The organism is Prevotella sp. DNF00663 (assembly GCF_001553265.1).
Lineage (GTDB): Bacteria > Bacteroidota > Bacteroidia > Bacteroidales > Bacteroidaceae > Prevotella.
Window position 1 is genome coordinate 1 of sequence record NZ_KQ960588.1, and the last position, 57,671, is coordinate 57,671.

A 57,671-nucleotide genomic window follows, 5' to 3' on the forward strand; every position below is an offset into this window, starting at 1 on the left:
CTCTATAAATGAAGGTTTTGCAGAGGTCTCAGACCTCTTATTTTCTCAATAAAGTTTTTAAATGTTTGGAATGTGGGGATTTATTTTGTAATTTAGCAGCTTGGAAGTGAAGCCCTAAACGGCTTAGAACGAAAATAAACGGCCTTTACGGCGATTTTAGACGAAAAGAATCATTCTAAAAATAATATAAATAATAATGGACGAAAATCAGACTATTGATCATGACAGAATCATGAAAATCAACATTGAGGAGGAAATGAAGTCTTCGTACATCGACTATTCAATGTCGGTGATTGTAGCTCGTGCACTCCCTGATGTGCGTGATGGATTTAAACCAGTACACCGTCGTATCCTCTATGGTATGCTGGGTATTGGAAATACAAGCGACAAACCTTATAAGAAATGTGCCCGTATTGTGGGTGAAGTGCTTGGTAAATACCATCCTCATGGTGACTCTTCAGTTTATGGTGCGTTGGTACGTATGGGACAAGAGTGGAACATGCGTTATAAACTTGTTGATGGTCAAGGTAACTTCGGTAGCGTAGATGGCGACTCTGCTGCCGCCATGCGTTATACCGAGTGTAGACTTTCAAAGATGGGTGAACATATCATGGATGACTTGGAAAAAGAAACCGTGGATATGGACAATAACTTTGATGACACTTTACAGGAACCTTCGGTGATGCCGACAAAGATACCAAACCTACTTGTAAATGGTGGTAATGGTATTGCTGTAGGTATGGCGACCAACATCCCGACACATAATCTTGGTGAAGTTATTGATGGATGCTGTGCTTATATCGATAATCCGGATATAGACTTAGATGGATTAATGCAGTACATCAAGGCTCCGGATTTCCCAACCGGTGCATATATATATGGTATACAAGGCGTACGTCAAGCATACGAGACAGGACGCGGACGTATTGTTATGCGCGCCAAAGCCGAAATAGAGAGCGATGAGAATCATGACAAGATTGTTATTACCGAAATTCCTTACGGTGTAAATAAGGCTATGCTCATTGAGTATATTGCGGAACTGGTAAAGGAAGGCAAACTCGATGGAATCAGTAATGCCAACGACGAGAGCGGTCGTCAAGGTATGCGTATTGTCATAGATATTAAGCGCGATGCCAATGCCAACGTTATCTTGAATAAACTGTTTAAGATGACAGCTTTGCAAAGTTCATTCTCGGTGAACTGTATTGCACTGGTCAAAGGGCGTCCACGCCTGTTAAGTTTAAAAGAATGTGTTAAACACTTCGTAGACCATCGTCATGATGTAACGATTCGCCGTACTCAATATGATTTGAGAAAGGCTCAAGAACGTGCTCATATTTTGGAAGGACTAATCATAGCATGTGATAATATTGATGAAGTCGTACATATTATTCGTGCTAGCAAGACTCCAATGGAAGCTCAAAGAAACTTGGAAAAACGTTTCGAACTTGACGAGCTACAGAGCAAAGCTATCGTAGATATGCGATTGAGCCAGTTGACTGGCCTGCGTATGGATCAACTGCATGCTGAATATGAAGAATTGGAAAGACAAATAGAATATTACAATCAGATACTGACAGATCCTGAACTTTGTAAGAAAGTGATGAAGGATGAGTTGTTAGAGGTAAAAGAAAAGTACGGTGATGAGCGTCGTACAGAAATCAAATATTCTAGCGAAGAGTTTAATCCGGAAGATTTTTATCCCAATGATCCGGTTGTTATTACTGTAAGTCATATGGGATACATTAAACGTACTCCATTAAGTGAGTTCCGCGAACAAGCTAGAGGTGGTGTCGGTTCAAAAGGGGCACGTCATCGTGAACAGGACTTTACTGAATTTATCTATCCGGCAACCATGCACCAAACAATGTTGTTCTTTACAAGAAAAGGGCGTTGTTACTGGTTAAAGTGCTTTGAAATACCTGAAGGTGATCGTAATTCAAAGGGACGTGCTATCCAAAATATGCTCAACATAGAACCAGACGATGCTATCAATGCAATTTTGCGTCTACGTGGTTTGGATGATGAAGAATTCATCAACTCTCACTATGTCGTATTTGCGACGAAGAATGGTACGGTTAAGAAAACCTCTCTTGAGGCTTATTCACGTCCCCGTGCTAATGGTGTCATCGCAATCAATATTGCTGAGGGTGATGAAGTTATAGATGTTCGTTTGACAAATGGACGAAATGAACTTATCCTTGCAAACAGAAACGGACGTGCCGTAAGATTCAACGAGGATACAATTCGTACTATGGGACGTACAGCAACCGGTGTACGCGGTATGCGTCTTGACGAGGACAAAGAAGATCAAGTTATTGGTATGATTGTTGTTGATGATCCTGAGAAAGAGACTGTTATGGTTGTTTCTGAGCAAGGATACGGTAAACGTTCGGATGTAGAAGATTATCGTGTGACCAATCGTGGTGGTAAAGGTGTGAAAACACTTGCCATAACAGAAAAGACCGGTAAACTTGTCAGTATCAAGAATGTAACAGATGATAATGACTTGATGATTATCAATAAGAGTGGTATCGTTATTCGTCTAGCTGTTTCGGACGTACGTACAATGGGACGTGCTACACAGGGAGTCCGTCTTATCAATCTTGCTAAAAAGAATGATGTCATTGCTAGCGTATGTAAAGTAATGAGTTCTGAGCTAGAAGCTACGGTAGAGGAAGAAAGCCGAAGTCAGTGGGCACAGAAATCAGAACAGTTTAAACAAGACTCTACAGCAGGAGAGAACACAGACGAAGACACAGCTGTTCATGAAGAGACAGATAACGAAGTAAGTGAATAATAATATTAAACTTTTAAACAACTTAAGTATGAAAAAAATGATGATTGCAGCAATGGTGTTACTTGGTACATCAGCTGTATTTGCTGGAGACAGTGAACCTCTGAAAGCCATCTTGAAAGCTAAGACGTTTGCAGAGGCAGAAAGTCTTCTTAAAACAAATTTGAGCCAATTGGCTAATGCAGCTGAAAAGGCTGCTGCTTATAACAAACTGGTGGATTTAGCCATGGATAAAGTTGGAAAAGAGCAAGCTGTCATAAATTCTAACCAAATGGCAGTACAGTTCAAACAAGGTAAGGTGGAAGCCTATGATACCTTGGGATTCTATAACGCTGTTTACAATGCAATGAATAATGGTATGCTTGGCAATGCCTTTGATCAACAGCCGAACGAAAAAGGAAAGATAAAGCCCAAATTCGAAAGCTCGAATAGCAACCGTCTCTACAACATTCGTCCACAGCTGATTAACGGTGGTCAAGAGTTTGGCAAAAAGGAAAATCAAGCAGAAGCCCTGAAATATTTTGGTTTATATGTTGATAGCTCTGAAGATCCTCTGTTTAAAGGAATTGACAAAACAAAGAATCCTGATCAATATCTTGGCGAAGTTGCTCGGGTAGCAGCTGTATATGCTTTCCAGAACAAAGATTTGGAGCGTGCCAACAGATATTGCGATGTAGCAATGAAGGATACCGCAGTATATAAAGAGGCTTTGAATCTAAAGATGTATCTGATGCAACAAGGACTCAAAACAAAGACCGACTCATTGCAAAATGTAGAAACCTTAAAAGGAATTTATGCTAAAGATCCTAAAAATGAGCAGATCTTTGCAACTTTGGCTAATATGTATGGTAGCCTAAAAATGGCTAGCGAACAGACTCAGTTCATTAATGACAAGATAGCACAAGATCCAAAATGCTTCTCGGCTTGGGCACTGAAAGGTCAAAATGCAATGAATGCAAACAAGCTAGATGAAGCAACTTCTAGCTTCAAGAAGGCTTTGGAAATAGATGGAGAAAACGTTGTTGTACTTACTTATCTTGGTTTTACAATTAATGCTCAAGCAGGTGCTATCAGTAATGATGCCGCTGGCCAAAAGAAACTCTATGAGGAGAGTACTGCAATCTTGGAAAAAGCTCGCAGTTTAGACCCTAACCGCGAAAAAGCCAATTGGAGCTATCCTCTATATCAATGCTACTATTCTCTTTATGGTGCAAATGATGCACGCACTAAAGAGATGGAGTCTCTAAACAAGTAAAGGATATTGAATGAAAAAGAATCTCTATTTGTTTCTACTTTTTTGGATCTCTTTATCGATACAAGGTAAAGATGTTTCACCACGTACTACCGCAAAAAAGCTGAATAAACAAATAGAGGTTCTTTTACAAAAAATAGAAGGTAGACAATATCAAAAAACAGACTCGGCAACTTATTATAACAATGTATCTGAAATAATAAAAATGGCATTGTTATGTGATTTTTACGATGTACAAGCTTCAAAGAGTCTGCATGATATACTAACCTATCGTTCAAAGAATGTCAAACGCTTGAGTGGGTATTTAGAGACATTAATAGATGCAGGAAGGTATTATTATCGACATAGGCAGAATGATTCTGCTATTAATGTCTTTAAGTTCTATCTGGATTGTACAGAAAGTGCTTTATTCCATGAGCAAAAATATATTCAGGGACAAGCTGCTTATTATATAAGCTTACTTACTTATGGAAAAAAGGATTATATTACATCAGAACAATTCGCAGATGTAGCATTAAGGGATATTAATTATGCAAAGGAAGCCGCTAAGATAAAAATAAATTGTATGAGGATGGGATTAAAGAACAGTGCTGATTCTATCCAATATTATTCTGTTCTTTCTGCCCTTCATCGAAAGGCTCCTGAAGATGAATTATATTTTAAGCTATTGATAGAATATCTATCATCGCCGGGACATAAACGTCAGCTGAAAGAATTTGCGAGCACAGAAGTCCGTATCAGACCACACAATAAATTGGTTTGGGCCTTGAAAGGAGAGACAGATATGAAGTCCCAACAATGGGATAATGCTATAGTTTCTTTTAACAAGGCACTTTCTATGGATTCGACTATGGTGAAAGCCGTTTATAATATAGGTTTATGCTATTGTTCAAAAGCCATGTATTTAAGGAGGGAGTTTGAAAACGATAGTGGAAAAATAAAGCGAAAAGATTTTCAACTGATAAAGAAAGAATTAAATCAAGCTGCTATGTGGCTGCGAAAAGCGGAATCATTAGATCCTAATGAGGAGATTGTTAAATGGAAGTTTCCATTACAAAAGGTAATAAAAGTTTTAGGTAATTAGTTGAATTATGATAGGTAAGATAAAGATTATCATTTGCGTGCTGATATTTTTTTCTTTAGGCACAAATGCTCAAAAGAAAGAAATGGCACAAGCAAGGAGCGACATAAAGAGTGGTAAGAATCTAGAAAGAGTTGAACAAAGCATGAAACAGCTTTTAAAAGATTCGGCAAACAGAACAAATGAAAAGATATGGCTTCTTTTGTTTGAAGCTCAAAAAAAACAATATGAGCAAGGAAATGAGAAGTTATATTTAAAACAAAAGTATGATACTGCAAGATTATTTAATTCTTGTCTCAATCTATTTACTACCTTGGAAGGATTGGATTCTTTAGATGCTCGCCCTGACAAGAAAGGAGAAATAAAACTAAAATATAGAGCAAAACATTCGGAATTACTGAATGTATATCGACCCAACTTATACAATGGAGGTATTTATTTCCTCAACAAACAAGATTTTAAAACTGCATATCACTTCTTAGATACATATATAAATAGCGCAGACCAGCCTTTATTTAGCGCATATAAATATCTAGAAAAAGATAAGACATTACCAGTAGCAGCCTATTGGGCCGTATATTGCGGATATAAGATGGGGGATACAAAGGCAACCTTGCATCATACCTATTTAGCATTGAAAGATACGGCTCATTATGCCATGATGTTACAATATCTTGCAGAAACTTATAAACTTGAGAATGACACTGCTCGTTATGTACAAACCTTGAAGGATGGATTCTCTAAATATCCTAAATTTCCATTTTTCTTTCCCCGTTTAGTAGACTACTATTCTGACTTACGACAAAACAATAAAGTTTTAGAAGTCTGTAAACAAGCATTAAAAGCTGATAGTACGAATACTATATTTAAATTTGCAATGAGTACTACATTGTTGAATATGGGACAATACGAAGAATGTATTAGATTATGTGACGACTTACTGAAACAAGATAGTTCTATGGTTGATGCCTATTTAAATCTAGGATTGGCATATTTCAATCAAGGTATAGAGATTGATAAGAAAACAGGAGATCAAGTTAAGAAAAAAAAGATGATTATACAATCATATAAAGCTGCTTTACCTTATCTACAAAAATATAAGACATTAGCACCCAATCAGAAAGATAGATGGGGATTGCCACTCTATACTATCTATTTAAATTTAAATATGGGCAAAGAGTTTGATGAAATTGACCACATATTAAAACAAAGAAAATGAAAGGATTAGATAATATACAACAGAAGCTAGGAATCAAGTTGAATGGTATGCAAGAGGCTGCCATGAACGCTATATTACATACTAACAAAGATATACTTGTACTTTCGCCAACAGGGTCAGGAAAGACATTAGCTTATTTATTGCCATTAACTCAACTTCTGAATCCTGATAATCCACAGATCCAAGCTGTCGTTATAGTTCCGGGGAGAGAACTGGCTCTGCAATCATCAGAAGTATTGAATAATATGGGCAGTGGTTTGAAAGCTATTGCCTGTTATGGTGGGCGTACTGCTATGGAGGAGCATCGACATACGAAGCAAGTTTGCCCCCATATAATCTTTGCAACTCCCGGACGACTGAACGACCATCTTGATAAAAACAACTTCAATATAGACAATATTAAGTTTATTATTATTGATGAATTTGATAAGTGTTTGGAGATGGGGTTCCAAAATGAAATGAGTCGTATATTTGAAAAATTGTCCCATGTAGAACGGCACATTTTATTGTCTGCTACAAATGCAAAATCTATACCTCAATTCGTCCAAATGGGCAGAACAGAGAAAGTTGATTATCTCTCTACCGAACAAGTGCCGGATAGAGTAACCATATATAAAGTAAAAAGCCCTGTAAAAGATAAATTAGAAACATTAAGACAGCTTCTTTGCGATATAGGAAATCAAAGTAGCATTGTTTTTCTAAATTATCGAGATAGTGTAGAAAGAACTGCCTCTTATTTGGAACAAAATCGTTTTACAGTTAGTGCTTTTCATGGCGGTTTAGAACAAAAGCAACGTGAAGATGCTTTGTATAAATTCACTAATAAAAGTGCCAATATACTTATTAGCACAGATTTAGCATCTCGTGGACTTGATATTCCGGATATTGCAAATATCATTCATTATCATTTACCGGAAAACGAAGATGGTTATATACATAGAGTAGGAAGAACTGCAAGATGGGATAAGATGGGAAAAACGTTCTTTATCCTTGGACCTGACGAAGCCCTTCCAGATTATATAGATGGCAATATGGTGGATTATCAAATTTCAGAGGAACTACCAGAGCCCCCTAAGCCTCAAATGGCGACATTGTATATAGGAAAGGGAAAGAAAGATAAATTAAGCAAGGGGGATATCGTAGGCTTCTTATGTAAGAAAGGAGGACTGCAAATCACGGAGATTGGCCGCATTGATGTGAAAGATAGATATACGTATGTTGCAGTCTCACATCCTCGACTACAACATGTACTGCAATTAGTCCAAGGGGAGAAGATTAAAGGGGTACGTACTGTGATAGAAGAAGTTAAATAAATAGCTTGTTTATAACATAATGTCATAAAATAATAGGAAATAATAAAAAGTTGCTATTTTATTTTGAAAAATAAAGGAAAAATAGTAACTTCGCCACAACAAATTAATTCACTAGAACATTTATTTTATAACTAAAAATATTTTCAGATGAAGAAGTATAATTTTAATGCAGGTCCTTCAATGCTTCCTAGAGAAGTGATAGAAAATACTGCCAAGCAGATTTTGGACTTCAATGGGAGTGGGCTGTCTCTTATGGAGATTAGCCATCGAGCTAAAGACTTCCAACCTGTTGTAGATGAGTCGGTCGCCTTAATCAAGGAACTGCTTAGTATTCCTGAGGGCTATTCCGTAATATATCTCGGTGGTGGTGCTTCTTTACAGTTTACTCAAATACCTGCTAACTTTCTCATCAAAAAGGCTGCATACCTAAATACTGGTACATGGGCTAAGAAGGCTATGAAGGAAGCCAAGCTGTATGGTGAAGTTACTGAAGTTGCTTCTTCTGCTGATGCTAATTATACTTTTATTCCAAAGAGTTATACAATACCAACAGACGCAGACTACTTGCATATCACTACCAATAATACAATCTATGGAACAGAAATTCGCAAGGATCTAGATAGTCCTATTCCATTAATTGCAGATATGAGTTCTGATATCTTTAGTCGCCCTGTAGATGTCTCTAAATATGATGCAATATATGCTGGAGCTCAAAAAAATCTAGCTATGGCTGGTGTAACGGTCATCATTGTTAAAGACGAAAAATTAGGTAAGGTACCTCGCGAATTACCCACCATGTTTGATTATCGTACTCATGTAGATAAAGGTTCCATGTTTAATACTCCTCCTGTTGTTCCAATTTATTCAGCATTGGAAACATTACGTTGGATAAAGAAAAATGGTGGTGTTGAAGCTATGAACAAACTAGCTCATCAACATGCTGACATTGTGTACAACGAAATAGATCGTAATAAACTCTTTAAAGGGACTGCTGCTGAACAAGATCGTTCTGTCATGAATCTTTGTTTCGTGATGGCCGATGAATATAAAGAATTGGAAAAATCTTTCTTAGACTTTGCAACAGAACGTGGAATGGTCGGTATCAAGGGACACCGCTCAGTAGGAGGATTCCGTGCTAGTTGCTATAATGCCCAAACTCTCGAAGGCGTTAATGCACTTGTTCAGGCTATGAGGGATTTCGAGGCTAAGTACTAGTTAAGAATAACATCATAAAATGGTTGGGTGCTAGCGTATGGTTGTCGATAATAGAATATGACATTCACACTATCACCCAACTATTAGTTTATATTTGTTCAATCATTAAATCGCATAAAAGACATGAAAGTATTAGTAGCAACAGAGAAACCTTTTGCAGCTACAGCTGTCGAAGGTATTAAAAAAGAAATAGAGAGTGCAGGAAACCAAGTAATTCTCCTCGAAAAATACACTGATAATTCACAACTTCTTGAGGCTATCAACGACGTAGATGCCATGATTGTTCGTTCGGATAAGGTTACACCAGAAGTACTAGATGCAGCTAAAGCACTCAAGATTGTTGTTCGTGCAGGTGCTGGATATGATTCTATTGATACAGCTTATGCAAAAGAGAAGAATATTATTGTAGAAAATACTCCGGGGCAAAATTCCAATGCGGTGGCTGAATTAGTGTTTGGACTATTGGTCTATGCAGTACGTAATTTTTATAATGGAAAAGCCGGAACCGAACTAAAAGATAAAAAGCTAGGCATTCTTGCTTTTGGAAACGTAGGACGCAATGTAGCCCGGATTGCTAAAGGATTCGGTATGGATATTTATGCTTACGATGCATATTGTCCTGCTGAAGCAATAGAGGCTGCAGGAGTTCATGCTGTAAAGAGCCAAGACGAACTATTTCGGACCTGTGATATTATCTCTCTACACATCCCTGCTACTCCTGAAACTAAGGACAGTATTGATTATCGTACTGTCAATCAGCTTCCAAAGGGTGGCATTCTTATCAATACTGCTCGTAAGGAAGTTATCAACGAACCTGAGCTTATTAAATTACTTTCAGAACGTGCCGACCTTAAATATATCACAGATATTAAACCAGATGCAGATACAGATTTCCAGCAATTAGAAGGACGTTATTTTACTACTCCTAAGAAGATGGGAGCTCAGACAGCGGAAGCAAATACGAATGCGGGCATTGCCGCGGCTAAGCAAATCAATGCTTTCTTCAAAGATGGATGCACTAAATATCAAGTAAATAAATAGTAACATGGCTATCATCAAACCGTTTCGTGGCATCAGACCACCACGACAATACGTAGAAGATATAGAAAGTCGTCCATACGATGTTCTCAATTCCGAAGAAGCGAGCCTTGAAGCTAAGGGGAATGAAAAAAGTCTTTATCATATTATCAAACCTGAAATAAATTTTGAGCAAGGAACATCGGAATATGATCCTCGTGTGTATGAAAGTGCTGCAAACCATTTTCAGAAATTCCAAGATAATGGATGGTTGAAACAAGATACCAAAGAAAACTATTACATCTATGCACAAACTATGAATAACAAGACCCAATATGGTCTTGTTGTGGGTGCATATGTAGAAGACTATCTGAATGGTGTTATTAAGAAACATGAATTAACTCGCCGGGACAAGGAAGAAGACCGCATGAAACATGTACGTGTATGCGATGCGAATATTGAGCCTGTATTCTTTGCTTATCCTGATAATGCTGTACTCAACCAATTAATAGCACAATACACATCTACCAATCCTGAATATGATTTCATTGCACCAATAGATGGTTTTCGGCATCAGTTTTGGATTATATCCAGCGACGATGATATCAATACAATTACAAAAGAATTTGCCAAAATGCCTAATCTATATATTGCAGACGGTCATCATCGTTCAGCAGCAGCGGCATTAGTAGGGGCAGAAAAAGCAAAAAACAACCCAAATCATAAAGGAACTGAAGAATATAATTACTTCATGGCAGTATGCTTTCCGGCTAGTCAATTAACAATACTTGATTACAACCGCGTTGTGAAAGATCTTAATGGGTTATCATCAGAAGAGTTTTTAAAAGCCTTAGGAACTAATTTCTATATAGAGAAGAAAAGTTGTGAAAATTACAAACCTCAACACCTACATGAATTCTCTATGTATCTTGATGGCCAATGGTATAGTTTAAAGGCCAAAGATGGCACATACAATGATCTAGATCCTATAGGAGTTTTAGATGTTGATATCTCGTCTAGACTCATATTTGATGAAATATTAGGCATAAAGGATTTTCGTTCCGATAAACGTATAGACTTTGTTGGAGGTCTGCGTGGATTGGAAGAATTAAAGCGCCGGGTAGATAGTGGCGAGATGCGTATGGCAGTAGCATTATATCCAGTTACCATGAAACAGATTATGGATATTGCCGATAGTGGAAATATTATGCCACCTAAGGCTACTTGGTTTGAACCAAAGTTACGTTCCGGCCTTGTGATTCATAAACTCTCAGACTAATAAATGATAGACGAATTTAAGACTATAACATCTAAAATAGGCGAGGGGACTTACTCTGAAAAACGGAGTAAGTTTCTTGCTTTTTCTCACCACGTTTCTTCTGTTGAAGAAATTAAATCCTTATTAAGTCAATATAAAAAGAAATATTATGATGCACGTCATATCTGTTATGCATATATGCTTGGTGCAGATAGAACTGAATTTAGAGCCAATGATGATGGAGAGCCTAGTAGTACTGCCGGCAAACCTATTTTAGGGCAAATTAATTCTAACGAACTAACAGATATATTAATAGTTGTTGTTCGCTATTACGGAGGAGTAAATTTAGGGACTGGGGGATTAATTGTTGCATACCGTACAGCTGCGGCAGAAGCTATTGGTGCTAGTGAAGTTGTATACATGCCTATAGAAGAGACCGTTACTTACACTTTCACTTATCCTATGCTCAATAGTGTCATGCGTATTATCAAGGAACTAAATCCACGTATTGTTTCACAAAACTTTGATAACACATGCGAAATAGTCCTAGCTATTCAAAAGAGTAAAGCTAATTTATTAAGAGATAAACTCAGCAAGCTTATCTAAGAAACTTCAAAACAAAAAAGAGAACAACTTTCTATAAAAAGCTATTCTCTTGATGCGGAAGATGAGGGATTCAAACCCCCGATACCCGAAAAGGGTATACCGGATTTCGAGTCCAGCGCATTCGGTCACTCTGCCAATCTTCCAAAAGCCATGCAAAAATACAATTAATATTTTAGAAAGCAAAGGAAATTAACTAATACTTCAATGCTAATTTCCTATTTTTGATACTAATTTATATTTTTCCTTTCCTTCTATAGAAGTAGAAAGAACACGACAGTTTTTCTTTTTTTTCAACATCTGATCATGGATAGCACAACCACTACATCCATAACACTTATCATTTGCATGCTTAAAAGTCGTATATAGCCTAAAAAACGCAAATGATAATGCTAGGGTGATGATAAGAAATGTTATAATGTATTGTACTATCATCCTTAACAGTTCAGTTAATAGAACAATTGTAGCTATTTCTTCTACAGACAAGAAACTGCTACAATTGTTTTGTTTGTTTTATTAGAATGCAAACAAAGGATAATCCTTCATGGCTGCATTCACTTTCTCACGTACTCGTTGAATAGTCTGACTATCTTCCGGATTATTCAAAACCTCTTCTATGAGTTCTGCAACGAGCTTCATCATATCCTCTTTGGCGCCACGAGTTGTCATAGCAGCTGTCCCCAAACGGATACCACTTGTCTGGAAAGCACTTCTTGTATCAAATGGCACCATATTCTTATTGACAGTAATATCAGCAGCAACCAATGCATTCTCTGCAATCTTTCCTGTCAAATCTGGATACTTAGAACGCAAATCCACTAACATAGAATGATTGTCTGTACCACCACTAACGATACCAAATCCGCGCTGCATTAATTCGTCAGCAAGCACAGTTGCATTCTTCTGAACTTGAGCTGCATATACTTTCCAAGAATCTTGAAGGTTCTCACCAAAACCAACAGCCTTTGCAGCAATCACATGTTCTAGTGGTCCACCTTGGATTCCGGGGAATACAGCTGAATTCAAAAGCTGTGACATCATCTTCACTTCGCCTTTTTTATTTGTCTCTCCCCACGGATTTGGGAAATCCTTACCCATCAAGATGATGCCGCCACGAGGACCACGCAAAGTCTTATGAGTAGTACTTGTTACAATATGTGCATATTTAACAGGGTTATCAAGAAGTCCAGCAGCAATCAATCCTGCAGGGTGAGCCATATCAATCATGAGCAAAGCACCCACCTCGTCTGCAATCTTACGCATACGCTTATAGTCCCATTCACGACTATATGCACTACCCCCACCAATAATCAGCTTCGGCTTATGTTCGAGTGCCAACTTCTCCATCTCATCATAATCAACTCTTCCCGTCTCTCTATCAAGATTATAACCAATAGGGTTATAAAGGATACCAGAGGTATTGACGCTGCTACCATGCGACAAGTGGCCACCATGAGCAAGGTTTAGCCCTAGGAAAGTATCACCAGGTTTCAATACGGCGAAGAATACAGCTGCATTAGCCTGTGCTCCAGAGTGAGGTTGCACGTTTGCAAATTCCGCTCCAAAAAGCTTCTTTACACGTTCGCGTGCCAAATCTTCCACTTCATCAACAACCTGACATCCACCATAATAGCGTTTACCGGGAAGTCCTTCCGCATATTTGTTTGTAAGGTAAGAACCCATAGCTTGCATCACCTCATCGCTTACGAAGTTTTCAGATGCAATCAGTTCCATACCCTTAAGCTGACGCTGATGTTCTCTCTCAATAAGGTCAAAAATTTCTTGATCTCTTTTCATTGTGGCAATAATAATATGTAAAAATTAAACTATACCTATATTTGAAACAACTATACCAATTTTACTTGGTCAATAAATTGTTCTTTATCACAATAATGACACTTCAACACTCCATGCTCTTTATCTACCACATGGAATATAGTTTGCATGGGCTCATTATTCGTAATACATTTGGGATTGTTGCATTTCACAATGCCCTTCAACTCATCAGGAGTGCGAACCGTCTTCTTTTCTACTACTTCGTAGTCCTTGATGATATTTAATACGACATTAGGTGATATGACACTCAACTTGGAAATCTCCTCATCGGTAAAAAACTTATTTGAGACTTTGATAATACCTTTGCGTCCAAACCTTTTTGAAGCATAATTATTACCAACAGTGACGGGCGAATCTAGATTTTCCAACTCCAATAATGCTACCACCTGATAAGTCTTATCGGCCGGAATATGATCGATAACAGTGCCGTTCTCAATAGCAGCAACCAATCTTTCTTTCTTGTTGTTCATCTCCATTTTCATTAATCAATGATAGTTTTATCGGCCTTAACATCGTCCAATGTTATTCCCAAACAATAACAGAATATTGCCTCTCTTGCAAACAATCCGTTCTTTGCTTGTTGAATATAATATGCATGCGGATTATTATCTACATCGAATGCAATTTCATTCACGCGTGGCAGTGGGTGCATAATCTTCATATTTGGGCGCGCCTTACCCAACATATCATTGCGTAGGATATATACATTCTTAACACGTTCATATTCCATCAAATCAGAGAAACGTTCCTTTTGTACACGTGTCATATAGAGAATGTCGGCATCGGCTATGACGTCTTCATTGAAATCTTCGTGTTCTACATAGTGAATATGGTGTTCATTGCAGTAAATCTTATACTCTTTTGGCATGGCTAATTCAGGCGGAGCTATGAAATGGAAAGTTGGATTAAAGTGGCGCATGGCTGTGATGAGTGAGTGAACCGTACGCCCGTATCGCAAATCACCGACAAGATAGATATTCAAGTTTTCTAATGTTCCTTGGGTCTTATAGATAGAATACAAATCAAGCAAACATTGTGAAGGATGCATATGGGCACCATCGCCCGCATTGACTACCGGAACAGGAGCTACTTCCGAGGCATATTGAGCAGCACCCTCGATGTAATGTCTCATCGCAATAACGTCTGCGTAGTTGCTTACCATGAGTATCGTGTCTTTCAACGTCTCTCCTTTGGTAACACTAGATGCTTTCGCATCGCTGAAACCTATGACTTTAGCTCCTAGTCTGTTTGCTGCTGTTTCAAAACTCAACCTCGTTCTTGTAGAAGGTTCAAAGAACAATGTTGCTACTACTTTCCCTTTCAGAATCTCTCTATTGGGATGCTTCTCGAACTCTTGCCCCATCTCTATTAAATAAAGGATTTCCTCCTTCGTCAGATCGGCAATTGTTACAAAGTTATGTTTCTCCATCTAAAATGCGATTGATAGTTCCGTTTTCGTTTGCTAAATTACTCATATTTTTTAATTCAAGCCACTTAATTGTGAGAAAAGTTGTACTTTTGCCAAAAATAAAAAGATATACTGTCAAGTTATCTATAGACATTTTGACTATAATGAGAAAGACTTTCATACATCTCTTATGGGGACTATTGGCTACAGGTATAATAGCATGTGTTTTAGCTTTTACCGCCATTTGGAATGGTTGGATAGGCTATATGCCGCCAATAGACGATTTGCAAAACCCTATCAATCGCTTTGCCACACAAGTTTTTTCATCTGATGGTAAAGTCATTGGCACATGGAATATCAACAAAGAGAACCGTATTGTCGTTCCCTATTCAAAAATATCTCCAAACTTGGTCAAAGCCTTGGTTGCTACGGAGGATGTTCGTTTCTACAACCATTCAGGCATAGACTTCATCGCATTAGGGCGCGCTGTCATTAAACGTGGACTATTCGGACAGACTTCTGCAGGCGGTGGTTCTACCATAACTCAGCAGTTAGCCAAACAATTATTTTCTGATGTAGCCCACAGCACGCTAGAGCGTGTACTCCAAAAACCGATAGAGTGGGTGATAGCCGTCAAATTGGAGCGTAATTATACCAAAGAAGAAATCATTGCGCTCTATCTCAATTATTTCGACTTTTTACATAATGCTGTTGGTATCAAGACCGCTTCTAACACCTATTTTGATAAAGAACCCAGCGACCTTACCATTTGTGAGGCCGCCACACTCATTGGATTATGTAAAAATCCCTCATTGTTCAATCCGGTCAGATACCCCGAACGCTGTGTAGAACGTAGAAATGTGGTATTGTCACAAATGCAGAAAGCCGGTTATTTATCTACTGCCGAGTACAATCAATATAGCGATGAGCCATTGGCATTAAATTTCCATCGCATGGATCATAAGGATGGAACTGCCACTTATTTCCGCGATTTCCTACGCAGATATATGATGGCTTCTCAACCCAACATCAACGATTATCCTTCTTGGAATAAAGTGCAATATACGATAGACTCCATAGCATGGGCTAATGATCCCTTATACGGATGGTGTAACAAGAATTACAAGAAAGATGGAACACCCTATAATGTCTACTCAGACGGGCTGAAAGTATACACGACTATCGACAGTCGAATGCAGCGATATGCAGAAGAAGCCATGTATGGACATGTAGCTCAATACCTGCAAAAGGAGTTCGATAAAAGTAATCTGAACAATCCTGATGCACCGTTTTCCGGCGATTTAACCAAACAGCAAGTAAAAGATATTATGCGACGAGCCGTTCGTCAGAGTGAGCGCTATCGCATATTGAAGGCTCATGGTGCTTCCGATGCAGAGATAGATGAATCTTTTCGTACCAAGACCGAGATGACTGTATTCACCTATCATGGCGATATTGATACGCTCATGAGTCCGATAGACTCAATCCGCTATAATAAATCATTCTTACGTGCAGGCTTTATGAGTATGGATCCAAAGAATGGTTATGTGAAAGCTTATGTGGGTGGGATGGACTTTACCCACTTCATGTACGACATGGTAACCGGTGGTAGAAGACAAGTTGGTTCTACCATCAAGCCTTTCCTCTATGCCCTTGGAATGGAAAATGGTTTCTCTCCTTGCGACCAAGCACCCAATGTGCAACATACATACATGGTAGCCGGCCGCCCGTGGACACCAAGAAATGCTAGCAGAAGTCGATATGGACAAATGGTAACACTGAAATGGGGACTCTCACAGTCCAACAACTGGATATCAGCTTACTTGATGTCTAAGCTTAATCCTCAACAATTTGTTTCCACACTTCATGATTTTGGCATCAACAATCCGGATATCCATCCATCCATGTCGCTATGCCTTGGTCCGTGCGATGTAAGTGTTGCCGAAATGGTAAGTGCTTATACCACATTTGCCAACCACGGTATTAGAACCTCACCTTTATTTGTTACACGCATAGAAGACAATGAAGGAAATATCGTTGCACGTTTCCAGCCTCGAATGAACGAGGTGATTAGTGCCGAGAGCGCCAACAAAATGCTGGTTCTCATGCAAGCGGTCGTAGATGGAGGTACTGCCGGTCGCCTGCGTTATAAATACAATCTAGAGGGCGAGATAGGTGGTAAGACCGGTACTACCAATAACAATAGCGATGCATGGTTTGTAGGATTTACTCCCCAACTGGTTAGTGGTGTATGGGTAGGAGGTGAAGACCGCGACATCCATTTCAAAAACATGCAGATGGGGCAGGGTGCTACAATGGCTCTTCCTATATGGGCTTACTATATGAAAAAGGTTTATAGAGACCGTAGTCTAGGCTATGATACCCAAGCAAAATTCGGTTTACCAGAAGGATATAACCCTTGCGCCAATATTCCGGAAGACGATTTCAACGGCATAGACGAAGTTTTTGAATAGGGTAGAGGCCTACCCACCTTTGGCTGCAAAGCCAAGGCAGCAATATTGCAAAGTCTTAACAGCACTGCTGATACATTTGAACAGCAATTCTGTTGAGACTTTGCATTGAATCAAGAAAATATAAATGAAATAATATTCCTATCTTCCCCAAAAGGAATAAAGTATTACCTATCATCAGCAACAAACATTTTCCTTTTATCGAGGCAAATAGATTGAGGCTGGAACAGCTTCATTGCTATAAGGCATATTTCTCTATGAACTGATTGAACTCTGCCGTATAACCATTGAACACATTGATATCGACTTCGCCCTTAATCCCGTTGACCCGACCATCAGGGCTCAATTGCCAATAAATCAATCTCACATCTGGCTTGTATTCACCATAACGGGCTATCCACACTTGGTAATCGCGCTTGATGTCGGGAGCTTCTTTCAAATACCTATTTACAAAAGACTGGCTAATGTAAAGAATCGGTTTTTGGTGTGTATGAGCTGCAACGATACGCAACCAAGTACGAACATGATTAAATAGTACCGTTGTTCCACCCATTTTTTGTATTTGCGCATGCGATGGTTCTACATCCAAAACAGGTGGAAAATCACCGTTGCGAAAGAGTGTATGCTTCAAAAAGAAAAGAGCTTGTGCCCGTGCGTCAGACGTTGTAGAGAAGAAATGGTATGCCCCGACATGATAACCATGCCGATGAGCCTCTATATAATCAGATTTATAAAACTTATTACGCACGGTTGTTCCTTCGGTACTCTTGATGTATATATACGATATAGGATAGTCAACATATCCCTGTATTCGCTTTTTACTAAGACTTCCTAAATGAGTAATACGTAGATTATTCCAGTTAATACCATATCGCTTTTTGCCAATGATATGCTGGTGCTTGGATATATCAATTCCATATATACGCTCAGAAGTATATGTCATTCGTTCGCCTCTGAATACTCCTTGTCTCCATTCTCCTGATTTTAATGCGTGGCGAGCTGTCATTCCCACGCCAAATCCATCTTGTCGATCATTCATCCAATGTCCCTCATAATATGAACCATCGTTACCGCGATACACGCCATGGCCACAAGCTTGTCCGAATTGATTGAATTGTCCCGTATATATACCTATAGAATCTTTCCGACTTCCCTCTACAAGCGTATCATTTTCCCATGTTGCAATATAGTGTCTCCCTATAGAATCTGTAAATTCTCCATATCCTTGGCGTTTATTAGCTCTCCATTCGCCTCTGTATATGATGCTGTCATGCCACAACAACATTCCATATCCGGAATATGCTCCATCAACGATACCACCTATATAGGTTGTATCCCCTTTTTCAACGGTTGTCGTATTACCAGTAGATAGTCCTTTACATCCCCAAAAAGAAAATATAGTAAGAAAGCCAATTGCTATTGCTGAATTCTTCATTTCAAAATATCTTTAGAGTCAACGCCACCTTTGTTTAACTTCATACCAACCATGTTACCATACTTAGTAAAGATAGGAGCACCACATTCTCCCAATGCAGTCGGCACAGGAAGAGAATCCCGACTGCTTAGCGAGAGAACTCCTTGCCAGAACATGCTTGCATACGGTATAATGCTAATAGCAAAAACATCTTTTGGTGTCTTCTTATCAATAGTTTGCATCAATGCGATTTGTCCTTTTGTCCCATATCTTACTAAAGAGCATTCTATAGAAGCTGATTTCTGCGAATGGCGTATATAGGCATGGTATTGATCAATTCTGTTGATTTTTAATTTCTTATTGGAAACATGAGCTGATAGTAAACGCAAAACGTGTTGAATCGTATCCATTCGTGAATGATTTATAGTTGCATGTTTCGCAACCAATTCATATCCTTCGTCTTTCACGCTGTGAACCTTCAAATAATATCTGTATTCATCTCTCTGTGCATCAAGATCCCTCAGTTTTTTCTGCAAACGGTTGATTTCCTTTTTCACAATAAGCACAGTTTCTTGCTCATTATAGACCGTTTTTACAGAATCTATGGCAGCCACCATTCTCCCTTTACAAACAGGAAAGAGCCATGAAGGCTTTATCCAAAATCCATGATACATTTGCGTACTCGTAATAATGGAATCCTTATTCCATGCAGGATGCTCCATTAGAGAATCATCACGAAGAGAGGAGAAGTAAAGAATGGGAGAATGATTTGATAACAATGTGAAATAAGAGACTCTTTTCATTGTAACCAATGAAGAAGTTAATTGCCGTTCATTTCCCGGCCAACACCGAACAACAATAAAAATCACCCATACTAAAATGATTGATATGGGGATGCCAATAAGCCATAATAAGCGCTTCATCTTTCTCTTAGTAGACAGATAATAATAATTTCCAATTTTATGCAAAGTTAGTCTAAAAATAAGACATACGTTCGTATAGATGAGAAAAGTTCTGTCATACAAAGTATTTTGGCATGTAATATTTGCAACAAAGCGTATTTTTGCGTATTTTTGCCACTCAATCAATTTACTTAAATAATCAATAAGATGAAACAGACAATATTGGTAACAGGCGGCACAGGATTTATCGGTTCTCATACTACTGTAGAATTACAGCAAGCAGGCTATGAAGTTGTCATTGTAGACAATCTGTCAAACTCTAAAATCGAAGTTCTTGATGGTATTGAGAAGATTACAGGCATCCGTCCCCAGTTCGAAAATGTAGACTTGAAAGACTATGAGGCAACAGAGAAAGTATTTCAAAAATATCCTAAGATAGAAGGTATTATTCACTTTGCAGCATCAAAAGCAGTTGGGGAAAGTGTAGAAAAGCCGTTGATGTATTATCGAAATAATGTCATTTCACTAGTCAATTTGCTTGAACTAATGCCAAAATACAATGTGAAAGGTATTATATTCTCATCAAGTTGTACGGTATATGGGCAGCCAACTGCTGAGAATCTACCGGTATCAGAATCTGCACCTATCCAGAAAGCATTGTCCCCCTATGGTAATACCAAGCAGATAAACGAAGAGATTATTCAAGACTATATTCATAGTGGAGCTAATGTAAAGAGCATTATCTTGCGTTATTTCAATCCTATTGGTGCTCACCCATCTGCCCTAATTGGCGAATTGCCCAATGGCACTCCTAACAATTTGATTCCATTTGTAACACAAACGGCAATTGGTGTTAGAAAAGAAATCACTATTTTTGGAAACGATTATTCTACACCGGATGGTACATGTATCCGCGACTATATCTATGTTGTTGATTTGGCTAAAGCCCATGTGAAAGCCATGGAACGTGTACTTGAAAAAGAAACAGAACCTTTGGAATACTTTAATGTTGGCACCGGCAAGGGAGAATCGACATTAGAGATTGTACAAGGTTTTGAGAAAGCTACAGGTGTCAAATTGAATTGGAAGTTCGGCCCACGTCGTGAAGGAGACATTGAAAAGGTTTGGGGAGATGTACGCAAAGCCAATGAAGTTCTTGGTTGGAAAGCAGATACTCCATTGGAAGATGTACTTGCCAGTGCATGGAAGTGGCAATTAAAACTGCGTGAAGACGGAGTTATGTAAGGTTTTGATAGTGTTATTTGTTAATAATAATTAACATCATGTTTCTAATCAATACAAAGTAGTTCTTAGAACATAAAAAGAATTACCTTTGCACCGCTATTACGAGTTGATAGCATAAAATTCAAACCTTATAATAAATAAATTAAATGGCAACAAAAATCAGATTACAGCGCGGCGGTCGTAAAGGCTACGCTTTCTACGGTATTGTTATCGCTGACGCTCGTGCACCACGTGATGGTAAATTTACTGAGAAGATTGGTACTTACAATCCTAATACCAATCCGGCTACTGTAGATTTGAATTTCGAACGTGCTCTCTATTGGGTAGAGACTGGTGCTCAACCTACAGACACTGTACGTACAATTTTGAAGAATGAGGGTGTATACCTCATGAAGCATCTTCGTGGTGGTGTAAAGAAAGGCGCTTTCGATGAAGCTACCGCTCAGCAGAAGTTCGACGCTTGGAAGAACGAAAAGACTCAAGGCGTAGACGCTGTACGCGCAAAGGTTGCAGACACAAAGAAAAGTCTAGCTGCCGCTGCATTGGAAGCAGAGAAGAAGATGAACGAAGCTATTGCAAAGAAAGTTGCAGACAAGAAAGCAGCATTAGCTGCTGAGACACAGGCTGCTGAAGCTACAGAGGAAGCTACAGAAGCACCTGCTGAAGAAGCTGCTCCTGCAGAAGCTTAATTACTTCTTTCAAAGTAATAACAAAAAGAGAGTAGAAGGATATATCTTTCTACTCTCTTTCTTTTTATAGCTGTTTTCTTATTTTAATAGAGACGATTTTGTTTTTATACTTTTTTAGTCTCTCACTTTCGCCTCTCTTCTATTATTATTGTAATTTTGCGTAACATAATATATCAAAATTACAATATGGCAGAATCTATTGACATTCGGGAATTAAATATAAGAATTGAACAACAGAGTGGCTTTATTACCAACCTTGTACAAGGTATGGATAAAGTAATAGTAGGGCAAAAACACCTCGTAGACTGTTTGCTGATTTCATTACTTAGCGATGGACACATTCTATTGGAGGGTGTCCCCGGACTAGCTAAGACTTTGGCTATCAAAACACTTTCTCAATTGATAGCCGCAGATTTTAGCAGAATACAGTTCACTCCAGACTTACTTCCGGCTGACGTTATCGGAACAATGATATATTCTCAAAAAGATGAGAAGTTTCAAGTAAAAAAAGGCCCGGTCTTTGCAAACTTTATTCTTGCAGACGAAATTAATCGTGCTCCAGCCAAAGTACAGAGTGCTTTATTGGAAGCTATGCAAGAGCATCAAGTAACAATTGGTGACAACACTTTCAAATTGCCAAATCCATTCTTGGTTATGGCTACCCAGAATCCAATTGAACAGGAAGGTACTTATCAATTGCCAGAAGCACAAGTTGACCGTTTTATGTTGAAAGTGGTTATTGACTATCCAACTTTAGAAGAAGAGAAGCTCATTATCCGTAAGAATCTGTTGTCGGATTGGGGGACAATAGCGCCTGTTACTTCTTTGGACGACATTGTTAGGGCTCGTTCTATCGTCAATCAAGTATACATTGATGATAAAATCACCCAATATATCGCAGATATTGTATTTACTACCAGATTCCCAGAGAGATACCAACTACCGGAATTAAAGGATTTGATTACATTCGGTGGTAGTCCTAGAGCTAGTATTAATCTTGCAAAGGCTGCACGGGCTTATGCTTTCATCAAACATCGTGGATATGTTGTTCCTGAAGACGTGAGAGCTATCGTGCATGATGTTATGAGGCACCGTATCGGTCTAAGCTACGAAGCAGAAGCCAATAATGTATCTACAGAGGAAATTGTATCAAAGATTATCAATAAGGTAGAAGTTCCATAATTGAATTTCATTGTAGTTATATTTAAGATTTATCAATCATAGAATTCATTTTGGAAACTCGCGATATTCTAAAAAAAGTAAGACGGATTGAGATAAAGACCAAAGGTTTGAGTCAAAACATCTTTGCCGGACAGTATCATTCAGCCTTTAAAGGTAGGGGAATGGCTTTCTCTGAAGTCAGAGAATACCAGTTTGGTGATGATGTTCGTGACATCGATTGGAATGTCACGGCACGTTTTCACCATCCATATATTAAGGTATTCGAAGAAGAACGGGAAATGACAGCCATGCTGCTGATAGATGTTTCCGGTAGCCTTGAGTTTGGGACACAAATCCAGATGAAACGAGATTTGGCTACAGAGATTGCTGCAACATTGGCATTTAGTGCGATCCAAAACAATGACAAAATAGGGGCAATCTTTTTCTCAGATAGAATAGAAAAGTATATTCCGCCTCAGAAAGGCAGGAAACATATTCTCTTCATTATCAGAGAGATGTTGGATTTCCAGCCTCAGAGTCGTAAGACAGATATATCATTCGCTCTCTCTTACTTTTCACGGATGATGAAACATAGAACTACTGCATTTGTCATAAGCGACTTCTATGATAAAAAATCATTCGAAAAAGAACTTCTTATTGCAAGTAGACGGCACGATGTAGTGGCTATTCAAGTTTATGACCAATGTGCAAAAGCATTACCAAATGTAGGTTTGGTAAATATCGTGGATGCGGAAACAGGTCATGAGATGATAATAGACACCAATTCCAAACTCGTTAGGAATGCCCATACCCAATATTGGAATCAAAGACAAAGAGTCTTGAAACAATTATTTGCAAAGGGACAAGTTGATTGGATTTCTGTAGCAACAAATGAAGATTATGTAAAGTCTCTCATGTATTTGTTTAAGCAAAGGAATTGATTATGCACGTTTGGATTAAAAGTTTCTTATTAAGTATTGCTCTTATTGGGCTCTTTCCTGTCTCTACTTTTGGACAAGTACAAGTTGTTCAAAAGATAGATTCTATATCTATTTTAATAGGTGAACAAGCTCATCTCACTATTGACATAACAGCTCCAAGGGGAAGTAAGGTCACCTTTCCAAAGCTAATGTCTGCCAAGCAAATTGTTCCCGGACTTGAGATCATTGAATCAAGTCCTGTCGTGCTTACTGATGCTGATGACAACCAAAGCAAATATTCCAAAACTATTACGCTGACAGCTTTCTCAGAAAAGCTATATGCCATCCCTGCTATCAAGGTTTTAATCAATGGAAAGAACTTTCAAGGTAATCCTCTTGCACTAAAAGTATTGACAATTGATGTGGATACTCTTCATCCTAACAAGTTTTATCCACCAAAAGATGTTCAGTCCAATCCATTCTTATGGAGTGAATGGGCTCCTTTATTTTTCTTGAGCATATTATTGCTTTTACTTTGTATATCAGCCATATACCTATATGTAAGACTAAAACAAAACAAACCTATTATCACAAAGATAAGGATAATTAAACATATACCACCTCATCAGAAAGCTCTTCACGAGATAGAGAAGATTAAATCTGACAAGATGGATATATCAGAAAATACGAAGGAGTATTATACAAAATTGACCGACACATTGAGATTGTATATCCAAGAGCGTTTCGGATTCAGTGCAATGGAAATGACAAGTAGTGAAATTATTTCTAAATTGCGCGATAATGGAGATCAAGTAATGCTAAACGAACTTCATAACTTATTTGAGACTGCAGACTTAGTAAAATTTGCCAAATACTCGACATTAATCAATGAAAATGATTTGAACTTAGTCAATGCTGTCAATTTTATAGACAGCACCAAACAGAATATTGAACCGAAAGAAGAACGTATAGTTCCACAACTGACAGAGAACGAATTGGAATCTAAGAAACAGCGCGTCATTATTAAAACAACAATTAGTGTTGTTATAGGATTTGCTGCGATTCTCTTCGGATATATCATGTATGCTATTTATCAATTAATTGGCTGATATGGAATTTGCAAATAAGGAATATTTTATATTATTGATATTATTGATACCATATATCTTGTGGTATTTCTTATACAGGAAAGATTCTGAGCCAACTTTAAGGATGAGCGATACATTCGCTTATAAATATGTTCATAAGAGTTGGAGAATGCGACTTATCCATGCCCCTATGATATTAAGGTGTATAACATTTACATTGATTGTAGTAGCTATGGCGAGACCTCAAACTCGTCATTCATGGAATAACAAATTGGTAGAAGGTATTGATATAATGATGGCTATGGATGTATCAACCTCTATGCTTGCTGAAGATCTGAAGCCCAATCGTATAGAAGCTGCAAAAAATGTTGCTGCGGAATTTATTGCCGATCGTCCTAATGATAATATAGGCTTGACAATCTTTGCTGGTGAAGCTTTTACACAATGCCCTATGACGACCGATCATGCATCTTTAGCCAATCTCTTACATAATGTAAGAACAGATATTGCTGCGAGAGGCTTAATTTCTGATGGAACAGCTGTCGGTATGGGACTGGCAAATGCAGTTTCACGCTTGAAGAACTCCAAAGCAAAAAGTAAAGTTGTGATTCTGTTAACTGATGGTAGTAATAATATGGGTGATTTGTCGCCAATGACTTCAGCACAGATTGCTAAGAGCTTAGGAATAAGGGTATATACAATCGGAGTAGGCACCAATAAAGTTGCTCCCTATCCCATGAATGTTGCCGGTAGAGTACAATATGTAAATATGCCGGTAGAAATAGATACAAAAACATTACGTGATATAGCAATGACGACGGATGGGAACTTTTATAGAGCTACCAATAATAATGAATTAAAGCAGATATATAAAGATATTGATAAATTGGAGAAAACGAAGATGGATGTCAAGCAATTCTCTAAAAGATACGAGGCATTCCAACCATTCGTCCTTTTTGCATTCATATTCCTATTATTGGAAATACTCACACAATATATAGTATTGAGGAGACTTCCTTAAAGATAATAAAAAAATACTGATTGATTTTTTATGATTAGATTTGAAGATCCCACATATTTATGGTTTTTATGTATTATTCCGGCTTTACTTTTATGGCAAGGAATTGCATGGAAACAACGTAAAACCAAACTTAAACGGCTCGGCGATATAGCTCTTATTAAACAATTATCGCCAAACTATTCTAAATTGCGCCCTAATTTAAAGTTTTGGTTATTGTGTGCGGCCTTATTTATATTAATACTTATGTTAGCCCGTCCGCAGATGGGCACCAAAATTAGTCACGAGAAGCGGCAAGGGATAGAGACAATTATAGCATTGGATATAAGTAACTCTATGATTGCAGAAGACGTAGTTCCCTCTCGTTTGGCCAAAAGTAAACTTCTTATAGAAAATCTTGTCGACCATTTTAACAATGATAAGATAGGATTAGTTGTCTTTGCTGGAGACGCATTTGTGCAATTACCTATAACAAGCGATTATGTCTCTGCCAAAATGTTTTTGCAGAATATAGATCCATCACTGATAGCCACACAAGGTACTGACATAGCAGAAGCTATTAAAATATCTACTAATAGTTTCTCCCAACAATCAAATATTGGAAAAGCTATCATAGTTATTACAGATGGTGAAGACCATGAGGGAGGTGCTACCGAGGCAGCTAAAGCAGCCCATCAAAAAGGAATCAATGTATTTATCCTTGGCATTGGAGATCCCAAAGGGGCACCAATACCGTTGAGAGAGGGTGGCTATCTGAAAGATAATGCTGGTAATACAGTTATGACAGCATTGAATGAAACTATGTGTCGACAAATAGCCGAGGCAGGAAGCGGTACATATATACATGTCGACAATACCAGCGATGCACAAGAGAAATTGAATTCAGAACTTACTAAATTACAAACAGGGGAAACGGACTCTGTGATATACAGCCAGTATGCCGAACAATTTCAGGCTTTTGGTATTATTTTGTTGATTCTATTAATTATAGACGTTTGTATACTCAATGCAAAAAATCGACATTTGAAGTCTTACCATTTGTTTAAAAGAGAACATAAATGAATATAAATAAATTGATATTGTGCTGTTTGCTTAGTATCATAGGAAGCAATTCCATATATGCACAAGCTGATAGACGAAATATTCGTAAAGGGAATAAGGAATTTCATACAGATCAATATGTTCAAGCTGAAGTTTCTTATAGGAAAGCAATATCTCAAAATCCCCGTAATGCGCAAGCGGTATATAACCTAGGAAATGCACTATTTGCTCAACAAAAAGACTCTGCTGCGATTGTACAGTTTGAAAATGCGGGAAAGATGGAAACAAATAAAATCCGCAAATCTAAATCATATCACAATATAGGGGTTATATGTCAGAAACGTCAATTATATGCGGAAGCAATTGAAGCATACAAAGAGAGTTTAAGGAACAATTCTTCTGATAATGAAACTAGATATAATTTAGCTCTTTGTCAGAAGTTATTAAAGAATCAACCGCCCAAGAACAACCAGCAGAACAAAGATAAAAAAGATAAGGATAAACAAAATAAAAATAATAAGCAAGATAAAGATAAGCAAGACAAATCTAAAAAAGAGAGTCCAGACAAACAGAGTATGAGTAAAAGTAATGCAGAACAATTATTAAATGCTGCGATGCAACAGGAAGAGAATACTCAACAACGTTTAAAAAAAGCCATGCAACAGCCAAAATCTAAACAGTTGCAGAAGAATTGGTAACAGAAATAGTTGCCTATAAAAACATTATAATAAAGATATTTAATGACTAAGAGAGCATCTTTTTTTATAAGCGTATTATATATGATATTGTGGAACATGCAAAGTGTTGCACAAACAATTTCCGTCTCTGTTCCACATCAAGTAGCTGTTGGAGAGAACTTTAGACTCTCCTATACTATTCCAACACAAGACGTTAATGACTTTAGAGCTGGTAACATACCATCTGCTCTTGAGGTCTTGGCAGGGCCATATACATCTTCACAATCTAGTTATCAAATCATTAATGGACGAGCAAGTAGTTCATCATCCATCACATATACGTATACCTTATATGCAGCTAAAAATGGTATATATACAATTCCTTCTGCTGTTGCTATCGTTAATGGGAAGAAAATAGTATCACATGCTGTTAAAGTAGAAGTATCCGGACATGCCCGAAATACAACCAGTCCTCAGATGCATGAAGACAATAATGCACAGATGCGTAGTGCTGGTTCCCAAATATCGGGTAATGATTTGTTTATCAAAGTGAGCGCAAATAAAAGGGTGGTACATGAACAAGAACCAATACTATTAACTTATAAGGTATATACGTTACTTGATCTTACACAATTAGAAGGAAAAATGCCCGACCTAACAGGCTTCCATACACAAGAAATAAAATTACCACAACAAAAAAACTTCCATGTAGAAAAAGTTAATGGTAGGAATTATAGGTGTGTAACATGGAGTCAATATGTCATGTATCCCCAAATTACAGGGAAATTAACGATTCCTAGTATTACTTTCAAGGGCATTGTTGTTCAACAAAATAGAAATGTAGACCCATTAGAAGCATTCTTTAATGGAGGTTCTGGATATGTGGAGGTTAAGAGGAACATCGTTGCGCCAAGTATTGATGTACAAGTATTGCCACTTCCTACACGTCCCATGGATTTTTCCGGTGGTGTTGGAACTTTCAAAATATCAGCCCAATTAAATAAAAGCCAAATAAAGACAGGCGAACCAGTTCAGTTGCGTGTAGCTGTTAGTGGAGTCGGTAATCTAAAGTTGATAAAACAGCCTGAAATAAAATTACCAAAAGACTTTGATAAATATGCTCCTAAGATAACTGATAAAACTCAATTGACATCTCAAGGTGTGGAAGGCAGTATGGTATACGATTATATCATAGTACCAAGGAATGTTGGGCAATATAAAATTCTAGCTATAGAGTTTATTTATTATGATATTTCCTCAAATTCATACAAGACAATATCAACTCAATCATTCAACTTAGAGGTTTCAAAAGGTAATGGTACTAATAGTACGATTTCAGACTTCAGTATGAAGGAAAATGATATTCGAGATATTAAACGTGGGAATGTAGATTCCTACGATATACATCAAAGTTTCTTTGATTCTCTTAGTTATTGGCTATTCTTGATATTGCCTATTGTCACATTTGGCATATTATCAGTTGCTTTCAGGAAACAAGCAAAAGAAAATGCTGACATCATTGCTTCTAAAGGGAGAAAAGCTAATAAAGTTGCCAATAAGAGATTAAAGAAAGCCAAGAATTTAATGGAAGCCAATAGGGATAATGAATTCTATGACGAAGTTCTAAGGGCTTTATGGGGATATGTAGGTGACAAAATAAATATTCCTGTAGAAAAACTTTCTCGTGAGAATATATCAGAAAAGTTACAAAGCTATAATGTAGATGATGCTACCATCTCTATGTTCATTACAGCAATAGATGAATGTGAATATGAACGATATGCCCCAGGAGATGTAACAGGTAATATGAATAAGACTTTTAATGCAGCTATGACAGCCATTACAAATATAGAGAATGTCATGAATAAGAAGAGATATAATACTCATTTTATTATTCTGTTAATACTTCTTGGTTCATTACTTCCTGGTACTACTATAGCTGCAAATAAAGATACGGCAGATAAGGCATATATAACAGGTGACTATCAATTAGCAATCAAAGAATACACCCAGTTATTAAAGGGTCACAAAAATGCTTTGCTCTATTATAATCTTGGAAATGCTTACTATCGTACGAATGATATTACACATGCTGTACTATCATACGAACGTGCTTTACAATTAGAACCGGGAAATAAGGATATACGCTTCAATTTACAATTTGCCAGAAGTAAGACTATTGATAAAATTGCTGAAGACAATGAAATGTTCTTTATAACGTGGTACAAATCATGTGTGAATTTTACGAGTGTTGACAATTGGGCTTATATATCCATCATAGCGTTAATAGGATTTTTAGCATTCTTATTGCTATACCTATTCTCTAATAAATTATTATTCCGAAAAGGCGGCTTCTATGCTTCGATTTGCTTTTTATGTCTTTTTATCGTTAGTATGGTCTTCTCGTACCAGCAAAAATATAACCTGCAAAACTCTACAGGGGCAATAGTTATAAGTCCTTCGGTATCAGTTTATAAAACCCCTACACAAAATAATGCAAGTCAATTTATTATCCATGAGGGAACTAGAGTAGATATTATTGACCAAGGCATGAAAAATTGGTGGAATATTAAATTAGCTGATGGTCGTGAGGGGTGGATACCATCAAGTTCTATCGAAAAGATATAATTCTTATATAATGGATTACAGTAATATCAATCAGATTGATATAAATATATTACATAGCTTTAATAGCAGTAACAATCTGTTATTAGACCATCTCATGCAATATTCTACATTAGGGTATACATGGATTCCATTATACTTTGCAATATTCTTTCTCGTTGTCAAAAACAATGAGACTATGTTACAGATTTGTATAACAGTATTGGGAATTCTCTTTGGAGTTCTCTTAGCTAGTGGAACCGATAATTTGCTAGTTAAGCCATTGGTAGAGCGTCTACGTCCTATCAATGATCCATATATTAAATACACATTGGATATTCTAAAAGGGGTAGGCGAAAAAGACTTTAGCTTTTTCTCTGCACATGCAGCAAACACTTTTGCTATAGCCACTTTCATTTGTTGCCTGACGCGAAGCCTCTCCTTGAGTATTATCATGTACATATGGGCTATAATAAATTCCATTACGCGATTATATCTAGGACTTCATTATCCCAGCGATGTATGCATGGGCATGTTGTGGGGGAGTCTCGTTGGAATAATTAGTTATAAAGTGTACCATTATATATATTATAAATATTCACCCAAAATAAATTATATATCATCTCAATATACATCTACTGGATATAGCCATGAGGATATTGATGTCGTAATATCTATTTTCGTCATGTTACTAATCCTTTCATTAATTATTTCTGTTATATAAAAATGAATACAAAGAACATTCAAATAAGTGATTATACATACGATTTACCCGATGAAAGAATTGCAAAATTCCCTGTTAGTCCACGTGACCATAGTAAGTTACTAGTATATAACCATGGCACAATAGAACAAGACCATTTTTATAATATTTCTCATTGGCTGCCCCAAGGGGCTCTCATGGTATATAATAATACGAAAGTGATTCAGGCACGAATACATTTTCGTAAATCAACAGGAGCATTAATAGAAGTCTTTCTACTAGAACCTGCAAAACCGGCAGACTATGAACAGATGTTCCAGTCTGTAGGCAAATGTTCGTGGATCTGTATGGTCGGCAATCTGAAGAAATGGAAGAATGGAACTTTAGAACGAGATTTTGAAATTCGTGGATGTAAAATCACTTTAAAAGCTAATCGAAAAGAATTTGACGCAAACCACTTCTTACATTCTTCATTCAAAACTCCTAGTGCTGGATATTGGATTGATTTTGAATGGGACACAACGGGAGGTATAAGTTTTGCCGAGATACTACAAACTGTTGGAGAATTACCAATCCCGCCATATTTAAATCGTGAGACAGAAGAAAGTGATAAAACCACCTACCAAACTGTATATAGTAAAATTATGGGAAGTGTGGCTGCACCAACAGCAGGCTTACATTTCACAGATTCGGTATTAGATTCTATCAAAAAGTTAGGTATTGAAACCGAAGAATTAACATTGCATGTAGGAGCTGGGACATTTAAGCCTGTCAAGCATCCTGAAATAAAAGAACATGAAATGCACACAGAATTCATCTGCGTACACAAACAGACGCTCGTTAAATTATTAAATCATCAATGCGAAGCTATTGCTGTTGGAACAACGAGTGTTAGAACACTTGAAAGCCTTTATTACATGGGTGTGAAACTGGAACATGACAAAAACCTTACTGAAGAGCAACTGCACGTTTTCCAATGGGAGCCATATGAAAATGAGGTAGAAGGTGGGCTTATCAATCAGATTACCCCACAGAAGGCCATTCAAAATATCTTAGACTATCTAAATGAAAATGAACTGAATGCTCTTCATAGCAGTACACAAATTATTATTGCACCCGGCTATGAATATAAGTATGTAAAGATGCTCATTACCAATTTCCACCAACCACAAAGTACATTACTTCTATTGGTAAGTGCTTTTGTCAAGGGAAACTGGAAAACCATCTATGACTATGCCCTATCACATGATTTTCGCTTCTTAAGCTATGGTGATAGTAGTTTATTAATTCCATAATTCACATAGAACACATCATTATGAAAATAGGAGATAGAGTACGCTTTTTAAATGAAATTGGCGGTGGAACCATTGCGGGATTTCAAAGTCATCAGATAGTATTGGTTGAAGACGAAGATGGCTTCCAAATACCAGTTTCCAGATCTGATGTTGTTGTCACAAACATGGATGACTATAGCACATCAAGAGCCATCAAATCAAAAACAAATGCTTTAGAGAAGAAACAAAATCAAGAGCAAGAACATAAAAACCATAGTATCAAAGCATTACTTCATGAAGAAATAGCTGATGATGATTCTGATGACAGTAGCTTCTTCGAAGAACCGGAAATTACTTTCAAGAAACCTATTGAGGAGAGAAAGGGTGGGGATTTACTTAATCTATATCTAGCCTTTGTTCCCCAAAATCCGCTAAATATCACACAATCATCTTTCAAGGCGTACATCATTAATGATTGTAATTACTATGTGCAATGCGCCTATGCCTCTTTGCAAGAAAGCAATCACAATTTACGCTTTCAAGGAGAAATAGCACCCAATACTCAATTAGCTATTGAAGATGTTGATTTAGAAATGCTAAATGACCTTTCGCGCATATCACTCCAAGCTTTCTTTTATAAGAAAGAAAAGGTATTCATCGGAAAACCAGCTTTTAATATACGGCTAAAATTAGATCCTGTTAAATTCTATAAATCTCATGTATTTGTAGAGAATGACTTTTTTGAATCTCCGGCATTACTGTATCATTTAATTATAGATGATGAACCACTTGCTAGTTCTTCAATGAAAATAGCTAGTACTCTGGACTTTGCCACAGATAAGGATACTAAAAATGTTCAATCTCAAGATAAACGATTTATCAGACAGAAAGACTCCGATATCCTTGTTGTAGATTTACATGCTCATGAATTATTGGATACTACAGCCGGAATGAGACCAGAAGATATACGAGACTATCAAATGGAGAAATTCAATGAAATTATGGAGCACTATAAGAATCGACGAGGACAAAAAATAGTCTTTATCCATGGTAAAGGAAATGGTGTATTAAGGCAATCCATCATTCACGAACTAAATTACAAATATAAGAAAGTTCAATATCAAGATGCTTCATTTCTAGAATATGGTTATGGAGCCACCCAAGTAGTCATCAAATAATATTTATCATGAATTACGGTTTTATCAAAGTAGCCACAGCAATACCAAATGTACTTGTTGGCGATGCCAAATACAACACCGATAATCTTATATCAACTATTCAGCAAGCTGAAAATGAAGATGTTGAGATTATTGTGTTTCCAGAATTATCTGTAACAGGATATACTTGTCAAGATCTATTTCGCCAACAACTGTTACTAGATGCCGCTGAAGAAAATATCTCTCGACTTGTGAGTTCTACAAGCAATTTTGATATTATCAGTATTATAGGGGCTCCCATCTGTGTCGGCGACTTATTACTCAACTGTGCCATTGTTATCCAACGTGGACATATATTGGGAATCATACCGAAGACATATCTACCAAATTATAATGAATTTTATGAGAAGCGATGGTTTGCTTCTTCACAAGATTTACACGATACCACGATTCGATATGCCGGACAAAATGTATCTGTGACATCAACCCCTCAACTATTCCAAACAGCAGGTGGTGTCAAATTTGGCGTTGAAATATGCGAAGATGTATGGGCGCCCATCCCACCTAGTAACCAATTAGCCGTATGCGGAGCCGATTTGATTTTCAATTTATCAGCAAGCAATGATTTACTAGGTAAGCATCAATATCTGATGGCTTTGCTAAGACAGCAGAGCGCCAGAACTATATCTGGATATATATATAGCAGTAGCGGCTATGGTGAAAGTACACAAGATTTAGTCTATGGTGGAAATGCTATTATTTTTGAGAATGGGAGTCTCCTTGCAGAAGCAGATAGATTTGTGTTATCGCCCCAAATGGAGATGGCTCAAATCGATGTAGAACGTCTACGTACAGAGCGTCGCAATAATTCCACATTTGTCAATGCCCAGCGTCCAACTACCAACAACACTGATTCTAATAAGATTATCATCAATTGCAAAGAGATTACCCCTCGCCCATTTACATTAACTAGACAAGTGGATCCACAACCTTTTATTCCACACGAAGAGAATTTGAGTGCTGCCTGTGAGGAGATTCTGAATATACAGGTAATGGGGTTAGCCAAACGTTTACAACATACACATAGCAAACGAGTAGTTATAGGTATCAGTGGAGGATTAGATTCAACATTGGCACTCCTTGTATGTATCAAGACTTTTGATAAGTTAGGATTAGATAGAGCAGGTATCCTTGGTGTCACCATGCCGGGATTTGGTACGTCCGACCGTACCTATCACAATGCAATCCATCTCATGCAAAAACTTGGGATTGAAATTCGTGAAATCAATATCGCCAATGCTGTAATACAACACTTCAATGATATAGGCCATGATATCAAGGTACACGATGTAACCTATGAGAATTCTCAGGCTCGCGAGCGTACCCAGATTCTGATGGATCTGAGTAATCAGGTTGGTGGACTAGTCATTGGTACCGGTGATTTGTCTGAATTAGCATTAGGATGGGCTACTTATAATGGAGACCATATGAGCATGTATGGAGTTAACGCCAGTGTTCCCAAGACTATTATCAAGTACTTGGTAGAATATGTTGCAACAACATTAGACCAAACTGTACACGACATCTTATTAGATATCATTGATACACCGATTAGTCCGGAACTTACCCCGGCCGCTGAATCTGGGAACATCCAACAAAAGACGGAAGACTTAGTTGGTCCATACGAGCTACACGATTTCTTTCTTTACTATCTCTTGAGATTTGGCTTTAGTCCTAAAAAGATTTATCTGCTTGCATGTAAAGCTTTCAAGCCTGAACAATATTCTCAGGAAACCATCAAGCATTGGCTCAGAACTTTCCATTACAGATTCTTTACACAACAGTTCAAACGCAGTTGTCTGCCGGATGGTCCAAAGGTTGGAAGTGTAAGCCTCAGTCCAAGGGGAGATTGGCGTATGCCTAGCGATGCTATGAATCGTTTATGGCTAGAAGAATGTGATGAACTTTGACTTAGGAAAACTATATAAAGAAGGCTTCTTGCTATTATTCTGCAAGAAGCTTTCTTTATATATGAATATCATCTAGGAAATTTCTGTTTTAATCTTTTCCATCCTTCTACTCCCAGAATGGTAAAACCACCATATTGACATGTTTTTGCCAAGCCAAAAAACACCACCCATAGAACACCTTTCAAAGACGTGGATATAGGTAATGCCATCTGCCCAAAAGAGATGATATAAAAAGGTATACACATCAACAACACACATACACCTGTTTTAAAAGAAAGCTTTTGAAGCCAACTCTTAATTCGTGTCAGAACTTTTCTCATAAATAGAATAAAATAGGGCACAAACATAAGACTATATTTGTGCCCTAGATAACAATGTCTCTAAATTATGCGGTATATAACCATACTACGAAACAAATTATTATAAGTGCCAAAATCACTAGACAAGCGAAAAGTACATTGGCCAAGAACTTTCTTCTTCTCTTTGCTCTTGCAGCCCCTGTCGTCATATTGTAATGGCTATGACGATGTTTTCCGTTGCTGTGATGACGGTGATGCACATAATTCTTTTCTGTCGAATTTCTATAGTTATCTTCCATAATTATTTATTCCTTTTCTTTTGATATTACTAAAATCTGAAACTAACCTGCACATCTACCATATCATAATCATGCTTTGCTAGCGTTCTATCGTTTACTCTTGCGTACTCGGCCGAGATTTCTAAATTCTTAGTAAATTCATAATCTGCACCTATTTCATAAAAAGTCTTTGCAGAAGCCCATTCTCCTGTCTTTCTATAAAGGTCATAACGAGCTTTTACATGCATCTGCTTTTTAATGATGGGAGCTATTGCTAAAACGTAAAACCCGTCAGCTTTATTGCCATTACTGCTCAGAGTGCAATCTGAAGCAGTCTTGGAGTCTTGATAAGTCTTAGCAAAAGCATTACCAGTAGAATGGATATACTCCGAACGGAATGTCCAATCATTCACCACATATTCCCCACTGATAGCATAACGGTGTTGTGACAAACTTCTAATAGCTCCCTTATGTTCTACGGTATTGCCAACAGCATCTGTCTCAGACCAATCGCCTTTTCGGGCATAAGAGCCTTCCCAGCCGAATACACCTAGTCTCATACCAGCTACTGGCATTACCCATATACCACCAATGATATCCTTACGTTGGTCTACATCTTTTACATTGATACCCTGTCCATTAAAGATACCAACCTGATAATGTAGCAAATTACGGCCATTTGAGTTCTTCAAGAAATCACCTTGCAGCTGAAGACCTATATCCCTACCATTAGAACTATGTGCTCCAACTCGATCATTAAAGCCAGCTAAACTTGTAACATTCTGTGCATAGCCCATAAAGCCTTGGTCAACCGGATGCATAGGGTTCTCAAAGGTAAATGGTCGTTTAAATTGTCCCAACTTCACTTTAAAGTAACCATATTTTTGCCATTCTGCAAACAAATCTACAATACGAGGACTACTGCCCAGTGTAGAAGTGTTACCATTCAACTGAATTTGCGCTTTCCATGCTACATCATTAAGAATTCTACCGTCAAGAGAAACCCTGACCAATCGAATATTAAAGGAGTTAGCTTTCGCACCACTCTGTCCACTATACTGGTATTGCGTGATACCATACCCAGACAACTTTAAATTGTTGACCCAAGTTGCTTTACTTTCTTGCGCTGATGCACCATAAGATGCCAATACAAGTAATGATGCAAGGATTTCCTTTTTCATAAATAAATGATTAACGATTTTCTATTTTCGTTTAGTGATTAGTGCAAAAGTAACCATTTTTTTTAATTCATGCTATTTTTTGCAGGAAATTCCTTGTTCTAATTAATGTTGCAAAATTGCACTTCCATCCCTGAATTACGAGAATCCCAAAAGAGTTCCTAGCTGATATGTGAGTGCAGAGACTACCCATGCCAATCCTGTTGTATATACCGCTGTGAAAATAGCCCATTTCCAATTACCAGTCTCTCCTTTGATTGCAGCTATCGTTGCAATGCAAGGGAAATAGAGTAACACAAACAACAAAAAACTATAAGCGGCTAAGGGGGTAATCCCATCTGCTACCATCATTCTTCTCAAACGCGTATATTTTGCTGCATCAGAGTTATATGAATCATCATCAGCAAAACTACTGTCATCACTATAAAGCACTCCCATGGTGCTGGCCACGATTTCCTTTGCCCCAACACCTGCTAGCAAACCAACATCTAATTTCCAATCAAAACCTTGAGGACGGAATATAGGTTCTATAGCTTTACCTATCCTGCCAATATAGCTCTGTTCTTGTTGCTGACTAGCAGACAATTCATCATGATGCGGAAAATATCCTAAAGCCCATACTATAATGCTTGCCACCAAGATGATACCACCCATTTTTTTTAGATATTGTTTACCTTTTTCCCATGTATGTCGACCAATTGCTTTCCACGTAGGGAAACGATAGGGGGGAAGCTCCATCACAAAGGGGGTGTCTTCTCCTTTCACTAGTACTTGAGAATATAGCCGACCGATAATTATTGCCATCAAAATTCCAATAAAATAAAGTGACATCATAACGGTAGAGCGGTATTCGGCTGCAAAGAATGTCCCTATAATCATAATATAAATAGGCAGTCTGGCCGAGCAACTCATCATCGGAAGAACGAGCATGGTAATAAGCCTAGAACGTCTACTCTCAATGGTTCGCGTAGCCATGACAGCAGGAACATTACACCCAAATCCCATTATCAATGGAATAAACGACTTTCCATGCAATCCCATCTTGTGCATAAGTTTATCCATTATGAAAGCAGCTCTGGCCATATATCCCGAATCTTCCATGTATGAGATAAAAAAGTAGAGAATCAATATCTGCGGTAGAAAGACTATCACAGCGCCAACACCACCAATGATTCCATCGGAAATCATGGCTTTCAGAGGCCCGGCTGGTAACACCTCACTTACAGTTTGACCAAGCCAAGTAACTCCCGCCTCAATCAAATCCATCGGATACTGTCCAAGGGTGAATGTTACTTCAAACATCAACCATAAGAACAATATGAATATAGGAAATCCTAAATATCGATTGGTTATGATACGATCGAGCAGGTGAGTAGTCTGGTAAGTGTCTTTCTTATTACCTGTTGAATAGAGGGCTTCTTGCAATGCACCATGGATAAAACCATATTTAGCATCCATAATAGCCGTTTCACTGTCTACTCCAGTTTCTTCTCTCACTCTATCTTCAGCCTTTTTGCGTTCTGCAAAGATTTCCTCATCTTTATCTAGTGTTTTAATATACGATTCTACATCCTGATCATGTTCTAATAGTTTGATAGCCAAATAACGAGTAGAATACTTCTGACGAAGATCTATATTGCTTTTTAGATAATGCTGAATATGCAATATACCTGCCTCTATCTCGTGTCCATGATTGATATGGATATGGCGAAAATGTAGATTATCTCCTTCATTTCCCTCATACATATCAACTACCGCATCTAGGAGCTGATTGAGTCCACGACCATTCGTAAACGATGTCGGTATCATAGGTATCCCGAAGAGAGTGCCCAATTTGTCTTCATCAACATGGTCGCCCCGCTTCTCTACCTCATCATACATATTGAGTGCACATACCATACGTAAGTGCATATCTATCAATTGGGTTGTAAGATAAAGATTGCGTTCTAAATTACTGGTATCTATGACATTGATAATAACATCTGGCATCTGCTCTATAATCTGCTTCCTTACATACAATTCTTCCGGACTATAAGCAGATAGACTATAAGTTCCCGGTAAATCTACCAAATTGAAATGGTATCCTCGATGTTCGGTATGGCCCACTTTAGCATCAACAGTTACACCGCTATAATTACCGACACGTTCATGTGCGCCCGAAGCAAAATTGAATAGAGAAGTCTTACCACAATTCGGATTGCCCACCAAAGCCACATTGATAACTCGCCTTTTGGCTATTGCTGCCAACTCTAATTCGTCATCAGAAACATGTAATTCGTTTTCCGGAACAATAGAAGTTGTATAATCTTTATCAGAACTAAAAACTTTAGCCTCCTTCTCACTCATCACTTCTATCATGGAGGCTTCACTCCTACGCAATGAAACTTCATATCCCATGACCTTATATTTGACGGGATCTTGTAGGGGAGCATTGAGTAAGACCTCTACTTTTTGCCCTTTGATAAAGCCCATCTCTACGATGCGTTTTCGGAAACCGCCGTGTCCTGTTACTTTTATAATGATACCGTATTCGCCGGTCTTCAGATCTGATAACTTCATATTCCAATATCTATAACATGCAAAAGTAAACAATAAACTTTGCTTTTGTTTTCTTATAATTCCATTTTTTATATAAAATACCTATTTATAGGTATAGACATCTAGCTGCAATTGCGTATATTTGCAATATCTATTATTACGTAAATTTAAAAGAAACATGAAACTAAAGCTACAATATATATGGTTTTTCCTCCTGATCGTGGCATTCCCAAATGAGATTACAGCCGACGACAGTATTCCATTTAAGTACTATGGGCATATATATTTTCAATCCGCTATCAACGACACCATTCCCTGTCAACTCATTTTCGACACAGGTGGTAACAATCTTTGTTGCATAGACTCAGTGTTCTTCGCACACTCCAAGTGGCATACTCGTAATATTCAAAAAGCAAATATTGGGGGAGGAGCCGGAAGGCTAACCGTTCCTCTCATTTACGAAGACACCCAAATAAAACAAGGAGCATCCAATGTGCCATATCCTTATATTCCGGTAATACGGTTAAGAGATATTCTTGACTGCCATGCAGATGGTCTTGTTGGTATTCAAGGGCTTCATCATCGTCCCTATGAAATCAATTTTGAGCATCAATATTTTAAATTCAACACTGAATTACCAAAAGACTTATCCTCGTGGCAACGCGTTTTGGTGCGCTGCCATAAACAGAGAATATTTCTCTATCTTTCCGTTAAAATAGGAGATAAGACGATTAAAGGATGGTACTTGATGGATACTGGAAGCGGTGGTACCATTGATTTTACAGCCCATACAACTTCCACTTATCATTTAGATTCCATCCCACGAAAGAAACGTATAACCGATATTACTAATTTTGGTGTGGGCAGCAAGGAACAGGAATACTTTGTTGATATAAAAGCAGATCAAATTCTTTTATTAGGAAACGACACCATCAAGAATTGTACAGTGTCTTATCTCCCCGAAGGAGTAGGGGCTTTTAGCAAACAGGAATGGCTAGGAGTAGTAGGCAATGGGATATGGAGCGACTATAATATCATAGTAGATGAAGAAAGAGGATACCTTTATTTAAAACGATTCAATAAAGAAGAGAACAGTGATGTCAAAGGCTATGATTACGGATTTCGAAATCGTACAGACATTTGCGATGGCTGGATAGTTTCCTCATTGGTAAGAGATGGGGATGCACGTAAGAGTGGTATAGAAATCGGAGATACCATCGTTGCCATTAATCACAAACCAGTAAAACGCCTCACATGGGACGAGGAATGGGAGATAGACGACACACCAACTCAAGAAATTGAACTAAGAGGAAAGAATGGACACGCTAAACGCATCTTCCTAAAAGCGAAAAATTATTGGAAAGACGAGGAAGCGAATCACCCAACATACACGAAAATCAAAGTCAAAGAAAACTCTCAACAAGTATTTTCCAAGCAAATACCCGCAGGAGATTACAGTGGAATCAGCTATTTAGGCAATAATAGATATGCCGTCGTAGACGATAAGGCAAGCCCCGATGGTTTCAGTATCTTTCATATAAATATTGATTCTATCTCCGGAACCATTCAAAACATAGAATTAGAAGCTATCAAAACAAGTGGGCGACCGAATAGAGATGGAGAGGGCATAGCCTACTGTAAAATTCGTAACTCGATTTTTATATCCGGTGAAAAAGATAATGTCATTAAAGAATATGATTTAAATGGACAACTCTCTGGTAATAATGTATTTATACCAGATTCTATAAAGCAAAGATTAGATAGCAATAGAGGGCTGGAATCTCTATCATGGAATGAAAATACACAACGCCTTTGGACTGCAACTGAAGCTGAAGATTGCCGAATGATAGAATATGATAGCAACTTAAGGCTTATCAATGTATGGAAGTACAAAGTTGATCAAGCCACATCAGCAAAGAACTATGTAAATGGTGTTAGCGAAATATGTGCTTTAAACGATGGCCGTTTGCTAGTGTTAGAACGAGAAGTCATGATTCCGGAAAAGAAGATCGGAGCATGGGCAGAATGTAAACTCTATGAGGCACGCCCCATCAATAGACAGTTGGAAAAGCATCTACTAACTAAGTGGAAGACTAAAATGAACATTACAAACCATTCTTTTGCCAACTACGAAGGAATGTGCCTAGGCCCTAAACTAGTTGATGGGGGACAGGTATTGCTATTGGTCACCGACTCCCAACATCGCTATAAAGGCATGCTCAAAGATTGGTTCAAAACCATCATAGTATATATATGATATATTTGCAAAAACTCCGCAACATTACTGCATGGAAATAACAGTATTACTGCGGAGCCTGTTCAACGATGCTGCCTATCCTTTGCAGCAAAGTCATAGTAAAGATTAACGATGCCGCCTGCCTGTTTTTGGTTTCCAAGCTTGCGGAATATCACCTCTCTTTATATGTTCTGTAGGATAAGAAGATTTCTTCTTTCGTCCAGTGGCTTTATCTACCGCACGTTCCTCATAGCTACTACCACCCGGTCGGTCGCTATATCTTACATTCTTTTTATAACCGCTATTCGATGCAGAACTACCGTTGGGATACAGTCGCTTGATTAATTCCGGACGCCCAATACGTACCAATTCTTTCTCGATATTCCGCCTCTCTTCCGGTTTATACCAGAAGAAGAATTGGCGTTGAGCCAACTTTTCCTTAGGAGTCTTGGCGCTAAAGACCGGTTCGAGTGTATATGGATCATATCCAGTATACCAAGTTTCGGTAGAAATAGTCATTGGGGTAGGGGTGAAGTCTTGCACTTGCTCTAAGTGAAAATCCAAATCTTTCGTCTTAATAGCAAGATCAGCCATATCTTCTTCCTCGCATCTGGGATGGCTACTGATAAAGTATGGTATAATCTGTTGTCGCAGATTTTCTTCTCGATTAATACGATCAAATATCTTCTTAAACTCATAAAATTGAGTAAAGGAAGGCTTTCGCATCAACTTAAGCACATTATCACTTGTATGCTCCGGGGCTACTTTCAATCGGCCACTGACATGTTTCGTTATCAGCTCACGCGTATATTCCTTGGCCGTCTCATTGATTTGTTCATCTTTACTACGATGCAGAAGAAGATCGTAGCGTACTCCGCTACCAATGAAACTCTTTTTGATGCCGGGCAAAGCATCTACAGCTCGATAGATTTCTAGTACTTTACCATGGTCTGTATTCAGATTAGGGCAGACCTGAGGATGGATACACGAGGGACGGGCGCAATGCTCGCAAGCCTTCTTATTGCGTCCTCTCATACCATACATATTAGCCGAAGGACCGCCCAAATCGGACAAATACCCTTTGAAATCGGGCATTTGCGTGATGTGTTTCACTTCATTGATGATACTTTCCTTCGATCGACATACAACAAATTTACCTTGATGGGCAGAGATTGTACAGAACGAGCAACCGCCAAAACATCCCTGATGCATATTCACAGAGAATTTTATCATCTCATATGCAGGAATCTTCTTGCCTTTATATTTGGGATGTGGAAGTCGCGTGTACGGCAAATCAAATGTAGCATCAAGTTCCTCTGTCGTCAATGTGGGATACGGAGGATTCACAACTACATATTGATTGTCAACCCCTTGTAATAGTCGTTTGGCATGAATACGATTAGACTCTTCTTCTATGTGTCTATAATTCTCGGCTTCAGCCTTCTTATTGCTCAAACATTCTTCATGGGAATGCAACACAATATCGTCCTCGGAGATACCATCGGGAATATCTTTTTCTTTAGTTAAATATACAGTTTGAGGTATAGAGCGGATTTGTTTGATAGCCAATCCGTTATTCAAATTCTCACTAAGTTGCAGAATAGACTTGACACCAGCACCATACAACAACAAATCTGCACCACTATCGCAGAGAATACACTTACGCAATCGGTCTTGCCAATAATCATAATGTGTGAGCCTTCGCATGGAAGCCTCAATCCCACCCAACACTACCGGCACGTCAGGGAATAACTGTTTTAGTATCTGTGTATAGACTATTGTCGGGTATTCGGGCCTACAATCATGACGGCCATCAGGACTATATTCATCAACGGAGCGTAAACGCCTATTGGCAGTATACTTATTAACCATCGAATCCATACATCCCGGGGAGACTCCAAAGAAGAGGCGAGGGCGTCCTAACTTCTTAAAATCTCGATAATCCCCATGCCAGTCAGGTTGAGGAACGACAGCCACACGATATCCCGCAGCTTCTAAACTCCGGCCAATCACTGCAACACCAAACGAGGGATGGTCTACATAGGCATCTCCGGAGAATAAGATAACGTCTAATTCGTCCCATCCACGTAGAAGACACTCTTTCTTTGTCGTGGGTAGAAAGTCGGTTAAATTTGGCTGTGTATAGCCCTGTTTACTAAAAATAGTACTCTTATCTATCAAGGTATTTACTATTAATCAGTTACTGTCAGAGGATCTACATCGAGCTCTGATTCACTCTTCTTGTCTTTCCAATCTACATACAACAAGACCAAATTATGCAGTCCGATAGCTTTCATATTGCTATTATAAATGACATCAAGACACAAATCGAGTAACAGTTTGTCTTGTCCGGCCTCTGTTTCTAAAATTGCTCTGGTATTAAACTTTAGTTTATCTAGCACGGTTTCATCTATAATTCCATTGCTATCTACTAAATTGCGAAGGAGCTGATACTTATCAAGCGTCTCTAAATGAGCTTCGCTAATCTCAATACTCCTTGTACCTGATTGATTTGCTTGAATCTTATACATATACTATTTATTTTCGGTTTTATCAACAAATTGGAGAAGTCCCTGCATGATGAGTCCTTGTTGTGATTTAGACTTAATGCATTCAAATGGGAATCCTAACGTTATACAATTGTAATCTTGTCCATTATATGCAACACTTGCACTACTTCCATCGCCATATAGCATTGCGGAAAAAGCATCGGTAGATGCAGGTTGCAATACATCGGTAGATGTTGCAGCATAATGTATAGGATTAAGTGTTCTATAAATCTCCATGCGATTGTTAAGTCCCGATACGATTGAATCATTTGTTTCCGTATTGGAACGTGCGTATTGGAGCTTTAATACACGTGCCAAAAATGCACTATCGGCTAGAGATTGACTGTCACTACCATTATAACTGCCACTGACAATCAAGCCCACATGCGGTTTTTGAGTAAATACTGTTAACAATTGTTGCCACTTAGAAGAGAACACCTTATAATTCTTCAAGGCATGAGGTACATATTTCTGCAGGCCATTTACCAAGTCTACAATATCATATTCTGCTAGATTTACCATGCCAGTTTCTACAGCAGAAGCCGTAGTACTCACGACATTATATTGATGCGCTGTAGATATAGCTGCAACATGGGCTGATACATTGTCAAAGTTGTTACCAGCAATAAGGTGCCCTGCAAGTTCATCACTGCCATACCCAAGTCCTCCCGGCCCCTCTTTTCCCATCTTTGAACGGTCAAAATCTTGTTGTAATCCATTCCAACCGGCATATAGTCCTCTTTGGGTTCCGGGGTCTTCTTGCAAATCAAATCCTTGTCGAACACCATCGTCAATAACTGCCGGAGCCGATAACCGATCGAAATGATCAACAACCAAAACTGTCTTCTTATCCGAACCAACTGATATGCTAGACAAGACCGGTGTCGGAAAACTTTCTCCACCGCTATTGACAGCAGTTACTTTAAAACGATATTGCCTGCCGGGCACAACGTTTATTACACAAGAATTCGTCTTAATATTCATACCATTATCGAATCCATGCTTCCCGATAGCTTGATAAATATTAAAAGATGTAGGCGCAGCAGTAGGTTCTAATGGATCGAAAGTTGGCAACCATGATAGCTTGACATGAGTTGCATCTAATATCTGAATACTAAAATTCTGCGGAGATAGGGGCTGCACAATGCTTGGGCGCCCATGATTAGTATTAATAAACCGAAGTATTGTCTTGTATACAGAACGCGCTAAAGTAAACTTAAAATTAGGGTCTTGCGCCAATACCATATCGGGAAAATTTTGATGAGATAGCATCTCTAGGATGGCAGAGGGCATCTCCGGATTACGGGTCTCGGAATAATTACGATCCCATAAATAACGAATAGCCCACTGTTTTCCAATCGTAGCAGACAAATCTCTATTTAATCCATCAAGTAAGGACTTTGCAAAATCTCTAGAAAGCAGTCTACTGACACCCGACGAGAGTTTCCCATCATTAAAATTGGTAGTGTAAATTGCAAGCGAACCAGTAAGAGATTTGCCATCAGATTCAAAACCTGCATCGCTGTGAACTGCCAAACTTAATTCCATTGGAACCTTCAGCCCTTCTTTTGTTGGTACAAAACAAGAGCCTCCAGCCAACCAATTGGTCATATATGAACGGGCATTAATATCATCACTATAGTCGTCTTGTCCGTTCTTGCTACTATAAATAGAGTAGGGGGCACCTGCCCATTGTGCATAATACCTAGCCCCTTCTAAAGCTCTCGGAAGTCCACTGACAGTAGTTCCTCGGCGAATGTTTCCCATACCGCCGCCAAATCGGACTGCATCGGACGTTACTACCCCACGTTTTCCGGATTGATTGGTAAGCACAACACGATTTTCTTCACTACATCCAGCATCGAAATTAAACGTACCTAAATATACCCAAGTACCTCCACCCATCGTTTGGTTGACGCGGAACACAGTCTTCTCACCTTGGTGATACACAGTGTAATGAGCATCAGGAACGCTATTCGGTAATGTCTGGTAAGAAACATATACAGCATATTTGCCCGCTTCTTGAATCTGAGGTTGATATGACAATAGAGAGAAGTGTTTATTACTTTTTGTAGACTTAGCCATTTTGGCAGTTCCGGCTACAAACGGATTCTCACCATCAGCATAAGAACCGGCATGCCATGCAAATCCTTTTTCTTTGCTAGTCTTCCAGTCATGCTTAACATTCACTTCAAGATAACGGACACCGGGATTTACATCATCATTATCTACAATATATTCTTGCTTTTGCCAATCACGCTCCCTAGGAGTAAATATCACAGCACCAGCATTTTGCAACATAGGAATAAGATAAGGAACTACGATTGTTTGAGTAAACAAATCCTCTGTAGTTCCAAACAAATTAGGGCGTTGCCATTCCCATATTTGCTTGTTGTTATTGAAATACCTACCATGACTGGCCCAAACAGAGATGTGCTTATTATAAAGTCCATGATATGGTTCACAGGGCTTCGTCACTTCCGACACCCATGGAGTACCATCATATTCGATGCTTCCCCAAAGGTTTCTAGACTCCACACTCGAAATCTTGCTGTCTTTTGGTAAATATTCTATAGGTAAATTATTAACAAGAACCTTGAGGGTATAATCTTTAAATGTACGTGGAAGCTCCTTCCTAATAATTTTATAGGTCTTGCCAACTTGCTTCGGAGTAACATTTAGTTGGGCATAGATATTCCTCAAGGAAACTATTACCGACTTTGCCCGGTTATCCACAGATATATTCGACACGTAATTCTTATTATTGTCGAGAGTTGGTATATCTCCAAAATATCCATACAATCTATTATTGATAGACGCATTTAACTTAATTGTCTCTTGAGAGAATCCCTCAAAAGACAATATACAAGAAGCTATCAATAATATAATCTTTTTATTCATCAATAACCAAACTTCTGCGGGTATTTCCCTACAAAAGAAGAGTAATATTGCTTAATTTCAACAATATCCTTGTCAAAATCTCCCGTAGGAATAAATACTTTCGTACACTCTATTATTTTCTTCTGATAATCCACACCATAAAGCAATATAGGAATACCGGCTTTCAAGGCTATGAAATAGAACCCCTTTTTCCAATCCGGATTGTAAGAGCGCGTACCTTCCGGTGTGATGCAGAGTTTGAATTGACTGGATTTGATTGCCGTATTGGCAAGATTATCCGTCATACTGGAATGCTTATCGCGCCATACTGGAATACCTCCCATTGCTTTAAACAGATTACCCAATGGCCAAAAGAACCACTCTTTCTTCATTAAGAAATTGATTTTGAAGCCTTCTGCACGAGAATATATTTGCCCTAAAAAGAAATCCCAGTTACTTGTATGGGGAGCTAAACAGAGTATATACTTATCAGGATGCGCAATAGTTATGTTCTTCTTCCATCCCAGATATGAGTATAAATACCAATTACAAAATTTTCTAAGCATTTGAAATGTTGCAGAGTAAATTAAGCGAGATTATTAATTTGGTCTATTACCTCATCAATTTGTTGATTGAAATCTTTAATTAAAGACTTGAAGTAAACCTTACTCTTCATTCCGGGCTCTACATGGGAAACTCTTCGAATATAGTTACTATGAATGACTATAATCGACGATAGCAAAGCATCCATATTGTCACGATTGACATGATGCCCATTATACAAAGAAGCAGCAATGCACTCTGAGAATAATTCACTGCAAATGTAGTTGATTGTACGCTTAAGAACTCGTTTGTTTGCCATAATTTTTCTTGTTAGAAATCCGTATCATGTTTTGTTATATGCCAAAGGTAGGAAAAAAAATGGAAACGTCAAGTTATATAGTCCACAAAATATTCTAAATGTATGATTTGTCTATAAAATCCTTTATCATCTCAATTAAAAACGCTATTTTTGCACTGATAAACGATATATCATATCACTTAAATAATTATTTTATTGTTAACTATGGAAATTAGTGCATTGCAGAAAGAAAGAGCTGGTTACCAGCCAAAGTTGCCTAAAGCTCTTCAAGGTGCAGTTAAAATTAAGGAAGGAGAACCTACACAAAGTGTAGACAATCAGGAAGAAATCAAGAAATTATTCCCTAACACTTACGGAATGCCTCTCGTAGAGTTTATTCCGGGTGATGAGAAGAATTCTTTGGAAATGAATGTTGGTATTATTCTTAGTGGTGGTCAGGCTCCCGGTGGTCACAATGTGATTAGTGGCTTGTTTGATGCTGTAAAGAATTTGAATCCAAATAATCGCTTATATGGTTTCTTGATGGGCCCCGGTGGCTTGGTTGACCATAATTATATTGAGATTACTCCGGAATTCCTTGATGAATATAGAAATACGGGTGGATTTGATATGATTGGTTCCGGCCGTACAAAGCTTGAAAAAGAAGAACAATTTGAAAAAGGACTTGAGATCATTCGTGAGTTGAATATCAAAGCTATCGTAATCATCGGTGGTGATGACTCTAACACAAACGCATGCGTTCTCGCAGAATATTACGCAGCAAAGAAGTATGGTGTTCAAGTGATTGGCTGCCCCAAAACAATTGACGGTGACTTAAAAAATGACCAAATTGAAACTTCTTTCGGTTTCGATACAGCAACAAAGACCTACAGCGAGCTGATTGGCAATATCGAACGCGATTGCAATTCTGCACGTAAATATTGGCACTTCATCAAATTAATGGGTCGCTCTGCATCTCATATTGCTCTTGAATGCGCTTTACAGACACAACCAAACATTTGCTTAATTTCTGAAGAAGTGGAAGCAAAAGATCAGACTCTAAACGACATCGTTGAGCAAATTGCTTCTGCTGTTGCCTCTAGAGCTGCTCAAGGTCAGAACTTTGGTGTTGTTCTTATACCAGAAGGTCTTATTGAGTTTATCCCTGCAATTGGACGTTTGATCCAAGAATTAAACGATCTCTTAGCTGCTCACGGTGATGATTATAAAGACTTAGACAAAGCTGCTCAAAGAGAATATATCCTGTCTCATTTGAGTGAAGCTAACAAAGCAACATTTGGGACCCTACCAGAAGGCGTTGCAAGACAATTGAGTTTGGATCGTGACCCGCACGGAAATGTACAGGTATCATTGATTGAAACAGAGAAATTGATTTCTGAAATGGTTGGTGATAAACTAAATCAATGGAAGAAAGAAGGCAAGTATGAAGGCAAGTTCTCTCCATTGCACCATTTCTTTGGATACGAAGGACGTTGCGCAGCTCCTTCTAATTTCGATGCAGACTATTGCTATGCATTGGGTACAAGTGCAGCTCTCTTGATTGCAAATGGTAAGACTGGTTACATGGCAATTGTGAAGAACACCACAGATAAGACTGATAACTGGAAAGCTGGTGGCGTTCCTATTACCATGATGATGAATATGGAAAGACGTAATGGCGAGATGAAGCCTGTTATTCGTAAAGCTTTGGTAGAGTTGGAGGGCGAGCCTTTCAAATTCTTTACAGCTAGACGCGACAAATGGGCTAAGGAAACTTGCTATATCTATCCCGGCCCTATCCAGTATTGGGGTCCATCTGATGTATGTGATCAAACGACTAAGACACTTGCCTTAGAACAGAAATAAAAATTATATATGAAATCATTGGGTAGAGCAGTGTGTCTCTACCCAATCTTTTTATGAACAAGAGAGTCTCTACACAAAGGAAACCATCTGCTATACGCCCAAATCGTAAACGAAATAAGGGAATAAAGAGAAAAAAGAAACACATCTTTTCTTTTCTTCATAATTTACCTAAACGTGCTTATTGGTTTGGTGGAATAGGGATTGTACTTGTTTATGTATGGATTTTCTATTACTTCTTCGTAGGACCAACAGGCTTTAGATGGAGGGCATTATATGGAGATACACGTTATCCCTCTGGCTATGAAATACATGGAATAGATATTTCTCATTATCAAGGATATATTAATTGGGACAAACTCCAAAATGCAATGATTGAAGGATGTCCACTTCGATTTATCATAATTAAATCGACAGAAGGCGCTTCTGAAATCGATGAAAACTTTGAAGAAAATTTCAGTCGAGCTCGTGAGTATGGCTTCTTGCGTGGGGCATATCATTTTTGGAGTGTCAAATCTACAGCTCGCGAACAAGCAAACTTTTTCCTTAAAAAAGTGAACTTACTGGATGGTGATTTACCGCCAGTACTAGATGTTGAGAAGAAACCCAAGAATCAAAGCACTGAAGATTTCCAACAGGACATCCTTACATGGTTACATATTGTTGAAGACAGATACCATGTAAAACCCATCATATATACATATTATAAGTTCAAAGAGGCTTATCTGAATGCTCCGGTGTTTGAGGATTATCCATATTGGATTGCACATTATTATGTAGATAAGGTAGAATATAAAGGAGCATGGAAATTCTGGCAGCATACAGATGCTGGTAGATTACCGGGAATTAAAGGGTATGTAGACTTTAATATTTATAATGGCTCATTCTATGATCTTAAAAAACTAACCATTGGTAATGATGAGTGGTAGAGCATTAGTCATCTATATTAATTTATCATAATACAGATTATATTACAAAAAGGGCTTTACCGGAAAATAGAATATTATTCTTATTTTACTTAAAAATATTAATTGAATATATGCTATCGGCGTTCCAAAAGAACAACGTTCTCTACATGTGGCGTATGTGGGAACATATCAACAGGTTGAACGGATTTTACACGATAATCTACATCCAATAAAGCTAAATCACGAGCTTGCGTTGCTGGATTACAACTCACATATACTATCCGATTTGGAGCGGTATCTAAAATAACCTTAACTACATCTTCATGCATACCGGCTCTTGGTGGATCTGTAATAATCACATCAGGTTTACCATTTTCACTCACAAAATCAGTCGTTAACAGGTTCTTCATATCTCCTGCATAAAATACAGTATTATGTATTTGATTGATATGACTATTGTTCTTAGCGTCCTCAATTGCCTCTGGAACATATTCTATACCAACCACTTTTCTCGCCTTTCTTGCAACAAAATTAGCTATAGTTCCCGTCCCCGTATACAAGTCATATACAAGTTCATTGCCTGTCAGGCCTGCAAAATTACGAGCTACCGTATACAGATGAAGGGCTTGTTCCGTATTAGTCTGATAGAAACTCTTGGGACCTACTTTAAATTTTAAGTCTTCCATCTGTTCGTAAATATAGTCTCTCCCACTATACAATGTCAAATCCAAATCACCAAAAGTATCATTACCCTTCTGATTATCAACGTATAATAAAGACGTGATTTCCGGGAAGCGTAGTTTTATATGCTCTATCAAATCCAAAGCAATAGCTTCATCCCCTTCATTATCAAAGTGGAATTGAACCAATACCATCCATTCCTGAAGATTAGAATTTCTAATCATAATATCACGCAAAAGCCCTGTCTGTGCCTTGATATCATAAAAGGAAATATGATGATCGATACTATAAGAATAAATCTCATTTCTTATAGTGTTGTGGAAATCATCCATCAATACGCATCTTTCTATAGGATAAATCTTATCAAACGCACCGTTTACATGAAAGCCTATCGCATTCATGTTATCATACACAGTACCACAAGCAATCTCTTCCCTAGTCAAATAGCGCTTATTAGAACATCCAAATTCCAATTTATTACGATATTCGAATATCTCTACGGATCCCAAAATTGGATTAAATTCAGGCAATTCAACTTTGCCAATACGTGACAACTGGTCATAAACCTGCTGTTGTTTTGCTTCCAATTGCTTTTCGTATGGTAATATCTGCCACTTACATCCTCCGCAAATGCCAAAATGAGGACATTTGGGTGAAGTTCTAACCTCACTCAATTCAACAAAACGCTCTACCCTACCTTCACAGTAATGATGTTTCTTCTTAACAATCTGTATGTCCACAACGTCACCCGGCACACAGAAAGGAACAAATACAACCATATCATCTATATGGGCAATACATTTCCCTTCTGCTGCAACAGATTCTATTTTAATCTTCTCAAACTTTGGTAAGGGTTTTGATCTTCTACTCATAATGCTTTTTTGGATAGATGCAAAGGTACAAAGAAATAGATGAATTACGCGTTAAGAGTACAATAATTCCAAAATAACTTTCAAAAAAATAGAGGTTGCCATCTTCATGACAACCTCTATATGTCTTATAGAAATTCTATTTAATTATTTCTTAAAGAAGTCTTTAACGGCCTCATTAGGAACCATACGTTCATCAAACATGTAAGCACCAGTCTTCGGGCTTCTTACCATTTTGATAACTTTAGAATATGCACGACCATCCGTAGAACCTTCATGGAGGGTAGCGACCGCTTTCTTTGCCATATTATCTTAGCTGATTAAATGTTACTTAATTTCCTTATGAAGAGTCATCTTCTTCATGATAGGATTATACTTCATCAATTCAAGACGCTCAGGGGTATTCTTGCGATTCTTGGTTGTTACATAACGGCTTGTTCCGGGAAGGCCGCTATTTTTCATTTCAGTGCATTCAAGAACTACCTGAACTCTATTGCCTTTAGCTTTCTTTGCCATGATAATTATTCTCCTATAACTTTAATGTCTTTCCAGTCGCAGTATCCTTTAGATACAGCCATTTTCAAAGCAGAGTCCAAACCTACTTTATTAATGAGGCGAAGACCTGCAGCACTGATTTTAAGACTAATCCAACAATCCTCTTCTACATAGTAGAATTTTTTGCTGAAAAGGTTAACATCAAAGCTTCTCTTTGTACGATGCTTTGAGTGAGACACATTACAACCTAACTGTGCCTTCTTTCCTGTAATCTGACAAATCTTAGACATTGCTATCTTTTAATTTTGATTTCGTTTTTTGATACTTATTCCAAACAGGGTGCAAAATTACAAATATTTCGCGAATATCCAAAGTATTCGAGTAAAGAATCTATCCATTTAAGCTTTTTTATTTAATTTAGCTTTATTATCATAGTTTCCAACTCGCTCTCTGAGCAGTTTAATCTCTCGAAAACTCTTTATCAATATGTTCTTTACAGTAATCTAAGAAAAGGTGTAATGCCTTATTAGTTGCAATCGCTAAATTGATGTCTCTACCAAAATCATCTTCCAATTTGAATGTGCGTACATCATCCTTAGCACCATAACCAATCCAAATAGTACCTACAGGGATTTCCGGTGTACCACCACTAGGCCCCGCAATACCTGTTGCTGAAATTGCATAATTGCAGTCCAAGGCCTCACATGCACCTTTAACCATTTGAATGGCAACCTCTTCACAGACAGCAGTCTTTTCTTCCAACACATTAGAATCTACATGTAGAAGATTTATTTTAACCTCGTTGGTATAACTAATAATACCACCTTTAAAATAATTGCTTGCACCGGGTACGGCAATAATAGCCTCTGCAATTCGCCCTCCGGTACAACTTTCTGCCGTACAAAGGGTTTTGCCATTATCATATAAATACTGCTGTATCTCTTTACTTAAAACTTTGCTTTCTAATTCCATGGGATAAATTCTATTTTACCTTTATTTATTTAAATGTTACTTTGGAGAAGGCAGGCTTGTCTATAGAGCAGAATTCCTTATCAAGATACTTGTAATAGCCTGTAATACCTATCATCGCAGCATTATCGGTCGTATAACTGAATTTAGGAATATAAATCGTCCAACCATATTTTTCAGCATGCTCACGGAATGCATTCCGCAATCCATTATTAGCACTTACACCACCTGCAACGGCAACATGTGTAATATGGGTTTCTTTAACTGCCATTCTCAGCTTCTTCATCAGAATATCTACAATTGTATATTCTAGACTGGCTGCAATATCTTCCTTGTGATTCTCAACGAAGTTAGGTTCTTCCTCAACCCATTTTCTCAAATTATACAAGAACGAAGTCTTTAAGCCGGAAAAGCTATAATCCATTCCCGGAATGTTAGGTTCAGCAAAACGATATGCATGAGGATTACCCTGCCTAGCCAACCTATCTATAATCGGTCCACCGGGATAACCTAATCCCATCACTTTAGAACACTTATCAATCGCCTCACCGGCAGCATCATCAATAGTCTGTCCCAATACTTCCATATCATTATAGGCATTTACTCTCACAATCTGTGAATTTCCGCCTGATACCAACAAGCACAAATATGGGTAAGGTGGCTGATTATGGTCATTCTCATCTTCACGAATAAAATGAGCCAATACATGTCCTTGCAAGTGGTTTACATCAACCAATGGAATATTCAAGGAACGAGCGAGCCCCTTGGCGAAGCTCACTCCTACCAATAATGAGCCCATCAACCCCGGTCCTCTGGTAAACGCTATCGCATTCAACTGTTCTTTTTTGATACCAGCTCTGGCTATAGCTTGTTGAATAACAGGCACTACATTCTGCAAGTGTGCCCTAGAAGCCAGTTCCGGTACTACCCCACCGTATGCCTTATGCACCTCTTGCGATGCCGTGACATTACTAAGTAGAATATCATTTCGTAGAACAGCAGCCGACGTATCATCACAACTGCTTTCTATACCTAATATATATATATCCTTATCTGTCTCCATCTTTTTACCCTTAGTAAGTTAAGATCTCAACTCCATGCTCCGTCATTACGAAAGTATGCTCCCATTGAGCTGATGGCAACTCATCTCCTGTGATAACTTCCCAACCATATTCATCCTCAGCATCTATGAAAACTTTCCACGTTCCCATGTTAATCATTGGTTCAATCGTGAAGACCATACCGGGTACTAATAGCATTCCGGTTCCTTTATGCCCATAATGTACCACATCAGGTTGCTCATGAAAGTCAAGTCCAACTCCATGACCGCAAAGATCTCTCACTACTCCATAATGATATTTCTCTGCATGTTTCTGGATAGCATGACCTATATCTCCGACAAAGCTATACGGTTTAGCTGCTTCAGCACCAATTTCCAAACATTCCTTGGCAACTCTTACCAATTGCTCTTTCTCCGGCGTTGTCTTACCTATGATAAACATTCGAGATGCATCTGCATAATAGCCATCCAAGATAGTTGTCATATCCACATTGATAATATCGCCCTCTTGCAACACATCTGTCGTCTTCGGGATACCATGACAAACCACCTCATTGATACTTGTACAAACACTTTTGGGGTAGCCCTCATAATTCAGGCATGCAGGAATGGCATTGTGCTCTTTGCAATATGCCATACATATATCATCGATTTCTTGCGTATTCATTCCTGCATGAATCTGCTTTGCAACTTCATCCAGCACACCGGTATTGACAACACCGCTCTTACGAATACCTTCTATCTGTTCAGGAGTCTTTATCAACTCACGAGTTGGCACTTCCTTTCCTTTGTTTTCCCAATACATCACTTGCTTATCCAGTTCGGTAACAGGCTCACCGGGTATGCAATGCCATCGCTTTTTCCTTTTAAGCATCATCATTTCTAAATTTAAATCAGAGACAAAGGTAATAAAAAACTATCAATACCCTTTTATTAGTCCTCGTTATTTCATCCAAAATGTGATATATTTTTAATTTTGCAACGCATCGTATTTATATCCTCAGAGGCACATGCGGCACTTTACCTAATGAAGCATTGGTAAATGCAAGGATATGCTTATCACTAGTTCCACAGCATCCTCCAACGATGTTAACCAGTCTTTTGTCCATGAAATCCACTAGTTGTGAAGTTATCGTTTCTACTGCCTCTTCAAATATTCCTTGTCTATTAGGAGTTCCCGCACTAGGACACACACTGATATAGTAAGAAGTTTTTGTTGCTAATTCGTATAAAAACGGTGTCATACTTTGGGCTCGAAAACAATTCAAGCCGACAGAAAATATATTATACGAAGCCACCCCTTGCAAAAACTCTTGTAATGATTGGCCAGCCAAAATGCGCCCAGTACCCTCATCCAACGTAACACTTAACATCAATGGGATGCACTTACCAAAATTCTTCATCTCCACTTCTGCCGCCTCAATGGCTACTTTCACATTTTCTAAGTCTGTAATCGTCTCTATGAGAAGCAAGTCTACCCCGCCCTCCAATAATGCTCCTATCTGCTCTTGATAGGCATCTTGTAATTCATTAACAGAAATATGGTTGGACAAACCATAGCAAGAACTTCTTTTATTTGTAGGCCCTATACTCCCGGCAACAAACCTTGGGCTATCAGGTGCAGAAAAACGATCCGCACATTTACGTGCGATTCTAGCACCTGCTAAAGTCATATCACGACTTTTATCAGCTATCTGATAATCACTCTGTGAGATACATTGCGAATTAAATGTGTTCGTTGTTATTATATCGGTACCCACTTTCAGATATCGACAGTGAATATCTTCTATAATATCCGGACGCACTAAATTCAACACATCATAGTTACCTAACAACGAACACGACGTATCTGGCAATTCATGGTTTCTAAAATTACCCTCTTTGAGATTGTAGCTTTGAATCATGGTGCCCATAGCCCCATCCATTATTAAGACTCGTTGCTTTACAATCTCATGTATATCCATTTTAGAAACGTTTGATGGCTCTATCCATTTCTCGTCGGTCTTCCTTCTCTTTCAAAGTCTGCCGCTTGTCAAACTCCTTCTTTCCTTTAGCCAAAGCTATATTGACTTTCGCTCTGCCATGTTCATCTATGAACATCAAAGTAGGTACAATGGTATATCCCACTTGTTTTGTAGCCTCGGTCAATCTATATATTTCTCTTTTGTTGAGCAACAGCTTACGGTCGCGCTTGGCCTCATGGTTGCTATACGAGCCATAGAAATAAGTGCTTATATTCATTCCTTTGACCCACATTTCTCCATTATGAATATAGCAGAAAGCATCAACAAGCGATGCCTTGCCCAATCGTATTGACTTGATTTCTGTTCCTGTCAGTACGATTCCTGCCGTATAGGTCTCCATGAAAAAATATTCAAAGGAAGCCTTCTTATTTCGTATTTGTATGGAATTCTTTTTCTTAGAATCCTTATTATCGTTCCCCATTCTTTCGAATTATTCTTGTACTATCGTGGCAAAATTATCTATATGGTCATCTATATAAGCTGCTACCATGGCCGTAAATTGCTCTTCGTTTTCCACGAAAGCATCATCGAACTGGTCAAACTCATCAAATTGCTCAAACAAAGCCATAAATTCATCGTCTGTACAATCGGCTTCTAACTTCTCATGATACTTCTGATACAGTTTATGACTCTTATTTAAGATCCTATATAGGTCTACAATTCCCCATTC

49 protein-coding genes and 1 tRNA gene (1 of these 50 running past the window's edge) are annotated in these 57,671 nt (G+C 38.1%); 26 read left to right on the forward strand and 24 right to left on the reverse strand.

Annotated features, from left to right (window positions below):
* Positions 1-196: 196 nt before the first annotated feature.
* The 9 genes from gyrA (at position 197) to HMPREF3034_RS00490 (ending at position 11,758) form a co-directional block, all read left to right on the forward strand.
* On the forward strand, positions 197-2,800 hold the full coding sequence (gyrA, locus tag HMPREF3034_RS00450; protein ID WP_062432340.1) for a DNA gyrase subunit A: 2,604 nt from the start codon (positions 197-199) through the stop codon (positions 2,798-2,800).
* Between the two features lie 28 nt (positions 2,801-2,828).
* Positions 2,829-4,052 (forward strand): tetratricopeptide repeat protein, encoded by a 1,224-nt coding sequence (locus HMPREF3034_RS00455; RefSeq protein ID WP_062432343.1) that lies wholly within the window; start codon positions 2,829-2,831, stop codon positions 4,050-4,052.
* A gap of 10 nt (positions 4,053-4,062) precedes the next feature.
* Positions 4,063-5,133, forward strand: a complete 1,071-nt coding sequence (locus HMPREF3034_RS00460; protein ID WP_062432346.1) for a tetratricopeptide repeat protein — start codon at positions 4,063-4,065, stop codon at positions 5,131-5,133.
* A gap of 7 nt (positions 5,134-5,140) precedes the next feature.
* Positions 5,141-6,349 (forward strand): tetratricopeptide repeat protein, encoded by a 1,209-nt coding sequence (locus HMPREF3034_RS00465; RefSeq protein WP_062432349.1) that lies wholly within the window; start codon positions 5,141-5,143, stop codon positions 6,347-6,349.
* Complete coding sequence (locus tag HMPREF3034_RS00470; protein ID WP_062432352.1) at positions 6,346-7,662, forward strand: DEAD/DEAH box helicase; 1,317 nt, start codon at positions 6,346-6,348, stop codon at positions 7,660-7,662. Before HMPREF3034_RS00465 ends, HMPREF3034_RS00470 begins: the two co-directional genes overlap by 4 nt.
* Positions 7,663-7,809: 147 nt before the next feature.
* Positions 7,810-8,877 (forward strand): 3-phosphoserine/phosphohydroxythreonine transaminase, encoded by a 1,068-nt coding sequence (gene serC / locus HMPREF3034_RS00475; protein WP_036898693.1) that lies wholly within the window; start codon positions 7,810-7,812, stop codon positions 8,875-8,877.
* A 123-nt stretch (positions 8,878-9,000) separates the two neighbouring features.
* Complete coding sequence (locus HMPREF3034_RS00480; RefSeq protein WP_062432355.1) at positions 9,001-9,918, forward strand: NAD(P)-dependent oxidoreductase; 918 nt, start codon at positions 9,001-9,003, stop codon at positions 9,916-9,918.
* A gap of 4 nt (positions 9,919-9,922) precedes the next feature.
* Entirely contained in the window at positions 9,923-11,173 is a 1,251-nt protein-coding gene (locus tag HMPREF3034_RS00485) for a DUF1015 domain-containing protein (RefSeq protein ID WP_036898691.1), read from the forward strand.
* A 3-nt stretch (positions 11,174-11,176) separates the two neighbouring features.
* A complete protein-coding gene (locus tag HMPREF3034_RS00490; RefSeq protein ID WP_036898689.1) occupies positions 11,177-11,758 on the forward strand; it encodes an IMPACT family protein in 582 nt (193 codons plus the stop codon).
* A 55-nt stretch (positions 11,759-11,813) separates the two neighbouring features.
* Here HMPREF3034_RS00490 and HMPREF3034_RS00495 read toward each other — a convergent pair.
* The 4 genes from HMPREF3034_RS00495 to pyrB form a co-directional block, all read right to left on the reverse strand.
* A tRNA-Ser gene (locus HMPREF3034_RS00495) sits at positions 11,814-11,901 on the reverse strand.
* Between the two features lie 370 nt (positions 11,902-12,271).
* Entirely contained in the window at positions 12,272-13,552 is a 1,281-nt protein-coding gene (glyA, locus tag HMPREF3034_RS00500; protein ID WP_062432359.1) for a serine hydroxymethyltransferase, read from the reverse strand.
* 50 nt (positions 13,553-13,602) lie between these two features.
* Positions 13,603-14,067 (reverse strand): aspartate carbamoyltransferase regulatory subunit, encoded by a 465-nt coding sequence (pyrI, locus tag HMPREF3034_RS00505; protein WP_036898707.1) that lies wholly within the window; start codon positions 14,065-14,067, stop codon positions 13,603-13,605.
* A gap of 5 nt (positions 14,068-14,072) precedes the next feature.
* Complete coding sequence (pyrB, locus tag HMPREF3034_RS00510; protein ID WP_062432362.1) at positions 14,073-15,020, reverse strand: aspartate carbamoyltransferase; 948 nt, start codon at positions 15,018-15,020, stop codon at positions 14,073-14,075.
* Between the two features lie 143 nt (positions 15,021-15,163).
* Between pyrB and HMPREF3034_RS00515 the strand changes: the two genes are divergently transcribed.
* A complete protein-coding gene (locus HMPREF3034_RS00515; protein ID WP_062432365.1) occupies positions 15,164-17,473 on the forward strand; it encodes a transglycosylase domain-containing protein in 2,310 nt (769 codons plus the stop codon).
* 235 nt (positions 17,474-17,708) lie between these two features.
* Here HMPREF3034_RS00515 and HMPREF3034_RS00520 read toward each other — a convergent pair whose 3' ends face one another.
* Positions 17,709-18,905, reverse strand: a complete 1,197-nt coding sequence (locus HMPREF3034_RS00520) for a GH25 family lysozyme (protein WP_036898679.1) — start codon at positions 18,903-18,905, stop codon at positions 17,709-17,711.
* Complete coding sequence (locus HMPREF3034_RS00525) at positions 18,902-19,807, reverse strand: hypothetical protein (RefSeq protein WP_156431008.1); 906 nt, start codon at positions 19,805-19,807, stop codon at positions 18,902-18,904. The genes HMPREF3034_RS00520 and HMPREF3034_RS00525 overlap by 4 nt, the downstream gene beginning before the upstream one ends.
* 186 nt (positions 19,808-19,993) lie before the next feature.
* Here HMPREF3034_RS00525 and galE point away from each other — a divergent pair, with 186 nt between their 5' ends.
* From galE to HMPREF3034_RS00590, 13 genes are all read left to right on the forward strand, one after another.
* Positions 19,994-21,031, forward strand: a complete 1,038-nt coding sequence (gene galE, locus HMPREF3034_RS00530) for a UDP-glucose 4-epimerase GalE (RefSeq protein ID WP_036898675.1) — start codon at positions 19,994-19,996, stop codon at positions 21,029-21,031.
* Between the two features lie 146 nt (positions 21,032-21,177).
* Positions 21,178-21,720, forward strand: a complete 543-nt coding sequence (locus tag HMPREF3034_RS00535; RefSeq protein WP_062432368.1) for a 30S ribosomal protein S16 — start codon at positions 21,178-21,180, stop codon at positions 21,718-21,720.
* A 186-nt stretch (positions 21,721-21,906) separates the two neighbouring features.
* A complete protein-coding gene (locus HMPREF3034_RS00540) occupies positions 21,907-22,902 on the forward strand; it encodes an AAA family ATPase (protein WP_062432371.1) in 996 nt (331 codons plus the stop codon).
* A gap of 50 nt (positions 22,903-22,952) precedes the next feature.
* Positions 22,953-23,822, forward strand: a complete 870-nt coding sequence (locus tag HMPREF3034_RS00545) for a DUF58 domain-containing protein (RefSeq protein WP_062432374.1) — start codon at positions 22,953-22,955, stop codon at positions 23,820-23,822.
* 2 nt (positions 23,823-23,824) lie between these two features.
* Positions 23,825-24,910: a BatD family protein gene (locus HMPREF3034_RS00550; RefSeq protein WP_062432378.1), complete on the forward strand. Its 1,086-nt coding sequence runs from the start codon at positions 23,825-23,827 to the stop codon at positions 24,908-24,910.
* 1 nt (position 24,911) lies between these two features.
* Complete coding sequence (locus HMPREF3034_RS00555) at positions 24,912-25,910, forward strand: vWA domain-containing protein (protein WP_062432382.1); 999 nt, start codon at positions 24,912-24,914, stop codon at positions 25,908-25,910.
* A gap of 30 nt (positions 25,911-25,940) precedes the next feature.
* Positions 25,941-26,969: a vWA domain-containing protein gene (locus HMPREF3034_RS00560; RefSeq protein WP_062432384.1), complete on the forward strand. Its 1,029-nt coding sequence runs from the start codon at positions 25,941-25,943 to the stop codon at positions 26,967-26,969.
* Positions 26,966-27,646: a tetratricopeptide repeat protein gene (locus HMPREF3034_RS00565; RefSeq protein WP_036898655.1), complete on the forward strand. Its 681-nt coding sequence runs from the start codon at positions 26,966-26,968 to the stop codon at positions 27,644-27,646. The genes HMPREF3034_RS00560 and HMPREF3034_RS00565 overlap by 4 nt, the downstream gene beginning before the upstream one ends.
* A 42-nt stretch (positions 27,647-27,688) precedes the next feature.
* Complete coding sequence (locus tag HMPREF3034_RS00570; protein ID WP_062432387.1) at positions 27,689-30,253, forward strand: BatD family protein; 2,565 nt, start codon at positions 27,689-27,691, stop codon at positions 30,251-30,253.
* Between the two features lie 175 nt (positions 30,254-30,428).
* Positions 30,429-30,953: a phosphatase PAP2 family protein gene (locus tag HMPREF3034_RS00575; protein WP_231725573.1), complete on the forward strand. Its 525-nt coding sequence runs from the start codon at positions 30,429-30,431 to the stop codon at positions 30,951-30,953.
* A 2-nt stretch (positions 30,954-30,955) separates the two neighbouring features.
* Positions 30,956-32,227 (forward strand): S-adenosylmethionine:tRNA ribosyltransferase-isomerase, encoded by a 1,272-nt coding sequence (locus HMPREF3034_RS00580; protein ID WP_062432393.1) that lies wholly within the window; start codon positions 30,956-30,958, stop codon positions 32,225-32,227.
* A 20-nt stretch (positions 32,228-32,247) separates the two neighbouring features.
* Positions 32,248-33,384 (forward strand): DUF2027 domain-containing protein, encoded by a 1,137-nt coding sequence (locus HMPREF3034_RS00585; protein WP_062432397.1) that lies wholly within the window; start codon positions 32,248-32,250, stop codon positions 33,382-33,384.
* Positions 33,385-33,392: 8 nt separating this feature from the next.
* Complete coding sequence (locus tag HMPREF3034_RS00590) at positions 33,393-35,333, forward strand: NAD(+) synthase (protein WP_062432400.1); 1,941 nt, start codon at positions 33,393-33,395, stop codon at positions 35,331-35,333.
* A 68-nt stretch (positions 35,334-35,401) separates the two neighbouring features.
* On the opposite strand, the gene HMPREF3034_RS12890 is transcribed toward HMPREF3034_RS00590, so the two are convergent.
* From HMPREF3034_RS12890 to feoB, 3 genes are all read right to left on the reverse strand, one after another.
* Positions 35,402-35,653: a hypothetical protein gene (locus tag HMPREF3034_RS12890; RefSeq protein WP_036898703.1), complete on the reverse strand. Its 252-nt coding sequence runs from the start codon at positions 35,651-35,653 to the stop codon at positions 35,402-35,404.
* A 307-nt stretch (positions 35,654-35,960) separates the two neighbouring features.
* Positions 35,961-37,091: a porin gene (locus HMPREF3034_RS00600; RefSeq protein ID WP_062432403.1), complete on the reverse strand. Its 1,131-nt coding sequence runs from the start codon at positions 37,089-37,091 to the stop codon at positions 35,961-35,963.
* Between the two features lie 135 nt (positions 37,092-37,226).
* Positions 37,227-39,647, reverse strand: coding sequence for a ferrous iron transport protein B (gene feoB / locus HMPREF3034_RS00605; RefSeq protein WP_036897530.1), 2,421 nt, complete (start codon positions 39,645-39,647; stop codon positions 37,227-37,229).
* A 157-nt stretch (positions 39,648-39,804) separates the two neighbouring features.
* On the opposite strand from feoB, the gene HMPREF3034_RS00610 reads away from it, so the two are divergent.
* The gene (locus HMPREF3034_RS00610) at positions 39,805-41,883 is read left to right on the forward strand and encodes an esterase-like activity of phytase family protein (RefSeq protein ID WP_062432406.1); all 2,079 of its coding nucleotides are present in this window, start codon (positions 39,805-39,807) and stop codon (positions 41,881-41,883) included.
* 105 nt (positions 41,884-41,988) lie between these two features.
* Here HMPREF3034_RS00610 and HMPREF3034_RS00615 read toward each other — a convergent pair whose 3' ends face one another.
* From HMPREF3034_RS00615 to HMPREF3034_RS12895, 5 genes are read right to left on the reverse strand one after another with little or no spacing between them, the layout of a single operon-like run.
* Positions 41,989-44,043, reverse strand: a complete 2,055-nt coding sequence (locus HMPREF3034_RS00615; RefSeq protein ID WP_231725574.1) for a YgiQ family radical SAM protein — start codon at positions 44,041-44,043, stop codon at positions 41,989-41,991.
* Between the two features lie 11 nt (positions 44,044-44,054).
* The gene (locus HMPREF3034_RS00620; RefSeq protein ID WP_036897533.1) at positions 44,055-44,393 is read right to left on the reverse strand and encodes a hypothetical protein; all 339 of its coding nucleotides are present in this window, start codon (positions 44,391-44,393) and stop codon (positions 44,055-44,057) included.
* Positions 44,394-44,396: 3 nt separating this feature from the next.
* Positions 44,397-47,312, reverse strand: a complete 2,916-nt coding sequence (locus HMPREF3034_RS00625) for a golvesin C-terminal-like domain-containing protein (protein ID WP_036897535.1) — start codon at positions 47,310-47,312, stop codon at positions 44,397-44,399.
* Positions 47,312-47,857 carry a 1-acyl-sn-glycerol-3-phosphate acyltransferase gene (locus HMPREF3034_RS00630; RefSeq protein ID WP_036897537.1) on the reverse strand — a complete coding sequence of 182 codons (546 nt, stop codon included), beginning with the start codon at positions 47,855-47,857 and terminating at the stop codon, positions 47,312-47,314. The genes HMPREF3034_RS00625 and HMPREF3034_RS00630 overlap by 1 nt, the downstream gene beginning before the upstream one ends.
* 20 nt (positions 47,858-47,877) lie before the next feature.
* Positions 47,878-48,153, reverse strand: a complete 276-nt coding sequence (locus HMPREF3034_RS12895; RefSeq protein ID WP_036897540.1) for a hypothetical protein — start codon at positions 48,151-48,153, stop codon at positions 47,878-47,880.
* Between the two features lie 204 nt (positions 48,154-48,357).
* Here HMPREF3034_RS12895 and HMPREF3034_RS00640 point away from each other — a divergent pair, with 204 nt between their 5' ends.
* On the forward strand, positions 48,358-49,998 hold the full coding sequence (locus tag HMPREF3034_RS00640) for a diphosphate--fructose-6-phosphate 1-phosphotransferase (protein ID WP_062432409.1): 1,641 nt from the start codon (positions 48,358-48,360) through the stop codon (positions 49,996-49,998).
* 53 nt (positions 49,999-50,051) lie between these two features.
* A complete protein-coding gene (locus HMPREF3034_RS00645) occupies positions 50,052-50,924 on the forward strand; it encodes a glycoside hydrolase family 25 protein (RefSeq protein WP_052052856.1) in 873 nt (290 codons plus the stop codon).
* A gap of 113 nt (positions 50,925-51,037) precedes the next feature.
* On the opposite strand, the gene rlmD is transcribed toward HMPREF3034_RS00645, so the two are convergent.
* From rlmD to HMPREF3034_RS00690, 10 genes are all read right to left on the reverse strand, one after another.
* On the reverse strand, positions 51,038-52,456 hold the full coding sequence (gene rlmD, locus HMPREF3034_RS00650) for a 23S rRNA (uracil(1939)-C(5))-methyltransferase RlmD (RefSeq protein ID WP_062432412.1): 1,419 nt from the start codon (positions 52,454-52,456) through the stop codon (positions 51,038-51,040).
* 144 nt (positions 52,457-52,600) lie between these two features.
* On the reverse strand, positions 52,601-52,759 hold the full coding sequence (locus HMPREF3034_RS12170; RefSeq protein ID WP_082721645.1) for a DUF4295 domain-containing protein: 159 nt from the start codon (positions 52,757-52,759) through the stop codon (positions 52,601-52,603).
* Positions 52,760-52,780: 21 nt separating this feature from the next.
* A complete protein-coding gene (gene rpmG / locus HMPREF3034_RS00655) occupies positions 52,781-52,969 on the reverse strand; it encodes a 50S ribosomal protein L33 (RefSeq protein ID WP_036897549.1) in 189 nt (62 codons plus the stop codon).
* 5 nt (positions 52,970-52,974) lie between these two features.
* Positions 52,975-53,238 (reverse strand): 50S ribosomal protein L28, encoded by a 264-nt coding sequence (rpmB, locus tag HMPREF3034_RS00660; RefSeq protein WP_036897551.1) that lies wholly within the window; start codon positions 53,236-53,238, stop codon positions 52,975-52,977.
* A gap of 169 nt (positions 53,239-53,407) precedes the next feature.
* Complete coding sequence (locus HMPREF3034_RS00665; protein ID WP_036897554.1) at positions 53,408-53,920, reverse strand: CinA family protein; 513 nt, start codon at positions 53,918-53,920, stop codon at positions 53,408-53,410.
* Between the two features lie 25 nt (positions 53,921-53,945).
* On the reverse strand, positions 53,946-54,980 hold the full coding sequence (gene tsaD / locus HMPREF3034_RS00670) for a tRNA (adenosine(37)-N6)-threonylcarbamoyltransferase complex transferase subunit TsaD (protein ID WP_036897557.1): 1,035 nt from the start codon (positions 54,978-54,980) through the stop codon (positions 53,946-53,948).
* A gap of 10 nt (positions 54,981-54,990) precedes the next feature.
* Positions 54,991-55,854 carry a type I methionyl aminopeptidase gene (gene map / locus HMPREF3034_RS00675; protein WP_036897653.1) on the reverse strand — a complete coding sequence of 288 codons (864 nt, stop codon included), beginning with the start codon at positions 55,852-55,854 and terminating at the stop codon, positions 54,991-54,993.
* A 115-nt stretch (positions 55,855-55,969) separates the two neighbouring features.
* Positions 55,970-56,941: a homocysteine S-methyltransferase family protein gene (locus HMPREF3034_RS00680; protein ID WP_052052857.1), complete on the reverse strand. Its 972-nt coding sequence runs from the start codon at positions 56,939-56,941 to the stop codon at positions 55,970-55,972.
* 1 nt (position 56,942) lies between these two features.
* Positions 56,943-57,422 carry an SsrA-binding protein SmpB gene (gene smpB / locus HMPREF3034_RS00685; RefSeq protein WP_036897560.1) on the reverse strand — a complete coding sequence of 160 codons (480 nt, stop codon included), beginning with the start codon at positions 57,420-57,422 and terminating at the stop codon, positions 56,943-56,945.
* Positions 57,423-57,431: 9 nt separating this feature from the next.
* On the reverse strand, positions 57,432-57,671 hold the 3' end of the coding sequence (locus HMPREF3034_RS00690) for a DMP19 family protein (RefSeq protein WP_062432415.1). It continues 270 nt past the right edge of the window; 240 of the gene's 510 nt are visible here — the last part of the coding sequence; its start codon lies beyond the right edge, outside the window; it ends in the stop codon at positions 57,432-57,434.

Coding starts and splice junctions, on each gene's coding strand:
- HMPREF3034_RS00465 (WP_062432349.1), top strand. CDS start 5,141: ATGATAGGTAAGATAAAGATTATCATTTGCGTGCTGATATTTTTTTCT.
- HMPREF3034_RS00515 (WP_062432365.1), top strand. CDS start 15,164: ATGAGAAAGACTTTCATACATCTCTTATGGGGACTATTGGCTACAGGT.
- HMPREF3034_RS00625 (WP_036897535.1), bottom strand. CDS start 47,312: ATGAATAAAAAGATTATATTATTGATAGCTTCTTGTATATTGTCTTTT.
- HMPREF3034_RS00525 (WP_156431008.1), bottom strand. CDS start 19,807: ATGAAGCGCTTATTATGGCTTATTGGCATCCCCATATCAATCATTTTA.
- HMPREF3034_RS00665 (WP_036897554.1), bottom strand. CDS start 53,920: ATGGAATTAGAAAGCAAAGTTTTAAGTAAAGAGATACAGCAGTATTTA.
- HMPREF3034_RS00540 (WP_062432371.1), top strand. CDS start 21,907: ATGGCAGAATCTATTGACATTCGGGAATTAAATATAAGAATTGAACAA.
- HMPREF3034_RS00460 (WP_062432346.1), top strand. CDS start 4,063: ATGAAAAAGAATCTCTATTTGTTTCTACTTTTTTGGATCTCTTTATCG.
- serC (WP_036898693.1), top strand. CDS start 7,810: ATGAAGAAGTATAATTTTAATGCAGGTCCTTCAATGCTTCCTAGAGAA.
- HMPREF3034_RS00630 (WP_036897537.1), bottom strand. CDS start 47,857: ATGCTTAGAAAATTTTGTAATTGGTATTTATACTCATATCTGGGATGG.
- HMPREF3034_RS00485 (WP_036898691.1), top strand. CDS start 9,923: ATGGCTATCATCAAACCGTTTCGTGGCATCAGACCACCACGACAATAC.
- HMPREF3034_RS12890 (WP_036898703.1), bottom strand. CDS start 35,653: ATGAGAAAAGTTCTGACACGAATTAAGAGTTGGCTTCAAAAGCTTTCT.
- tsaD (WP_036897557.1), bottom strand. CDS start 54,980: ATGGAGACAGATAAGGATATATATATATTAGGTATAGAAAGCAGTTGT.
- HMPREF3034_RS00550 (WP_062432378.1), top strand. CDS start 23,825: ATGCACGTTTGGATTAAAAGTTTCTTATTAAGTATTGCTCTTATTGGG.
- HMPREF3034_RS00565 (WP_036898655.1), top strand. CDS start 26,966: ATGAATATAAATAAATTGATATTGTGCTGTTTGCTTAGTATCATAGGA.
- map (WP_036897653.1), bottom strand. CDS start 55,854: ATGATGCTTAAAAGGAAAAAGCGATGGCATTGCATACCCGGTGAGCCT.
- galE (WP_036898675.1), top strand. CDS start 19,994: ATGAAACAGACAATATTGGTAACAGGCGGCACAGGATTTATCGGTTCT.
- HMPREF3034_RS00560 (WP_062432384.1), top strand. CDS start 25,941: ATGATTAGATTTGAAGATCCCACATATTTATGGTTTTTATGTATTATT.
- rlmD (WP_062432412.1), bottom strand. CDS start 52,456: ATGAGTAGAAGATCAAAACCCTTACCAAAGTTTGAGAAGATTAAAATA.
- HMPREF3034_RS00520 (WP_036898679.1), bottom strand. CDS start 18,905: ATGAAGAATTCAGCAATAGCAATTGGCTTTCTTACTATATTTTCTTTT.
- feoB (WP_036897530.1), bottom strand. CDS start 39,647: ATGAAGTTATCAGATCTGAAGACCGGCGAATACGGTATCATTATAAAA.
- HMPREF3034_RS00600 (WP_062432403.1), bottom strand. CDS start 37,091: ATGAAAAAGGAAATCCTTGCATCATTACTTGTATTGGCATCTTATGGT.
- pyrI (WP_036898707.1), bottom strand. CDS start 14,067: ATGGAGATGAACAACAAGAAAGAAAGATTGGTTGCTGCTATTGAGAAC.
- HMPREF3034_RS00480 (WP_062432355.1), top strand. CDS start 9,001: ATGAAAGTATTAGTAGCAACAGAGAAACCTTTTGCAGCTACAGCTGTC.
- HMPREF3034_RS00680 (WP_052052857.1), bottom strand. CDS start 56,941: ATGGATATACATGAGATTGTAAAGCAACGAGTCTTAATAATGGATGGG.
- HMPREF3034_RS00490 (WP_036898689.1), top strand. CDS start 11,177: ATGATAGACGAATTTAAGACTATAACATCTAAAATAGGCGAGGGGACT.
- HMPREF3034_RS00640 (WP_062432409.1), top strand. CDS start 48,358: ATGGAAATTAGTGCATTGCAGAAAGAAAGAGCTGGTTACCAGCCAAAG.
- rpmB (WP_036897551.1), bottom strand. CDS start 53,238: ATGTCTAAGATTTGTCAGATTACAGGAAAGAAGGCACAGTTAGGTTGT.
- pyrB (WP_062432362.1), bottom strand. CDS start 15,020: ATGGAGAAACATAACTTTGTAACAATTGCCGATCTGACGAAGGAGGAA.
- HMPREF3034_RS00575 (WP_231725573.1), top strand. CDS start 30,429: ATGTTACAGATTTGTATAACAGTATTGGGAATTCTCTTTGGAGTTCTC.
- HMPREF3034_RS00470 (WP_062432352.1), top strand. CDS start 6,346: ATGAAAGGATTAGATAATATACAACAGAAGCTAGGAATCAAGTTGAAT.
- HMPREF3034_RS00455 (WP_062432343.1), top strand. CDS start 2,829: ATGAAAAAAATGATGATTGCAGCAATGGTGTTACTTGGTACATCAGCT.
- HMPREF3034_RS00570 (WP_062432387.1), top strand. CDS start 27,689: ATGACTAAGAGAGCATCTTTTTTTATAAGCGTATTATATATGATATTG.
- HMPREF3034_RS12170 (WP_082721645.1), bottom strand. CDS start 52,759: ATGGCAAAGAAAGCGGTCGCTACCCTCCATGAAGGTTCTACGGATGGT.
- smpB (WP_036897560.1), bottom strand. CDS start 57,422: ATGGGGAACGATAATAAGGATTCTAAGAAAAAGAATTCCATACAAATA.
- HMPREF3034_RS00645 (WP_052052856.1), top strand. CDS start 50,052: ATGAACAAGAGAGTCTCTACACAAAGGAAACCATCTGCTATACGCCCA.
- rpmG (WP_036897549.1), bottom strand. CDS start 52,969: ATGGCAAAGAAAGCTAAAGGCAATAGAGTTCAGGTAGTTCTTGAATGC.
- HMPREF3034_RS00535 (WP_062432368.1), top strand. CDS start 21,178: ATGGCAACAAAAATCAGATTACAGCGCGGCGGTCGTAAAGGCTACGCT.
- HMPREF3034_RS00620 (WP_036897533.1), bottom strand. CDS start 44,393: ATGTATAAGATTCAAGCAAATCAATCAGGTACAAGGAGTATTGAGATT.
- HMPREF3034_RS12895 (WP_036897540.1), bottom strand. CDS start 48,153: ATGGCAAACAAACGAGTTCTTAAGCGTACAATCAACTACATTTGCAGT.
- HMPREF3034_RS00590 (WP_062432400.1), top strand. CDS start 33,393: ATGAATTACGGTTTTATCAAAGTAGCCACAGCAATACCAAATGTACTT.
- HMPREF3034_RS00580 (WP_062432393.1), top strand. CDS start 30,956: ATGAATACAAAGAACATTCAAATAAGTGATTATACATACGATTTACCC.
- glyA (WP_062432359.1), bottom strand. CDS start 13,552: ATGAAAAGAGATCAAGAAATTTTTGACCTTATTGAGAGAGAACATCAG.
- gyrA (WP_062432340.1), top strand. CDS start 197: ATGGACGAAAATCAGACTATTGATCATGACAGAATCATGAAAATCAAC.
- HMPREF3034_RS00610 (WP_062432406.1), top strand. CDS start 39,805: ATGAAACTAAAGCTACAATATATATGGTTTTTCCTCCTGATCGTGGCA.
- HMPREF3034_RS00585 (WP_062432397.1), top strand. CDS start 32,248: ATGAAAATAGGAGATAGAGTACGCTTTTTAAATGAAATTGGCGGTGGA.
- HMPREF3034_RS00555 (WP_062432382.1), top strand. CDS start 24,912: ATGGAATTTGCAAATAAGGAATATTTTATATTATTGATATTATTGATA.